Here is a 55,811-nt window from a genome sequence, read left to right on the forward strand (position 1 = left end):
AGGTCGAGGTTCTGTTTTCCGAGGAGCCCTTCGGTGGAGAGGTCAGGCGGATAGGGCATGTGGACGTTATCGAGGTTCACCCCGACTACAGGGGCAGGGGAATCGGAAGGCTGCTGATGGAGTTCGTTGAGGAGGTCGCTAAAGAGCGGAAGGTCGAGATGCTGACGGTCCAGCCGGATAAGGGTGCGGAGGGATTCTACAGAAAGCTCGGCTTTAACGTTGAGCTTTTCACGGGAACGACCCTATGGGTTCCGGCGAAGGGAAGGGGGACGGTGGAGCCTTCGGAGTTTGGCTGGGAGGACGTTAAAAACCTCGAACTCGCTGCGGGCCGTTTTCAGAGCTCCTACAGTATGTTCTTCTCGGCCTTTAAGGACAACATCGCCGGGATTCACTATACCGTCGAATCCGGCAGGAGCGGCGGCTCGTACTACGCGCTGAAAAATCTCCCTGGGAGAAACGGTGTTGCCCTCTTACTCTGGGGCAGGATTGAGGATTTGAAGGCGGTTCTTGGCAGGGCGAAGGTTCTCGGGTTTGAGCGGGTTCTGACACTCCTGCCGGGCAGTGTTGAGAGTTTCGGCGCTGAAAAGGTGGGAAAAATTAAGATCCTCGCGAAGGAGCTCACCTGAGGAACTCCATGGCAAGGGCAACTTCCATCGCAGTGCCGAGGTATAGTACGCCTTCGTCAACGTCGAACTTGGGGTGGTGGTGCGGGTAAACGATACCCTTCTCCTCGTTCCGTATCCCCAGGGCCAAAAACGCCCCTGGAACCTTCTGGAGGTAGAAGGCAAAGTCCTCTGCACCCATCGTCGGCGGGACTTCCCCGTACTTCATTCCATATTTTTCAGCCACCTTCCTTGCAAAGCCCGCCATCTCGGGGGAGTTCACCGTTGGGGGCGTAAGCTCCTCGATGCTCAGCTCGTACTCGGCTCCGTGGGCCCTTGTAACCCCATCCAGGATCTCCTGCATCCTCCTTTGTATGAGTTCCCCGATATCGGGCTTAAAGAAGCGGAACGTTCCCTTGAACTCAACCTCCTCGGGGATGATGTTGAAAGCCGTCCCCCCGTGGATGCTTGTAACGCTAACGACCCCCGTTTCTATCGGGGGAACGTTTCTGCTCGCTATCGTCTGGAACGCTAGAACCGTCTCAGCCATTATCGGGATAGGGTCAACGGTCTCTTGAGGCGAGGCACCGTGACCGCCTTTTCCGATGATCTTCCCCTGGAATATCCCGGCCCCGGCGAGAAAAGGTCCGTCCCTGATGCCTATGATCCCGCTGGGCATGTCCATCCACACGTGGAAGCCGAAGACGGCATCAACGCCGTCCAGCGCACCGCCCTCTATCATCCTCACCGCACCGTTTCCGCCCTCCTCTGCCGGCTGGAAAATCAGGCGAACCCTCCCGTTGAGCTTGTCAGCGTGCTCGGCTATTATCTTCGCCGCCCCAAGAAGCATTGCCGTGTGGGCGTCATGGCCGCAGGCGTGCATCTTTCCGGGGATTCTGGATTTGTAGGGAACGTCGTTCTCCTCCTGGACGGGCAGGGCGTCCATGTCAGCGCGGAGGGCTATCGTTTTCCCGCTCGGGCCAATGTCGGCTATTATTCCAGTCCCGACACGTTTAATGGAGTATCCCCACTCACGCAGGTGTTCTTCCACTACCCGGGAGGTTCTGTCCTCCTCGTACTTGAGCTCCGGGTGCATGTGGAAGTCCCTGCGCCATGCGATTATCTCGTTCTCTATCTTTTTGGCTTCAAAAACTGGGTCTATACTCATGAGGGCCACCACCGGATTTTTGAAAAACAAGAATATTAACTTTTCGATGGGTGTCTGAATGAATTCCCGCGACCGCAAAATTTATAAACCCGCCCTGATAGGTGATTACGGCGTCGATGGGAGTGGGCCGGTAGCTCAGCCTGGTATGAGCGCCGCCTTGGCAAGGCGGAGGCCCCGGGTTCAAATCCCGGCCGGTCCACCATCCCTGGGTTGGGCCCGTGGTCTAGACTGGTTATGACGCCACCCTGACAAGGTGGAGGTCCGGGGTTCGAATCCCCGCGGGCCCACCAGAAAACAAGCTTTTTCTAAAAGGTTGTTTAAGGGGAACCACGAACCTTGATCAAACTTCTCGTAGGAGAAGTTTGCAGGATAAGGTTTATAAGACTCTTATCCAACCAACCGTGAGGCGAGACCGGTGGGACGGGAGATAACCGAGGAAAAGCTCCAGAAGTACTTTAGAATCACTGAAGAAGCTTTAAAGACCCTTGAAATAGCCGTCCACGAAAAGAGCCTGTTGTGGGTTGTTGCCCAGGACTTCCTGACGATGGCGCGGAGCTATTTTGAGGATGCAAAGTATTACTACGAAAAGGGAGACTACGTCACCGCCTTTGCCGCGCTGAACTACGCTCACGGATTCATAGACGCCGGTGTGAGGCTCGGCGTTTTCAGGGGAGAGGACGACAGGCTTTTTGCCTTTGGCTGAGGTGAGGGCTATGGGAGACTACGTCGTTGTTTTGGAGGCACCCATCATAGTCAGGGACGTTGAGACGAGTGAGGACGCGATAAACGTTGCCGTTTCCAAGGTCGCCAAGGCGCTCAACAAGGAGAAGCTCGACTTCGTGAGGGTTGAAATAGGTTACTCCCAGTGCCCCGTCTGTGGGGCCCACTTTGAGAGCGCCTTCGTTATAGGGTCGGTCGGCCTGGTTGGGATGTATCTCACGATAAAAGTTTACAACGCCCAGACTGTGGAGCACGCCGAGAGAATCGCTAAGGCCGTCATAGGCAAGGCTCTCAAAAAGGTTCCCCTCAAAGTCTACGAGATACGGGAGCTGACCGAGGAGGACGAGGGCGACGGCGTCGGGCTGGAATGATCAAACTTCCCATTCTATCCTCCACTTTTCTTCCTCTTCCTCCCCCGTTGCCCCACCGCCCTCCAGGTACACCTCCAGCGCTCCTATACTGCTGACCACGTACCTCAGTGCTCCAACGGTCAGCATTATCATGAGCGTTCCGATTCCCAGGTAGTGTTCGTACTGGAAGGCCATTATCGTGTCGAGGGTCCCCAAGAGTATCCCCAGGACAATGTAACTGGTGGGGTTGTTTTTGAAGATCTTCCAGACCTCTCCAACGCCCCCAATTTTGTGTGTGAAATAGTATGCGGGGATCACAAGGGCAAAGGCCGGCCCTGCCAGAACCCCCACGAGCAGCCCACCGGCGGGGCCGAGTACTGCTATGGGGATTGCCAAAAGGATCAGTGCTATCAGGAGGGCGAGGAGCATTATGAACTCCGAGGCTACTAGAGCGGGGAGCGCGCGGAAGCCGGAGAGAATAGATTTCCTGATCGACACTTCCCTGCCTTCGGATAGGCCTGCAGCGATGTTGATCAGGGCGTAGCTGAAAGTGAGGAGCGAGAGAAACGCCCAGACAACGAAGAGGAGGAACTTTGGCAGTTCTTTCCTTAGGTCGCCTTTCACCCTCAGGTATTGCCAGTAGGTGTCCCTGTAAACGCTCATCCCGCAGCATCCGACCGTCGTCCCGTTGGGCCGGTAGTATTCGTCGTTGCACTTCATTCCGTGGCTACTAAAGAACTCCGGATCGGTGTCATAAACCCTGTGGCATACTATCGCCTCGTTTTCTTTCTCCATCTGCTTCCTAATTTCTTTGATCTTCCCGTAATCCCCCAGAAATCCCTTGATGAACGGGAACGGAAGCCCATAGGTGAGGAGTACAGCTATCAGGAGAGCCCCAAGGAACTTTTTATTTATGAGCGTTCTTCCAATTTCAGTTTCAAGAGCCCCCATGTTACATCATCAAGTAGTGCGTATCTTTTTTCAATTTAAGGTTTTCCCCGCATTTCGACAAAGCTTTTAAGCACTCATCAATCAACCAACGACATAACAGGTGGAGGTTTTGCCATGACAAAGTTCATCTTCGTCACGGGTGGTGTAGTCAGCGGGCTCGGGAAGGGGATAACGAGCGCATCCCTCGGAATGCTCATGAAGGCCAGGGGCTTTAGAACTACGAACATCAAAATCGACCCCTACCTCAACTACGATGCCGGAACGATGAACCCCTACCAGCACGGGGAAGTTTTCGTCCTCGACGACGGCGGAGAGGTCGACCTCGACCTAGGAAACTACGAGCGCTTTCTCGACACCAGCTTGAGCTTCGACCACAACATAACCACGGGGAAGGTCTACTCCGCCGTCATCGAGAAGGAGAGGAAGGGAGAGTACCTCGGCGCCACTGTCCAGGTCATTCCGCACATCACCAACGAGATAAAGGAGCGCATAAGGCGCATCGCCAGGGACTACGACGTCGTTGTGGTCGAGATAGGCGGAACCGTCGGCGATATAGAGAGCATGCCTTTCCTCGAAGCCGCGAGGCAGGTGCAGATTGAAGAAGGAAGGGAGAACGTCGCCTTCGTCCACGTCACCTACGTGCCCAAGTTAAGGGTCGTCGGCGAGCAGAAGACCAAGCCGACCCAGCACAGCGTTAAGGAGCTTAGAAGCCTCGGAATCCAACCGGACGCGATAGTCGCCCGCTCCGAGGAGCCGCTTGAGGAGAGCGCGAGGCTCAAGATAAGCCTCTTCACGAACGTTCCGGACGAGGCAGTTATCAGCGCCTACGACGTCGAGGACACCTACGAGGTTCCCCTCATGCTGGAGAAGGAGGGACTGGCGAGATACCTCACCAAGAGGCTCGGCCTCCCTGAGAAGGAGCCGGACCTTGATGCCTGGCGTGAGATGGTCGAGAGGTACAAGTCCCTTGAGGATACCGTTGAGATTGCCGTGGTCGGCAAGTACGTCAAGCTTGCCGACTCTTACCTGAGCATAAAGGAGGCCCTCAAACACTCCAGCGTCGCCAACGGTGTGAAGGTCAAAATACGCTGGGTGGAGGCCGAAGACCTTGAAAGGCACGGCTTCAAGCTCCTCGAAGGTGTTGACGGCATAATCGTTCCCGGCGGCTTCGGCGCGAGGGGAACAGAGGGCAAGATGATGGCCGCCCGCTACGCGAGGGAGAACGACATACCATTCCTTGGCATCTGCTTCGGCTTCCAGCTCACCGTTGTGGAGTTCGCCAGGAGCGTCCTCGGCCTGAAGGGGGCACACTCAACCGAGATAGACCCCCAGACACCGTATCCGGTCGTTGATCTTATGCCCGAACAGCGCGACCTGGACAGGCTCGGCGGGACGATGAGGCTCGGTGCCTATCCCGTCCACATAAAGCCCAACACCCTCGCGAGAAAGCTCTACGGCAGGGAGATAGTCTACGAGCGCCACAGACACCGCTGGGAGGTCAACCCGGACTACATAGAGAAGTTTGAGAAGGCAGGCCTCATCTTCAGCGGCATAGCCGGCGACGACGGCAGGAGGATGGAGATACTGGAGCTGCCAGACAGGAAGTACTTCATAGCCACCCAGTTCCACCCGGAGTTCAAGTCCAGGCCGATGAACCCGGCGCCGGTCTTCAAGGGGCTGGTTCAGGCGGCAAAAGAGAAGAAGTATGGAGGTTAAACCTCGATCCCGAGCTCCGCCAGCTCTTCGTCCACTTTTTTCAGTTCTTCGGTCCTCTGGAGCTCCCTGTAAAACGCCACTCCCGCGACCCACATGAAGGTGTAGAGCAGCGCGTTGAACGGTGCCTGGAGGAACCCGGATATGTAGGCTCCTATTCCTGAGGTGAGGAAGGTTTCTGTCACGAAACCTATGGGCGCCGATATCATAGCTATTCCAACGACTCCGACCCACATCAGGAAGCCGAAGCCAACGCTTGAGAGGAGGTTCTTGAAGACCCGCCCGAAGGCTTCAAAGGCTGCCCCTATGCTCCCCCTGTCCACGTAGAGGGGGATGGAGATTGCTGAGAGGGAGGTCACGATTGCTGCGACGAACACCGTTATAGCTATCCCAATGAAGATAAGAATCCCGCCGACTGGAAGGGTCAAAATGCCCGCAACTATCGGCAGGAAAGCCACCCCGATGAACACCAGGGCGATGAGGGAGTATATGACGTTTATCAACAGCACGCCCGGAAAGTGCCTTATACCTGCAATGATGAGCTCTCCAAGGGAGCGCTCTTCCCCGGCGAGGTAAGACAGAGCTCCTTTGACCACACCGTACTCAAAGATAGAGCTCAGGATTACTGAGATCAGGAGATAGGCCGCCAGCCCTTTCATGAGCTGAATGAAAAGACCCATGTCTTCCCCGTTTATAGGGCTCCCGTACTCCTCTATTATGACGTTGCCCTTCTGCATCGTCGTCTGGTTGTACTCGTAGGGCATTTCGTTCGGGATAAGGTACGCCCCGATGGGAGCCAGGATAAGTGCTAGGATGAGCGCCAGCAGGTATAGTTTTTTGTTCTCCAAAATGAGAGAGAAAGTCCTCACAAAAGCGTCTACTGCTCCCATACCACCACCGGTTGGAGTAAGGAACGGAAGGCTTTTAAAGTTTTTCCGGGAGGGGTTCCAGAAAAGCTTATAAACGAACCTCCCAAAGTGGCGATAGGTTGTAAAGGCGATATCAATCTCATGAGGTGAGATAAATGGCTATCTGGCAGGGAAGATCACTCAAGAAGCCTTCAGGCGGAAGGATTATCCTCGCTAGGAAGAAGAGGAAGAGGGAACTCGGAAGGGAGCCGGCTTTTACCAAGGTCGCTGAAGAGAGGGAGAAGAGGAAGATAATCAGGACTTACGGCGGCAACAGGAAGGTCCGCCTCATTGAGGCCCTCTACGCCAACGTCTTCGAGAACGGCAAGGGCAGGAAGGTCAAAATCCTTAGGGTTCTTGAGAACCCCGCCAACAGGCAGTACGTCAGGAGAAACATAATCACCAGGGGCGCCATCATCGAAACCGAGGCCGGCAGGGCCATCGTCACCAGCAGGCCCGGCCAGGATGGAGTTGTCAACGCTATCCTGATAAAAGAAGAGAGCGCCTGATGGCGCTACTTCCCACAGTACGGGCAGAACTCTAAGTGGATCGGCTTTAGGGCCCCACAGTGCTCACATTTTTCTTTTAGTTCTGCACCGCAGTTGGGGCAGTAGAGGTAGTCGTCTTTTACAGGGAAGCTGCAGTTATAGCATTTTCCCTGGGCAATTCTCCTTTTGTAGATTCTCTCTGGCCCGAAGTACTCCCTCCTGAGATAGTAGAGGGCTACAAACGTTGTGAATGCCCCAAATAGGCTCAATCCTATGACTTGCACAGTGCTCCATATGGCCGACAGTATCAAGTAGAGCAGGAGCAGGGATGAGTACGCAATAAGAGAGGACGTGTAGATGTTCCTGTATCTCCTGAGAAGCAGCAGAGAGACCGCAAAGAGCGGCAGAACAAAGGTTAGCTTCAAAAGAAGAACCTTAAGTCTGTACATCTGGTATGCACGGCTGTACTCCTCGTTTGCCCTCATTTCCAGCTCCCGGATTCTGGAGCTGAGTTCTTCGAGCTGGCTGTGAACCTGCCCATAAGCACCCTTTGCGCTGAGGTACTGGTAGTAGGCATTTTCATAGGCTTCTTTTGCGGACAGGTACTCCTCCTTCAGCCTGTTGGGGGTATCCTCTGTGACGTTCCCGCTCTCCAGCGCCACCCTGTACTCTTCCCTTTTAAAGAGATATATCCTCTCAACGTCCGTCAGATTGGACTCGGCCTGCTGGTATATCTGGAAGAGGTCTTTCTCAAGCTTCATTAGACGGCTTTGGTTCTCGTAAAGGCTCGATATACCGTACTTCTCCTGGTAATACCTGTAATCCGGCCTCTGAGGGATGTCCTCAAGCTCGCGGAGGAAGTTGATACTCGCAAGGAGAAGGAAAACGACAAACAAGCTCGCAAGTATCTTCTCAATCCTAGAATACTCCATCTGCTTCACCCAATAAGAATACGTGCTCAAAGTATATAACATCTCCCAAGTGAAAACTGAAAATTATCTATAGCACTTTGGCGTGTTAAAAACTCGCGGGAAAGCTAAAGGCTAGGGAGCTCTATAGAAACGTCGAGACGTGGAGAATGAGTGGGGGAAACGGGAAAAGAAAGCCTAAAACTCCTCCCTGTACTTCCTCAGCTCCTTCTCTATTATCCTCTTTGCCTGTTCTTCGACTATCGGCTTAACGAGTTCTATAACCTTCTCCTTCAGCTCGTCTAATCCTTCGCCGTTCAGAGCCGAAATCTTCAGCGGCTCAAGCCCCTTGGAGCGGACGAAGTCCTCAACAGCCTTTATCTTCTCCTCCTCGGCTATGTCCACCTTGTTGAGGACGACTATGAACGGGAACTCGCCGAACTCACGGTGGATCTCCTCAAAGAGGTGGGTCTGCTCCTCTATCGGGAATCCGCAGTACTCGCTCGGGTCGAAGATGTAGACGATGACCCTTCCGAGGTGCTTGAGCGCTAAGATAGCCTGTCTCTCGACCTCGTTCCTCTCGCTCAGCGGCCTGTCGAGAAGGCCGGGCGTGTCTATGACCTGGTATTTCAGGTAGTGCTCCTCGAACTGGCCGACGTTTATGCCCTTGGTGGTGAAGGGGTAGCTGGCAACCTCCGGCTTCGCGTTTGTAAGTGCGCGCAGAAGGGTACTCTTGCCCACGTTGGGGTGGCCGGCTATGACAACCGTCGGAAGCTCAAGGTCAACGACTGGAAGGTCTTTCAGCACATTTCTTGCCTGGTTGAGGTATTCAAGGTCGTCCGCTATGTCCCTTAATATGTCTGCAACGCGGCCGTAGAACTGTCTCCTGAGCCTGGCTATCTCATTTGGATCCCTTTCATACCTTATCTTTTCAACATAGCGCTGCTCGAGGTTGCGTATCGTCTTTATCGCCCAGTTGACGTGGGCCAGCGAGCGGTGGAACTGGTCTCTGTCAACGAGCGTGTCAACCAGTTCCCTGTAGAAAGGAGGAAGTGTTGAAACGCCCGGAGTCCTGTCAAGTATTTTCCTGAGATTATCCCTCACAACGTTGGAGACAGTTCTTACCCTGAGCTCCTCCCTCTGTCTCGCCTTTGCCCTCGGGCCGCCCTTGGGCATAAAGGCTGATGCAGCCTTCTCAGCCCTCCGGAACGCCTTGTCGATGAGCTCGTCAGCGGTAAGCACAGTCGGCATTTTTTCGAACGGGTTCTTCATCTCTCCCACCTCTCCTTTTCTCTCGCGGTGCTTAGCTTTTCGGCCGAGTATTTAAAGGTTCGCCAGGTGCTTGAGGTTTTGAGCAGAGGGCGACTGTGGTGTTCACACGCGGGTTTCACAGCGCCCCCTCGAAAAGTTTATGTTACCTGTCGTTAAAATCTCCGATGTGGTTGCTATGGTAAATATTGAAGGGTACCTGACCCCTCTGATCTCAGGGATTATTATCGGTCTCGGTTCATGGCTCCCAATGAGCCCGGACGGGTACTCAGTGGAGAGAGTGCTGTCACTGCTATCGCCGGGCTATGCCGACTACCTTGTTCCGGCATACCTGGGGACCACGTTTGCTGTGTTCTTTTACTTCAGGGAGAGGATAGCATCGGGATCGCAGCGTGTACTGATGAGGGCCCCCGACTCAGACGTGAGGTACCTCGTCTACGCCTCACTCTTCACCGTCCTCATAGGCTACCCCGTAATGGTGGGGCCCGGCACCGCTCTCAGCAGGTCAGCCGCCGACTTGGTAAACGCCCTTGTGGGGGCTATGCTCCTGGGGCTTTCACTGCTCTTCGGCCGCTTTCGCTGTCCCCTGAAAAGGGTTCAGGAAAAGCTGAGGGCAGAGAGCGGCGAGCCCACCCTCATAGATTCTGTGGCGGCTGGGCTTGCCCAGGGAGCAGCGCTTCTGGGGGGGATTTCCAGGAGCGGGCTGGTCGTCCTAGGGTTGGTCTGCACCGGGGTCGGAGTAAAAAGAACCCTTGAACTGAGCTTTTTAATAGCCCCGGCATACTTCATAACGAGGCTGCTGTTCATAAGGTGGGATCCGGTGCTGCCGGTGTCTCTGCTTTTTGCCTCGTTCCTGACTGCGTTTGCGGCGAGCATGCTGGCGATGAACGCACTTATTAAATTCGTGGACGTCATGGGAGAGAGGGCTTTCCTAGGTGCGTTCGGGATGATCCCGGTAATTGTCTATCTCCTGGGGGTGGTTCTGTGAAGGGTGTAATCCTTGCAGCTGGAAAAGGGGAAAGGCTGAGGCCCCTCACCGATGACAGGCCCAAGGTTGTGCTCAAGGTTGCCAACAGGCCGATAATAGAGTATGTGATGGAGAACCTCGATCCCTTCGTTGACGAGTTCATAGTCATAGTCCGCTATCGGAAGGAGCGGCTGGTTGAGGCCTTGGGCGACGAGTTCAACGGGAAGCCGGTAACCTACGTTGAACAGCTGCCGGGGGAAGGTACCGCAAAGGCAATAGAGTCCGCCAAGGACCATATCAACGGAGAAGAGTTCATAGTAGCTAATGGAGACATATATTTTGAAATAGATGGCATTAAGGAGCTTATCTCAGCGTTCAGAAAAGAGAAGGCCGACGCCGCCCTCCTCGTTAAGCACTTCGACGACCTGAGCCACTTCGGCAAGATTGATGTGGAGGGGCCCCTTGTCAAGGCAGTAAAGGAAAAGCCCGGTAAGGTCTCCGGCTACGCCAACCTTGGAGTTTACGTTTTCCGGCCAGAGGTTTTCGGGTTCATCGAGAAGACCCCCCTGAGCAGCAGGAACGAATACGAGATAACGGACACCCTGAACCTGATGATCGAGGAGGGAAAGAAGATAACCTACGCGGTCTATTCCGGCTACTGGAACGACGTTGGCAGGCCGTGGAATCTGCTGGAGCTCAACGAGTACCTCCTCAGGAACAGGCTGAAGCACTCAATCAAGGGCATAGTCGAAGAGGGAGCCACCATAGTCCCGCCTGTCGAGATAGGCGAGGGGACCGTCGTAAGGAGCGGGGCATACATCATTGGGCCAGTAAAGATCGGCAGGAACTCCCGCATCGGCCCGAACTGCTTCATAAGGCCCTACACGAGCATCGGTGACAACTGCCACGTTGGCAACGCTGTTGAAATAAAGAATTCGATAATCATGGACAACAGCAACGCACCGCACCTAAACTACGTCGGCGACTCAATAATCGGCGAGAACACCAACCTGGGGGCGGGAACCATAACTGCCAACCTGAGGCATGACAGGGGCAACGTAAAGGTTGAGATAAAGGGGAAGCTGGAAGACTCAGGGAGGCACAAGCTGGGGGCCATAATCGGGCACGGGGTGAAGATCGGAATAAACGTTACGATATACCCCGGCCGGAAGATAGGGAGCAACTCGTTTGTTGGGCCGGGGGTCGTCGTTGACAAAAACGTTCCCGGAAACAGTCTTGTCGTTGTGAAGCAGGAAAAAGTGGTGAGGGAGTTATGAGCGGTTTTAACCCCATCCCATTTTTGAACTTTATTTCCAGGTGGGTGCTGTTTTTCTCCGTGGTATACAAGGCCCACCAGACAAGGGAAAAGGGATGGGCTCTCCTGAGCGCTGCGATGTTCATAAACGCCTTGGACATCGAGAGTTACCTCTTCGACCCCCTCGGGATCCACATAGCGGACGAGGTGTATCCCCTGGCATCGAAGATACCGAACTTTTTCATAGCAACCCTCATCATATGGGGGACGCTACATATAAAGTACAGAACCACCCACCTGCGCCACGTGGTCTACCTCTCCGTATTCCTCGTGGCCTCGTATACATGGCTCTTCCTGCTTGCCGCTGACGCCTTCGGGGGCAACCACTCCGTTGAGGCAGTGTTCCCCTCGCTCGCCTACGGCGGCTCGCTGATATACCTCGGAATGATTCTGCGGGAGTACGAGATACGGGACCACGGCCTGGACATGCTCTTCCCCTGGGGGCTTATACTCCTGGGCGCACTGAACATAACCTACCCTGTGACCAGGTACATTAAGTGGTTCATCCCCATCGGGTTCCTGCTGGGTGCGATCTTCAGGTCGATTGCGGCGGTGGGAGCGCTCAAGTTCGTTTTTGTCCCGTTTCCCAGGATCAAAACTCAGAGCGGCACGTCAAAAGCCCCCTCGGGGGCGTTCATCTGCTACAAACCAGACGATGTCTCAAAGAGGATAGGCAAGCTGGAGGACATCTCAAACCTTGTGGTGATCACCCGGAAGGATATGCGGGCTCTTAAGGACGGGCTGCATCCGGATTCGCTCGTGTTCTGGGTCACCAGGGTGCTGGAGGGGGAGATCAACGAAAAGCCGAGCATATACGCGATAAGTCCGACAAAAATCGACATCCTGGTGGATCTTGTAATCCGGGCAGTTGACAGGGGATATAGTATAATATACATAGACGCCGTCGAATATTTGATTCTGGAAAATGGGTTCGAGAGGGCGTTTAAGTTCCTGATAAACCTCAAGGACAGAGTCCTTATGGAGAACGGCACAATGGTGCTTCTGGTGGATCCTGAGGCTCTAGAACATACCCACAGAAAGATACTGGAAAGAGAGTTCCAGAGGGGCTGAGCCCCTCAGCTTAACCCCATTTTTTCGAGGAAGCGTTTGTAGTAGTGTGTGTCCTTCTCAAGCTCTGCCTTTTGCAGTATCTGCCTCTCTATGATCCTCAGGGCATCGTGGACTGCCTGTATGGCACCCCATGTCTCCCCGGTGGCCACGAAGACACCCTTGTCGGTTACGACACGCATCCTGGCCTGGTAGAGGTGCACACCCCTAAAGCGCTCGTTGAAGCGCCTGATGTAGAGGTAGATTATGCCCTCCTGGCCGAGCAGATCTTCGTACCCATCAACGAAGCGCTTTACATCGTTGATAATTCTCTCCCTGGTGAAGTCGCTCAGTAGGGCGGCGTCTCCTCCGAGCTGGAGGTAGAACCTCACCTCCTTCTCGACCATCCTTGAAATCGGCAGGAGCAGATCCTTGATGGTAAGGATGCCCTTAACTCTCTCGTTCTCATCTACAATGATAAGGCCATCGATGTTGTTGTCTATCATCGTTGCAACGGCTTCTTGGACAGTGGCATCGGGCAGTATGGTAATGACGCCCCTTATCATGACCTCCCTGAGCTGGGTCGAGAAGGGCGGTATCTTCTCGCCGACGAGTTCACCGGTCTGAGCCTTGAAGCGCGGCTTTATAAACCTGACTATGAGGTCGTGGAGCGTAACGAGGCCCTCAAGCCTGCCCTCTTCGTTGACGAGGGGAATCCTCGAGATGGCGTGGTCGCGCATCGTCGCTAAGGCTTTGGCAACCGTGTCGTCCGGTCTGAGGGTGATGACGTCCTTCGTCATAAACTCCTCTACCTTTCTCTTTCCGAACTCTTCCTTAGCGATCCTGTCCAAGAGCATTAAATCGCTTATGACTCCGATTATTTCAGCTTTGCTCTCCCCAACCGGGAGGGAGCGCAGGTCAATCTCAATCATAAGTTTGGCGGCCTTGCTTAGATCCTCGTTCGGTTTGATAACTGGAGCGGTCTTATAAACGTCCTTAACCTTGGCTTTGGTTGGGTCCCACTTGAGGTGGGAGTGTATAATAAGGTCCTGGGTCAGAACACCTTTGTACACGTTTCCGTCGAAGACCAGAATAAGGTCGGGGTCTTCCTTCTCAAAGATGCCAATCGCCTCAGAAAGCGGGGCGTTGATGTCTATCTTCTGGAACTTGTCGGTCATAACCTCCTGCACAAGAATACCGACCATTTCTGCCACCTCCTTCATTTTATTATTAGGGCGCCCAATAATTTAAACCTTTGCAATCCCGACCTGATAGGTTTTAGTTAAGTTAGGTTAATAAATTTTTCGCGGAAAGGTTTATAAAACTCGCACGAGAACTCCAAACCGCGCCGGGGTAGCCTAGCCTGGGAAGGCGCGGGACTCGAGATCCCGTGGGCGTCCGCCCACCAGGGTTCAAATCCCTGCCCCGGCGCCAACTGCCGAGCCCGTGAGGGGTTCATTCCCTTCTCATCAATTCTAATAGCCATTCCAGTCTGTCTTGAAGCCATTGAACAGAAAAGAAAAGAGATTCAGGTCGTTACGTACACCCCGTCCTTCTCGACCACAACCGTGTGCTCGAACTGGCTGACAAGGCCTCCCCGTACCTCCCTTAGTATCGGGTAGCTGTATATCGCCCCGATCCTGTCGAGCTGGGCCAGAGCGAGTTTGAGCTGTCCTTCTGGCATAAAACCCTGCAACCAGCGGTAAGCGAAGGGGAGCCCGTTGTATTCCTTCTTTACGTGCATAAGCAGCCTTCTGGCCTGGGGCATTCTTACGGGCCTGTCCCTGATGAACATGAATATCAGCGCGGGCGGAACCTCTACCACCTGGCCCGCCCCGGTAGTCGCGAAGGGTTCTATGGCTATGACATCACCCTCCTTGAGGACGTAGCTGTCGGCGGGTCGGTGTATGTTTGGGATTGAAACGCCCGCGTGAAGTTTGTAGCGGTCGATCTTGTGGCCGCTCAGGTTGACTATCGGGTTGAACCCGTACCCTCTGATCGTTTCCTCTATGACCTTTCCAATCTCGCTTATTCTGACTCCCGCCCGGACGACACTTATGGCGTTCTCCAGGGCCTCTCTTGACGCGGCCATGAGGTCGTCCTCGTCCATCCCAACACGATAGGTGACCGCGGTATCGGCAATGTACCCATCAACATGAACCCCTATGTCCACTTTCAGATAGTCCCCCTCTTTCAGGACGGTTTCATCACCAGAATACGGCGTGTAGTGGGCCGCTATCTCGTTCAGCGAAAGGTTGCACGGAAATGCAGGCTTCCCCCCCAGCTCCACTATCCTTCTTTCAACGAACTCTGCAATATCGTACAGTTTTGTCCCAGGTTTTATCAGGTCCTCCACCTCTCTCTTGACCTGTCTGGCTATCTCCCCTGCCTTGATGAGGGCCTCCATCTCGTCCACTTTGTATCACCGAGATATGAACGCCCCGTTTCCCCTTAAACCTTTCCACGCAGGAAAAACCTTTTTATTCTGTGCACACCCTACCTCTACGGTGGGCCCATGCTGGAGCTGGGGAAGTACATCAACATCTCGGACGACATCTTCGTGGTCAAGAATCTCATAGGATCAATCCTGCAGGGTGTGGGCATCGCGTACCTCTTTCCGGTGCTCATCGTGTGGTTCTATCCGGATGAAATCAAATACGCGATCTACTTCGCAGTTCCGGGGGTCTTCTCAATACTGCTCGGTGCGTGGCTCGGCAGGCACATGGGAAAGATTGAAGACGTAAACCTCAGACAGGCCATGGTGTCCGCGGCGTTTACATGGCTTTTCGCTTCCCTTGTAAGCGTGGTTCCCTTCATATACATCGCCAACATGTCCTTCATTGACTCATATTTTGAGAGCATGAGTGCATGGACTGGAACCGGCCTCACCATGATGAGCAACCTGGAGAGCTACCCCCACGTAATACTCTTCTGGAGGGCATGGATGCAGTGGTTGGGCGGGATAGGCATAGTCCTCGTGGCCCTCACTATCCTCATACGGCCTGGGGTCGCTGCGGCGAGGCTCTACAGGGCCGAGGCCAGAAGCGAGAGGATACTTCCCAACCTCGTCAACACGTCAAAGGTGATATTTGAGATATACTTTGTCCTGACTCTGGTCGGGGTATACCTGTACTACATCAACGGCATGCCCCTCTTCGACGCGCTCATACACTCAATGACCGGGCTTGGAACGGGTGGTATGAGCAGCCATGACCTCAGCATAGGGTACTTCAACAGCACCTCGATCGAGGCCGTAACGATATTTCTAATGATAATGGGTGCAGTGAACTTTACCGTCCATTATAAGGTTTTCAGGGACAGAAGCCTCGGACACTTTTTTGAGGACGTCCAGGTAAGGTACATGTTCTTCTTCATTCTCCCCGCAATAGCGATAATCGCCCTTAGCCTCACGGGAATGGGGGACGCGATAGGAGACGCCCTGAGGCAGGCGGTGTTCCATGCCGTCTCTGCGATAACGTGTACGGGGTTCGGCATAGCCGACCTGAGCAAGTACCCCGAGCTCGGTAAGTTTATGCTGGGAATTCTGATGGTAATCGGTGGAGGCGCCGGAAGCACCGCGGGAGGTATAAAACTCATACGCGTCACCCTAATGTATGAGAGCCTAAAATGGACGATCCAGAGCGCCATTCTGCCCCGCGGGGCAGTCATAAAGAGGAAAGTCGGTAATTACGTCTTCACAGAGGAGGACGTTCAGGAGGTCATGAGCTTCACCATGACGTACTTTGCGATACTGCTCTTCGGGACGATCTACACCATGATGAGGCTAGGCACGACGCTCGCAGACTCCTTTTTTGAGATAGCGTCTGCCCAGGGAAACGTCGGGCTGAGCGTGGGCATAACGTCACCCCACCTCCCGGTCGATATGAAGATCCTGCTCATACTCCACATGTGGGTCGGCAGGCTTGAGATATTCTCCACCCTCGTGCTCATCATAAGCGTTTTCTTCCTGGCCCCCAGGGTGGTGAAGGGCAGATGAAGGTCATCAGAGTGGAGGGTGTGAGCTTCCGCTACAGGCGGGCGGAGAGATACTCCCTGAAGGACGTCAGCTTTGAGGTCAGAAAAGGGGAATTCCTTGGGATCATAGGCCCCAGCGGAAGCGGAAAGTCCACTCTCTGCCTGACGCTCAACGGGATAATTCCCAACCTGATAAAGGGGGAGTTTTCCGGGGACATCGTGATCAGGGATCCCCGGACAGGTGAGGAATACAACACCCGGGAGACCCCCGTCTCGGAGCTCTCCACAGTGGTGGGGCTGATTCTCCAAAACCCTGAGAGCCAGCTCTTCAACATGACCGTCGAGGAGGAGATAGCATTTGGACTTGAGAACCTGGGCCTCGAGCGAAACGAGATACTGAGGCGGCTCAGGTGGGTTCTGGAAGTTACCCGCCTCAAGGGGCTTGAAAAAGAGTTCCCCCCCAACCTGAGTGGTGGGCAGCAGCAGAGGCTTGCGATAGCGGCTGTTCTCGCCATGGAGCCATCGGTGCTTGTCCTGGACGAGCCGACAAGTCAGCTTGACCCCCTGGGACGCAACGAGGTTCTCGGCCTTGTGTCGCTGCTGAACAGGGAATACGGGATAACTGTGGTTATGGTAGAGCACCACACGGATTACATTTTCAGGTACGCGGACAGGGTTATCGTCATGAACGAGGGGAGGGTGGTTCTTGAGGGAAGGCCGTCCGACCTCCTCGGAGAGGTGGAGACCCTCAGAAACCTCGGCGTCAGGCTCCCACATGTTGTAGAGGTCTCCTACGAGCTCGCAAAGCTGGGCCTCCTCAGGCGGCCAGTTGCCAGTGAGGAGGAGCTGCTCACTCAGATAGGACGTCCCTCACGTTGATACTCTTCCCGACGAAAGAGTATTTCATATCGTAGAGCTTCAGCATGAGCTCAAACCTGGCGTCCGGGTCTTCGATCATCTCTGCGAAGTGAATAGCCTCGTCCAGCAGTCTCAGAGCTTTTTCCAGGTTGTTTCTTTCCTGTTCCACAGACGCAAAGGAAGCCAGTGTCAGGGCCCTGTGAAATGGACTGGCGATGTGTTCCGCCACCAGTCCGGCCCTTTCCTCATCACCCGCCCTGTAGAACATCTCCGCGAGATGCGAAAGCACAATGTCTAGATTTTTCCGGTCCCTCACAATCCGCATCGCATACCCTGCCTTGCGCAGCAGGCCGTTCCGGATCAGGTTCATAAGTATGTCCCTCGTTAGATCAGGATGGCTCTCGGCCATGTTGAGTGCAGTTTTCAGGGCAATATCCCCGTTCATGTCGTCGCCCAGTTTGTAGAACAGGATCGCAAGGTCCGAAAGAATGACCGCGCGGTACCGGGGATTAAACAGACCGTTAGCGTAGGGGAGCAGGGACTTTATCAGTCCCCTGACCTCTTCAAGGTCCTCCGCACCAGCATCAGACGCCACTTTTTCGTCCAGCTTTTCCACCAGGGCCCGAACCACCATGCGCAGGGCCAGGAACAGATTGGCCTCCTTTTCGAGGGTACCGAGCCTCTCTATAGCACCCGCGATATCCCCGTCCCTCAGGCGGTCCTCGATTTCCTCCACTACCTCAAGCTCCGAGCGTTTTTTCTCACCCCGGATTGTCCCAAAAAACTCATCCAACTTCCCCATGTTCCACCTCCCGGCCCAAAATGAGTTCAAGGTAGGATCTCCTCTCAAACCTCTCGACACCCAGCTCCTTCAGCAGCCTTATCAGCCTCTCGACGGTTTCGTTAAGAACGTCCTCACGCTCTGCAATGGCCTCTGCCTCAACAAACTTTCCGAGGCCCTCAATCTCGTCCAGGTCTATGACAACCCCTCTGCCTACGTAGTACTTCTCCCGGACTTTCTTGATCGTCAGGACTTTTCTGAACCCCAGGCTCGTGAGTATCTCCATGTGCCTGTCGGGGTCTTGGATGGGAACCTCGACTTCTCTCCTGCTCTTCGACCTGCTGTCAATTTTCGGCCCCTTGTACGTAAGAAACGCCTCAAAATGTCCATCGAACCGTTTGATCCTTATTCTGAGGGCCTCGTCCGTGCGGGCGAAGTCCCTGCACGGGTGCTGGAAGTATGTATCCTCGTGGTACTCTCTCCTTATGAACTTGAACCTGTCCCTCACCCTCTCAAACACCATATCGTCGGCGTATCCTTTGACCTCAATCTCGATCATCATGCATTCCCCCGGCTACTATAAGCATCACAAGTGATTCCAGCCATTTAATAACGTCCATTTAAAAGCTCCAGGCGCGCCATCCGGCCAAATGCATTCCAGTCCAACGCGGCCGTATCTCACATACCGCACCCTATATTGATTTTGGCCACCGAGGTGATAAACCTTTCCCATTGAGGGTGTATAAAAGCCCAAAAACGCCAACTTGGGAGGAGAATCCGGAGAAAAATTTAAGGAAAACCCTCACGGAGTCAGGTCTATTTCGCGGAGCTCCTCAAGCATGTGTTTGGCGAGCTTTACCGTGAGATCGATGTCCCTAAGGTCAGCGGTCTCGACCTGGCTGTGCATATACCTTATCGGTATGCTCAGAACTGCGGTTGCGACGCCCTCGCGGTTTATCTGCATTATGTTGGCGTCCGTTCCGGTTGGCCTTGGTGAAGCCTCGACCTGGAGTGGAATCTCGTACTTCTTGGCAATCTCATCGGCGAAGGCTCTTATCTTGGGGTTGATGTTTGGCCCAACGTCCATGACCGGACCGCCGCCGAGCTTGGGAACTATCTTGCCTTTGTCGCCGACCTGCTTGGCGAAAGTGACGTCCATGGCGATGCCTATCTCCGGATCGATGGCGTAGCTGGCAACCCTTGCACCCCTGAGGCCGACCTCCTCCTGAACACTGGCCACAAAGTATATGTCGGCCTCATGGTTCTCGACGGCCCTGGCCGTCTCTATCATAGCGTAAAGGCAGACACGGTCGTCGAGGTACGGCGTAGCAATCCTGTTCTCGTTGAGCTGGACGAATGCAGGCGCAAACTCGCCGATGGTTCCAACCTTGAAGCCCATCTCCTCGGCTTCCTCTTTGCTGTCAGCGCCAACATCGACGACAATGGTATCCCAGTCAGCTGCCTTCTTTCTGTCCTCGGGTTTCTGGAGGTGCGGCGGTATGTGGCCCACCACGCCAAAGCGCTCGCCCTTCTCAGTGAAGAAGCGTATCCTCTGGGCAACCAGAGTCCTTGGGTCAACGCCACCGACGGGAACGACGTGGAGGTAGCCCTCCTTGTCTATATGGTTCACCATAACACCAATCTTGTCCATGTGGGCAGCTATCATAACCCTCGGCCCGCTCCCCTTCTTGTGTGCAATGACGTTGCCGAGCCTGTCGACGTAAATCTCATCGACATAATCCTCCAAGCCCTCAATGACAACGTCTCTAATCCCAAGGAACTCGTACCCAGAAACGCCCGGGGCCTCAACAACCTTTTTGAGTAGCTCTAGGTTTACCATGGCTTTCGCCTCCTTTAGATTTCCGTCTGAATGTATTCTGCTGGCTTAATAAGGTTTGCGAAAGAAAAAGAGGTCAGCCAAGGACTATCTGGAGATAGGCCTCCTCCCCCGGCTCAAGGGTTCCGACCTTCCACAGCACGACACCGTTTTCCATTGTGACGGCACCCTTCGTAGCCCTGGCATCAACGGCACTCACGTGGCGCTCGACGACAAAGTTCTCCAGCTTCCTCAACCGGGGGGCCCGGACTTTGATGAAGTAGTACCTGTCTATCCTCTCCTCAACCACGATCGGCCTGAAAAACGCCAGGTACGACGAGCCTGCAAAGATTGCCGCGGACACGAGGAGGATAAGCCCCAGCCCTGTGGAGTGTGGCGGGGACGTCCCCGATGGGGTCGAAGGGGAGTCGGGTGTGGTGCTGTTCACGGGCACCGTCCTGGAGGGGATAGGACCTGGGGGCTTCACGGCCTTTGCGACTGCAGAGCCCGAGACGTATTCATTGCTCTCTGCCTTCAGGAGGATGGTGCCGTAACCCACCCGCTCAAGATCAACAGCCGCCACACCGGACAGGTTCGTGGACAGGTACTCCCTGCCCTCTGGCCCCACGGCGATCACGGTCACGTTCGGAACGGGCTGCCCCGTAGAGTCAACTACGGTAACGATGAGGGTTTTGTTGGCCTGTTCGTAGCTTAAAAATAGCTTTTTGACATCAACGAATGTCTTAATTACGTTCCCGTCGAGGTTGAGAACGACTTCGTAGGTGCCCGGCTCCTTAACGGGGTACGAGACGTAACCGTCGGGTCCGGTAGTGAAGCTTACTCCGTTCACGGCGATGGGTATGCCCTGGACGCCGGTGCCATTCTCGTCGTACACGTGGATGATTATTATGCCGTTCCTGAACCGCACATCGTAGCGGAGGTTCCTCTGGTAGACCACAAAAGTGGCAACGTCACTCTTCTGCCTTCCCCCGAAGTTTGCCCACAGTCTGACACGGTATTCTCCTTTTTCAGGTCGGATGAGCGTAATGTTCTCCACCCATCTGTCCCCGGGAAGCAGGTACATGGCCAATCTTTTCGCCTGTACCGTTTCCCCTCCTCTCTCGATCGTGTATCCTATAAGTCCGTTGAGTATGCCGTTGGACTTTGAGGAAACCTGGAGGCGCACGGTCACGTTGCTTCCGTATACGTACTCTTCCCCGACTTCGATCCTGACATCGTAGTCAACGAGCGTCCCGACTTTGACCCTCACTCGGGCCTCGGAATACACAGAACCCACCCTAGCGATCAGCGTGAGGTTGTAGGCTCCAGGACTGGCGTTCAGGATTTTAAATGACACGGTGCCTGTTACTGTGGCGTTGGGAAGGAGGGACCCCCGGATCAGGCGGCTCTCATAGAGGAAGCCGTCATCAGGTCCCGTTATGTACACTGTTATGTTCTCAAGCTCCAGGTTCCCTGGATTAAAGAGCTCAAAAGGGATCAGAATTGAGTCGCCGGGAAGTCCGGAAAACTCCGTTTTCAGGGGTGTTATTGACAGAAGGGGCTGGGAGTGCACCAGAGGGACGTAACCCATGAGGAGGAAAAGGATCAGCGGCACAACCCAATACCTCATCCTCACCACCCCTCCAAGAGCCTCTGCCGCCCTATGACCTCCTCAAACGTGAGGTACCTCCTCGTCCTGAAGCTGATTTTGTAGTTCCTACCGCTCTTTTCAAGCTGTTCCGGAAAAAAGAAGCGCCAGCCTTTGTTCACGAACTTAACTGCCACGACGGGCCTGCCGCCAAACTGGCGTGCAAATGACACCAGCTTCTCATAATCCCCCTCGCTGAAGTAAAGCCTGTCGCTGTGGGTGCTCTTCACCTCTATGCAGAGGTAAAGCCCCCCGTTCCCCGCAACTATGTCAACCTTCTTGCTCCCGGCAGACCTCACCACAGCAAAGCCCGCATCCTCAAGCATCTTTATGAGCTCTCTCTCGGCACTTGCACCCCTTCTGTACCCCATTGAATCCCCTCGTACTACTTTGCCCGGTTAGGTTTATAAGTTATGTTGAAGACTTAGGGGCGGTGATGGGAATGACAGTCTATGAGCTGGACGGAAAGAGGCCTAAAATTCACGAGACGGCTTTCATTGATGAAAACGCATCGGTCATAGGAGACGTGGTTCTGGAAGCCAAGACGAGCGTCTGGCCCGGTGCGGTTCTCCGGGGGGACATAGAGCAGATATACGTGGGTGAGGGCTCAAACATTCAGGACAACGTCAGCATACACACCTCCCACGGCCAGCCCACAATTATTGGAAAGTACGTTACCATCGGCCATAACGCGGTTGTGCACGGCGCCGAAATAGGGGACTACACCATCATCGGCATGGGCGCGGTTGTCCTAGACGGTGCAAAGATAGGGAAGCATGTTATAATTGGCGCCGGAGCACTGGTTCCACCCGGGAAAGAGATTCCAGATCACAGCCTCGTTGTGGGCGTCCCCGGAAAGGTCGTGAGACAGCTCAGTGAAAAAGAGGTCGAATGGACCAAGAAGAACGCCGAGATATATATCGGTCTGGCCGAAGCTCACCTCAGGGGCAGAAAGAAGATTGAGTGATGGGAATGATCTTTCGTCTCGTCTCCCACATCCCCCATATTTTGTTCCGGCCGGTTTATGACCTGTACGAGGACTACTTGCTTGAGAGGGTCAAGAGGGGCAGGATACCCAGGCACGTTGCAATAATAATGGACGGAAACAGGCGGTGGGCAAGGAAGCTGGAAAAGCCCCCGTGGTACGGCCACCTCTTTGGGTCTCGGAAGCTCGAAGAGATTCTTGAGTGGTGCCACGAGCTCGGCATAAGAACCCTCACTGTCTACGCGTTCTCCACGGAGAATTTCAGGAGAACCCCCGAGGAGGTCAGCGCCCTGATGAACCTGTTCGAGCAGAAGTTCAAGGAGCTCCTCACAGATGAGCGGGTGCACAGGTACGGAATAAGGGTAAACGTCATCGGCAGGAAGGAGCTGCTCCCCGAGAGGGTTCGTGAGGCAGCCGAAGAGGCCGAAAAAGCGACGAGGAAGTACAGCAACTACACCCTCAACATAGCACTGGCATATGGTGGAAGGAGCGAGATCACTGACGCGGTAAGGGAGATTGTAAACGACGTCCTTGAAGGGAAAATAAGTCAGGAGGACATTGACGAAGACCTGATAAAGAGGTACCTCTACTACCCCAACATGCCCGACCCCGACATAGTCATAAGGACGGGGGGAGAGATAAGGATAAGCAACTTCCTCCTTTACCAAATAGCATACAGTGAGCTGTTCTTCGTGGATGTATACTTTCCTGAGTTCAGAAAGATCGACTTCCTCAGGATAATAAGGGAGTATCAAAAGAGGCAGAGGCGCTTTGGCCGGTAGCCAATACCAGCGGGCTCCTTCAGCCGTCCGACCCTTTTTAAAGTTTTCCGCTAAAACTTATTAACGTTGGGCACAATTCTTCCACGGTGGTGATTAATGGCCTATGGTGAACTGAGCCCACGGGTTAAGAAGGTGTACTCTCAAGTAAGATACCTTGATGATTATCACTGGGAGATAGAAGGCGAGAGAATAATCGGAACTCACAAGAAGAGCAACGTCAGGGTTGTTATAGACGTGGCGGACAACCGTGAACACGCCGAAAAGATGGCCGAGGGGAGCCCCTCAGGGGGAATCCGAATAATAGCCATCCCCGACAAGAGCGTCTTCTTTGTCCACAACGGCGTCTTCATACTCACATACCGCTACCTCAAGGCTACCCTCGCGGACATAAACGACCACATCGTCTGGAGCGGCTTTAAAGTGGTGGAAGAAGGCGACAAACTCGTTCAAGAAGACTTCTACGAGTACCTGGGAGGGGCGTTCATAAACCACATAAAGAACAACATGCTCGCCGGCCAGGACTATGTCTTCTGGCAGTTCTACAGGTGCGAGGAGTGCGGCAGATATGTCGACGTCGAGAGCCTTGAGAGGCATCTTAAAGGACACGGCATCAAGCACCATGAAAAGAGCGAGGAACGCTATGAGGTCTTCGAAATAAACTTCAGGGACGGAAAGGTCTACGACAAATACGGGAAGGAGGTGCCGAAGGAAAAGTTCAGTGAGGAGGCCAGAGACTTCCTGAGTGATATCCTGGCGGGAATCTCCGGCCCGGCCGAGTAATCACTTTTTTCTGCTTTAATCAGCGGCTCAAAACAATGTACAGCAGATTCAGGGGGTGCAGCCATGGAGATGAACGTTATCGATATCTTCCGGAAGGAGTATCTCCCGGGCTCCACCATCAGCATAATATACGATGCCTACTCGTCGGCGTGGAGGATACCCATCATACTCCTCCGCCACGCACTGGAGAACGGCCACGTGGGCATTGTCTCGAATTACAGCGGGCCGCTGAGGCTGTTCTCCCGGAAGGCGTCTACAGTCGGGCTCGACGTGGAGGACGCCCTGGCAGGCAACCGGCTGGCAATAATAGACCTCTTCGGGACGAGGTACGGTTCGAGGGAGTCCCTCCCCAACGTGTTCTACCTCGACAAAGTCGAACCGGAGACCCTCAACCCGAAAATAGACCGCATCTACACAGGGCAGCTGAAGGGCATGATCGCAGGGAGGCCCGTCCTCAGGCTGGTGTATACCCTGGACGGTGTTTCCCTGCTCCTCGGCGAGGACAACACCCTTAAACTCCTCAACCAGACCCTTGCGTCCAAAAACGACCAGCTCCCCGAGTCAATACTGGTTTTGGCCCTCAACAAGGACGTTGTCTCCAAACGGTTTGTCGCGTGGGTCGCGGGGATAAGCGACTACGTCATCCTGGCGAAATCCTGGACAGAAGAAACGGGCCTCAAGGAAGCCTTGTACGTCATCTCCGCACCGTATGAAGAGTTCGAGCCGGAGATGTACTCATTCCACGTCACAAAAGCCAGAGGAATGGAAAAGCTAAAGGTAAAGAAGATCAGCCCCTGAACCTGGGCCTCCTGCTGAGGAGGAGCGGTAGAGGCCTCGGCTTGTAGGGGAACCCCTCGGTCTGAGTCTTTATCTCTTTGATCAGATCCTCGAGCTGCATCTCCATCTGTCTTCCGTCGGCCCTCCTCCTGACCGTTACGGTGTTCTGCTCCTTCTCGTTCCTACCCACAACTATGACGTAGGGTATCCACTCCTTCTCGGCCTTCCTTATCTTCTTGTTGAGCCTGTCGCCGGTGTCGTCGACGTCAACCCTTATCTTCGCCCCTTCAAGCTTCCCCGCCACGTAGAGGGCATAGTCGAGAACCTCATCGCTGACCGGAATTACGCGAACCTGTATCGGACTGAGCCAGAGCGGGAACATCGGCTTTATTCCCTTTGCCTGCAGCTTTGCCTGCTTCTCAAGTACGGCGTACATGACCCTCTCGATAGCACCGCTCGGGGAGCAGTGCAGTATGAGCGGGTGCCGCTCCTTGCCTTCCTCGTCGTAATAGGTTATGCCGAAGCGCTCGGCGTTCTCGACGTCAATCTGGACGGTGCTCAGGGCAGCGGCCTTGTCGAGGTTGTCCACGAAGTTGAACTCGAACTTGAGGATGAAGTAGAAGAACCTCTGCTTCCACATCTCTATGAGAACAGGCTTGCCGATGATCCTCACGAGCTCGACTATGAAGTCCCTGTTTTCGTTCCAGAAGTCCTCCGTGAACCTTATTGCGACTTCGTAATCATCGGGTGTGAGGCCTATACCCCTGAGCACTTCCATGCTCAGCTTGTACTGCTTCTTAAACTCGTCCATGGCCTGCCTCAAATCGCGGGCGACGGTGTGCATATCAGGCATCGTGAATGCCCTGAGCCTCCTGAGTCCTGAAAGCTCACCGCTCTTCTCGCGCCTGAAGGAGTATCTCGTAAGCTCGTACATCCTGAGTGGCAGATTGCGGTAGCTTATAGTGGCGTCCTTCTTGATGAGGAACTGGCCGAAGCAGGCGGCAAAGCGGAGGAAGAACTTCTTGTCGCCGCTCTTCACTATGTACTGCCTCGCTGGGAAGCGGTTGAGGTACTTCTCAAGCGCCGGGTGCTCGAAGTCGTACATAATGGGGGTCTCAACTTCCATGGCCCCGTACTCAACGACCTTCTCCGTCACGTACTGTTCAAGCAGGCCCTTAATGAGGCGGCCCTTTGGATAGTAGCGGAGGTTCCCGCCGTCGCTTCCAGGCTCGTAGTCCACGAGCTCCTGCTCAAGCATTATCCTGACGTGAGGAGGCTCACGGTCGGCGGCCCGGTTCTTGCTTATCTCGTAGTTGGCGAACTTCCTCAGGTTCTCGTGGCCGGTAAAATCGAACTTGTCGACCTCAATCAGCTCGCCTTCTGGGGTGAGTATGTACCAGTAGCTCTTGAGCTCCTCCTCCTTTTCGAGGGCGATGTTGCGCTCCTCCCTGCTCACTGCCTCGCCGCTCGGCACCACAGTCCTGCTCAGCTCGGCCAGCGGGTGACCTTTGCAGCTCAGCTTAAAGGCCTTGTAGTAGCCGAAGGGGGCCCTTTTAACCTCAAAGCCTTCCTCCTTAAGGCGCTCTTCTATCCTCTGGAGAACCTTGAGTGCAACGTCGGGCTTCGCCAGCTCGCTGCTCAGGTGAGCGAAGGGGTAAACGAATACACGGTTGGCCTTTACCTGTGATGCAACGTCCTTAATCTCGACTACCGCCTTTTCCACGACCTCATCTGGGTTCGCCTCGTCAACCTTTTCAACGCTCATGAAGACCGCCAGAACCTCCTCAAGGCGCCCCTGCTTCTTCTCTTCGTCAATAGGCTCCGGGTTCTTGAGGGCCTTGCCCCTGACCTCGTACTCCAAATAGTCGCTGTGTATCAGAAGCATTCTCATCCTTGACCACCACCCTATGGCTCAATAGGAATTACTAAAACTTTTCCCCGGAGATTTATAAATCCTCCCGCCCGAGCCAAAGGCTTAAAAAATCCCCGCCCGAACTTCCATGGAGGTGGGAGGATGGATGAAAAGAAGTCCGCGAAAAACGGTGACCTTGTCATTCCCGGCGACTATCTCGGTGTCATCGAAGAGTACCTGCCCGGTGAGGGTGTTAAAGAGGAAAACGGAGAGCTGTACGCCATACGCGCCGGGAGGGTTGTAATCGACCAGGAGAGGATGGAAATAAGCGTCGAACCCATCACAAACACGCCCCCTCTCCCCCAGGTCGGCGATGTTGTCATAGCTAGGGTGATAGAGGTAAAACCCCAGGCCGCAATAGTCCAGCTGGTTAAAATCGAGGGCAGGGAGGACAGGGAAATAGCGACTTCCAAGCTCGCAGGAATACACATCTCCCAAGTGCGAGATGGGTACGTAGAGGGTATGAGCAGCGAGTTCAAAATCGGCGACGTAGTACGGGCTAGGGTCATAGCGAACGAGAAGAGTCCAATACAGCTGTCAACCAAAGGACACGACCTGGGCGTTATATATGCCCTCTGCTCCCGCTGCAGAACGCCCCTGGTGAGGAGGGGCAACAGGCTGATCTGCCCGCGCTGCGGCCACATCGAAACGAGAAAGCTGTCCTCCTTCTACAGACGGATGAAGGTGTGAGCATGGCGAGGGCGAAGAAGGTAATAACCATCCACGTCCGCGACGACAGGGAAAAGGAGGAGTTCCTGAAAGAGATCCAGAGGCTCCGGCTCCCGGCGTTCATATACGTCCACGGAAAGCTGGATGACTTAAAAATAAACATCCAGGGCACCAAGGACGATATTAGGGAAGCCGTTAGGAAGATCAGGGAGATCCACAGTAGGGTAAGGGCAAAGCTGTACCCGGACAGGAGGGGCCTCTACCGGTATTCCATAGACGACCTCATGAGAGAGGCCAAGACCAGCGTTTCAACGCCTGTGCTCCTGAAGGCTCTTGAGCTGATGGGAGAAACTGCGGAGCTGAAAGAAGGGGAGCTAGTAACCTCAATGCCTTGGGAGGAAATAGTGGCGCTGACGAACAGGCTTGGCGGCCACCTTTCAGACATAGCACTTCAGACTACTAGGCAGATAAGAGAGGTCGTCCTGCCGGTAGCTGTGGCCTACGACCTCGATCCGGGAGAAGTAATTGACATGCTGGTGGACATCGGGGCCGCTGAGTGGAAGGAGGATAAGTTTAAATACGAACTGGTGAAGAACAAGGAGCAGGCGCTGGAGATGCTGCTCAAGCACTTAGAGGGTGAGGAAAATGAAGATTGAGGTCATCAAGCGTGAGGAAAACGTCCTTGAGTTCTACCTTGAGGGAGAGGATCACACCTTCGCCAACCTGCTCAACGAGGTGCTCCACGAGAACAAGCACGTGACCTTCGCGGGCTACACCATCGAGCACCCGGTCCTCATGGCCAGGAAGCCGAAGTTCAGGGTTGTAACTGACGGGGAGGTAACCCCAGAAAAGGCTCTAGAAGAGGCCGCACAGAAGATATTCGACAGGGCCAGGGCAGTCCTTGAGGCATGGAAGGCCGCCATTAAGGAGTAGCGCCCAGTCCCGGGGTTCTTCTCTTTTCTCACATGGAGGCCGTAGCATCATGCAATACGGGAAGGACTTCACGGATAAGGGGCTCGCAAAGTTCGGAGACTCACTGGTGAACTTCGTCTTCTCGCTGGCACTCAGTGAATACCTTGGGAGACCTACTGGGGAGAGGGTTCCAAACGCGTCGCTGAGCATAGCGCTTGAGCTCGCAGGACTGAGGCACGTTATTCCGCCGAGAACGGACAAGCACGGAAAGGGCGACATAGCGGAGGCAATCTTTGCCTACGCATGGCTGGAGGGGAGGATAACGGTTGAAGAAGCCGTCGAGATTTTGAGGGAGAACTTCACGGAAGACGTTACGCACTTCTCAAGAAGAAAGGAAGCGATAGGCAAGGCCTTCGCCAAGGTTTTCAAAGTAATAGGGGAGAGGTTGGGGTTATAGCACGACAACGTGGCCCTGTACGCACGATCCTCAAAGTCAAAGTAAATGTCATCACACTCTAACCCCACCTGCTCCAACTCTATTCCACTTGTTGGATTCACTTACACTTTCACCTCACTCCAGTGTTATTCTCCTGTCCCGTTTGGTTCTCTGCCATAGTTAAAAACTAGAAGCTAATCTGAAGGACACCTAGCTACCACTTGGTTGTGTTCGATTATCATCTGGTCTTTTTATAGTATTGTATGAATTCCTAAGCCTGTGGAAACATCCCACAACGCTCCAAGGGAGAGAGCGAGAGTTATATTATCTGTTACCGCCCATGCTGGAAGAAAATATAGCGGAAAGCTAACTACAGTACTTATTATAGTTCTCTCCCTGATGGATAACCTTTCCGTCCGATACACAGCGAGGAATCCAACAATACACGAGGTTACTATAAATTGTGGGATTAGATATTTTGCAAGATAGAACGTGACCGCCAATGAGATAAAAAAACATAAAAGCAGGCATCACAAATCTGTTCTTAACTGCTGGCATTTACATCACCTCCAACTATATGCGCAAACCCGAAATAAGTAATATTGTTGTCACAACTGTTAGCGTTGTGTATATAGTAAACACATACTTGAACACTATTTCATTAAAATTTGGCAGGGTAAAAAAGAAAAGACCTGTTCCAAGTCCAACTGTAATAGAAAGGAGAACGCTATGGGTGGCAAGGTATACTGCAATTAACGGAATAACCTCAAACAAAAAAATAAGCAAAGCCAGGGCGAAAATATTCTTCAAGTTCAATTCTTGCCCCTTCCTCCTTGAAAGGAATTCACCAAGATGTCCATTGATGTCCATTAATGAGTAGTATCCAATCGTCGTAATGTAAAACACTAAGACCGGTACCAGTAGTCCCCATAAATTAGACTCAGATTCCAAGAGTACTTTTCCCGCTATGTATACTGAAAGCAGAAAGGTAATGGCCACCTTAGCTCCTTTTGTGACTTTCCCCTGATATACGAATAATCCATAAATGCCTGAAAAAACAAGGAGAAGGAGGACTAATATTTTTTCGTCTAACATCTTCATCACCCCTATCAATTGTCGAGTTTTGGCCACGCCCATCTAAAGAAACTCACCATATAGGGCCAAGAGTTTTTAAGAGCACTAACGGTCTCTCCACTGCGTGCTAGTTTGACTATTGTTATTCCTGCCTTAACGTCCATTCCGATTAGCATGACGTTCGTTCCAACGTCCACTATCACGTCCTTGTTATCCTGCTTTATGTTTATTGTGTCAGTGCCAGTGAATGTAATGTCGTTTCCATTTTGTGGAGATACCACATACTTCAGTAATATCGAGATATAATCCCCAAACAGGTCTTTTTCAAGCGTGATAAGTCCTGTATGCGCTGTGTTCTTGAAGATTATCGTAGCAGTTTCAGAGCTCTGTATTACGCTGGGGTACCCAACTGCCCATGAAGAGCCAAGAGACCGCGTAAAGTCTGAGTTGTCAGTATGCCACTCGCTGACACTCACAGAGTTCAAGAAGACATTCTCTTGCATAGGATTATAGACAAATGCCTTGCACACTAATGTGGCCTTGTATTCTATACCGTCCCAGTTGAATTTAGGATTATCACACTTAAATCCCACTTGCTTCAACCCTGTCCCGCTCATTGGTTTCACTTCCACTTTCACCCCGCTCCAGTGCTCTTCACCAGCCCCGTTTGGTTCACCATCTCTGTTATCGAGGAATACTTTGATCGTGTGATTACCAATCCCGACAATATTGTGTGGAAATGTTAGTATTGAGTCACCGTTAGCATTCGCTGGAATCTTGGCTTCAATGTTTCTAATCACGTCCCCATCAACTTCAATGAAGCCTTTAACTGGAATCAACGACCCATCGTAATTCCAGGCCTTCACCTGCAAATACACTTCCCCACCACCCTCAAGCTCAGTGGGATAGGCTGTTAAAACAACGTTAAACAAATTGTTGGAAGTTACGCTACCATCACTTCCTTGGTAATTTGAATCGCTTCCTGATGATCCCTCCAAGTTAACACCGTCCTTTGGTGGAACCGGAGGAGAGTAAACCGGAATCTTTAAGCTTTTACTCCAAGTCAGCGTTTTCACACCATTCACTTTCAGGGCATCGTCTGAGAGCCACTCTAAGGTTTCGTTTATTCTCTCACTAATCCAGGGATCACTATTCCCTAAGCTTTTTGCCAGGATTAAGTACTTCATATTTTCAATTTCTATCAAAATCCTAAACGCATCCCATTGATAAAGCTTTAGTATAACATTTTCATTAACATGAATACTGCAGTCCTCGTTGGAGAACCTAATACTAAGCATTGCCGTCCTTAAATAGACGAAGTACTCTCCATTAATCACGGTGACTCCCTTATCAACCGTGATAAAACTTACATCACCAATATCGGGTGATTCATTTGAAAGATTGTTCTCGGTATAATTCAACAGCAGTTCTGTATTCGGCGTTCTAAGCTTCTTATCTGAAATCGCCTTCCTGATAGTTAAAATTATACGATCCTTTGGAATGCAAGGAGGAGAATCAGATTTCAAAGGTACCACATGCTTTTCCCGCTTGATCACTGTTGGCTCGCGCTGGATCAATGAGAGCACCCTAAGCTGGAAGTTGTCGAGGGCATTCACTTTAACTTCGCTTGAGGAGGTGGATGATAACACTTGTCTAAGCGCAGAGAGTTCGTTCTGGTATTCCTCCAATCCACTTAATGGAACGATCATTCCGTTGCCCTCCACTTCAGATCCGACAACCATTCCCTCTGCCGAAATTAGCCCCCCATACTGCGTTTCAAGTTTCTTTCTCAAAGGTAAGACCACGTACTCCGAATACTTGGAACTAATATTGAGGAAGCTCTTTGAGAAGTCCTCCAGGAAGGCCGTCATGTTGAAGTCCTCGGTAATACTGTCGGCATTTTGGATTATGTAATCTTCTAAAGCTTGGATCTGCTCGTCAGTCCAGCCTTGGGCCTTCAAAGCTTGGACGGTTTCATCCGGCAAACCGTTCTGACTAACGTTCTGAGCCATTTCCCTAAGCTCTTCTGCAGTATAATAAGTTTTGACTCCCGAGGCTTTCAATTCTTCCAAAGCCTGCCAGATTAAGGCTGAAATGTTGGCTGCATTCTCAGCGCCGAGGCGAGAGTTTTGAATCAACTCTTGAGCGAGGGTGAGGTTTCCATTCTCAACCTTAACGACGAGCTCTGCTTCTCTGTCCAGTATCTCCCAGAAAGCCTCGTACGGGTCGTTACTGATGGCCTTCACGGGGTTAACTGAGGCGAGCCCCATATTTAATACCAGCAGAATCAACAATAATCCCACTGCCCTTCTCATTTAATCATCACCGAAAGAAGTAACAAGTGGCAGGGGCATAAATACTTTTTGTATTCGAATTTTGCATACTTCTCTATAAAGTAAGCAAAAAGTGGAAAATCACAGACTCGTCAGCAGCTCTATGAGCCCCATCTTCGTCGGAACCTTCGCGAACTTTTCTGGATCCTTGACCTTGAGGAGGAGCGGAACCTCTCCGAAAAGCTTCAGAACCTTGCCGAAGGGTATGTTACCTTCCCCGGGCAGGAGATGCAGGTCTCCTACGCCGTAAGCTAAGGCATCCTCTGGCTCGACCTGTGGGAAGAGCTTCCCGAAGTTGTCGTGTATCATCAGGATTACAGTTTTGTCCGTTCCAAGCTTCACATCTTCGAGAAGCTTGTCCCCATCGCCCTGGGCACTCAGGAACGCATGAGCCACGTCGAGGGCGAAGCCTACGTTCTCCCTGTCAACGTTATCGACCACGTAGAGCGTGTCCTTGACGCTGAAGGTGTTTTCGAGGGCTATCTTTATGTTGAACGGTGCCACCATGTCGGCGAGCTGTTGAATCGCCTCTATCTCCAGGTCAAGCCTCCCTGTCCTGCCGCTCTGCATTACAATGACCTTCGCTCCGAGCTTTATGGCAACATCCGCGACGGCCCTTGCAACCCTGAAGTGGCGCGTGTAGTAGATGTGGTCGCGCAGGTTTACAGAGGTAGGCATGCGGATTATGTAGTTTATACCGACACCCCTCAGAGTCGTTTCAATGTTCCTGAGCCTCTTCTCCATCACTACCCCGTTCATGATGAGGCCGAGGGTGTGGGGGAATATTGACACAAAATCGTAGTTCTTTATTTTCACGTCTGCAAGGATTGACGCTAGCGTCTTGTCTTTGGTGACAAAGTGCGGGTAGATTGTCACTCCTATCTCCATGATACCACCTACCGGAGAGTTGGACGGCAGATATAAAAGCTTAGCGAGGAGAGGGTTTAAAAGTTGTGCCGGGGAACTAAACTGGGTGAGCGAATGAAGGAAGAAAACCTGTGGAAGTACATAGCCGTTATTCTCACCCTCCTCCTTGCCGCCTCGACGGTGTCCATAGTGCTCCTCTACAAGCAGAACTCAGAGCTTGCCAGCTACGTACCCCCCAATGCAACCACCACCGTTATAGTGCAGGGATCAAACACCACGTGCAATACCACCGCATATCAACTCCAGCTGGACGAACTTCAGAGGCAGATTGATTTTCTGAAGGCCCAGCTCAGAGGGCAGAACCTGCCTGAGGACAACGCCACGATAGCCATAGTCCCCATCTTCGGCCTCATAGACGACTACACGGCCCTTAGCGTCATTCCCACTCTGAGGGAGATAGCCAAAAACGATTCCATCGCAGGCGTTGTTCTGTGGATAGAGAGCCCCGGTGGCTACGTTGGGCCCGTGAGAGAGATATATTCCACCGTCCGGAAGCTTAACCTTGTGAAGCCTGTTGTTGCCTACACCGGAGGTATAGCAGCTTCCGGCGGTTACTACATAGCCGTCGGTGCAGAGGAGATAGTCGCCGACCCCCTCGCCGAAGTCGGGAGCATCGGCGTTATCTACGTTCACTACAACCTCCAGCAGAACTATGAGTCAAACGGAATAAAGGTCGAAGTCTTCAAGACCGGCCCCTATAAGGACATGGGTGCCGAATGGCGTGGCCTCACCGACGAGGAGAAGACCATGATAACCGAGATGGTTGATACCTACTTCCAGGGCTTCCTCCAGGCCGTGAGCAACGGCAGGAGTATGAGCATTAACGAGACGAAGAAATACGCAACCGGAAGAACCTGGTTCGCCATGAACGTCACGGGGAGCCTCGTTGACGAGACCGGTGATCTAGACTATGCCGTCAGCGTACTTGAAGAGATGCTCAACGTCACTAACCCGAGGATAGTCATCTACAAAGGCTCAACCTCCTCGAACTTCGGCATATTCGGGAGCACCGCCCTTCTCCTCGATCCTAGATACGTTAACGCGTACATAAAAACGGGGTGATTGGCATGCTCTGCGAGGAGAAGCTTGAGGTGTTTGAGAACGGCTTCGCCGATGGGAAGTTTCACTTGGAGGTGGAGTTCTACGGCGGCGACGCCAGAAGGCTTCTCCTTGCAGTGATTAGGGAGCTGTACCTCCCCGACTACGGGGAGGACTACGTCTACCCCTTCGAGTGCGCCAAGGAGTTCTGGGGAATCTACATGGACGGGAGTGAGGCGGTTGCCGAAGAGTTCAGGCCGAATCCCATAAAGTTCCTCAACCAGAGCGTCCTCAACAGGCTGGAGAAAGCCTTAGAGGAGACGGGTGCGCCCGAGGAAGTCAGGGAGAGCATAGACTTCGAGAAGGCGGAGATTCACAAGCTCAAGAAAGGTTTATTAGCACTAGGAAAGAACTTCATCCTTGACGAGGGCACCAAGACCCTCATAGTCTTCAACAAGCCGAGCGCGCGAGAGCTGATACTGAAGTACATGGGGATGCTCGATGGAGCTTGAGACCGCGGTATGGATAGCGATCTCACTCGTTGTCCTCTACCTTGTATGGGAAACGATTAGCCCCATTATTTCCCCAATAATTATTGCCGTTACACTCGCGTACATTCTGTATCCACTGCATGAGAGGCTCGCGGAGAGGATGGGCAACCGCGCCTCAGCGTTCGTGATGACCGCCGTGCTCACCGTCGTGACTTTTCTCTTCATAATCGGCTTTGCCCTGTGGATAAACGACGTTAAAAGCTCCCTCGCGGGCTACATAAACTCATTCTTCACGTGGCTCCTCACGCTGAACCTCCCACCCACGGTCTACGAGCTTCTCCAGCGCCTGGCCCAGGACATACCAAGGCGCTTTGAGGAGTACGTACTCGGGTACACGTACTCACTCCCCAAACTTTCCCTCCAGGCAATAGTGATGGTGTTCTCCTTCTACGGCATGCTCGTCAACACCAGAGTCATCAGAAGCGAGGTCTACTCCATTCTGCCCCCTGAAAATCGGGAACTGGCGATAAAGCTGATTGAAAAAGCCGGGGAGACACTCCACACCCTGCTACGTGGATGGCTATCCGTGAGCGTTGTGAAGGGCATCATGACGGCCGCAGGCTTCATGCTATTCGGCCTGGCCAACGCGGGAGGATCAATAGCCGCAGGGATATTCACCGTAATCTTTGAGCTCCTCCCAGTTTTCGGTGGGTGGGTCGTCTGGCTCGCAGGTGCCGTCTACCTGATGAATACCGGGAACCATACCGCTGCGTTGCTCTTTGCCCTGTACGGTATTGCCTTTATCTCGCCCCTTCCCGACATTATCCTGAGGCCAAAACTTGGAACTAGGGAGAGGGGGGTCAACTCGCTCATAAGCCTCGTCGGAATATTTGGGGGGTACATTGCCTTTGGCTTTGTGGGCATAATAATAGGCCCCGTCGCCCTTTCCCTGCTGACCACCCTCGTCGAAGAATGGAAAGAGATCAAGGAGAGAAACGTCCCATAAAAGAAGCCACCCTCACCGCGTCTAGGGTCTCCTTAACGTCGTGAGTCCTGATTATGTTCGCCCCGTTGAAGACCGCTATTGCTGTCGCTGCCAAGCTTCCAGGAAGTCTCTCCGCAGGGTCTTTTCTGCCAGTTATGGCCCCTATGAACGACTTCCGCGAGACGCCGATGAGTATAGGCCTCCCGAGGATCTTCAGCATGTTCAGGTTCGCCAGAACCTTTGAATCCCACTCGTACCAGGGCGGCCACTCTGGGCGGAGGAAGCCTACGGCCGGATCGACCGCGACCTCTTCGATGCCGTGCTTCCCTGCGATGACGAGGCTCTCCTGAAGGAAGTCGATGACGGTGTGAACGGGGTCGCTGAAGTCCTTTACCTGCCCGTGGGCACAGACTATCACGGGGACGCTGTATTCAGCCGCGACCTCTGCCATCTTCGGGTCTCCCTTCAGCCCGGTGACGTCGTTTATGACGTCCGCTCCGGCTTTGAGGGCCTCCTCTGCGACCCTCGCGCTGGTTGTGTCTATGCTTATCGGAACATCAACGTGGTCGCGTATCGTCTTCACCGCCCAGACCGCCCTCTTGATTTCCTCCTCCAGGGGAATCTGGGTCTCGAGGTAGGGTGCCGTCGACTTGGCGCCGATGTCTATGAAAGCGGCTCCCTCTTCGACCATCCTCACCGCGGTTTCTATGAGCCTCTCCCCATCGTTCCGGACGCTCCCCTTGTAGAAGCTCTCCGGCGAGACGTTGATGACACCCATTATCTTTGGCTCGCTCAGGTCTACTCCAGCGAACTTCATGGTTTCCACCCTCCACCCTGAAAATAGCCGCTGGGTATAAAAGGACTTTTGCCCCTCCAGTTCTGGTGGTGTTCATGATAATCCGCACTCCGAGGAGGCTTCATCTCGGTCTCATCGATCCATCGGCCACATTTGGAAGGCGCTTTGGAAGCCTCGGCGTTGCCCTCGAAGGCGGCTATGAGATCAAAATCGTCGAGGGCGAGGCCATGGAGATAGCCGCCGAGGGGGAGGACAGGGAAACCATCGAATTCGCCATAAAGAGGATGAACTCCGCCTACGAAACAGGGGTTAACTACGTCGTCGAGGTCAGAAAGGCCATGCCTCGGCACGTAGGTCTCGGCTCCACCACCCAGCTCAGCCTGGCAGTTGCGACCGGGATAGCCCGGCTCAGGAACCTTAACGTTTCGGTTAGGGAGCTGGCGAGGGTTCTCGGAAGGGGAAGGAACGGCGGCGCCGGAATCTATTCCTTCGCTTACGGCGGGTTCGTCATAGACGGCGGCGTTAAAAACGGCATCCCCCCGCTGATATTCCGCGAGGACTTTCCACCCGAATGGGGGTTCCTTCTCGTAATTCCAGAACTTAAACCTGGCCTCGACGAGGAGGAAGAAAAGCCAGTGATGGCGGGAGTCGTTGGCAGGGTGGACGTGGCGATGGAGATAAGCCACAGGATTCTCCTCGGCCTCCTCCCGGCTTTGAAGGAGCGCGACATAAGAACCTTTGGCGAGCATCTCTCAGCCGTTCAGCGGCTGGTTGGAAAGCACTTCGAGGCCTACCAGGGCGGAGAGTTCAGGGAGGACGTGAGGTTGATACTAGACTTTCTGGCGGAGAAAACCTACGGCTGCGGCCAGAGCAGCTGGGGGCCAACGGTTTACGGCCTGATCAGAATGGGGGAGTTTGAATGGCTCAGGGCCGAAGCACATGACTTCCTGCGTGAACACGGACTTAGGGCTAAAGTCGAACTCGGAATCCCGAGAAACCGGGGGACGGAGATAATAGAAGAGAGCGCCTTTATCGAAAGGCTGATACGAAACGTGGCGGGTGAGTGAGGTGACCCTTGACCGCTTCATCAAGGTGAAGTATAAATCCAACGATGAGAAAATCCGGGAGCTTGTGGATATCCTCAGCGACCTTGGGCTCGACTGCGCAAAGACCATTGAGGAAAAGGTTGACCTCCAGTTCGACGCCCTCAGGAACCTCCACAACAGCCTCGGGGACGACGAGCTCTTCATCAAGCTCGTCATTGCGAACTCCATAGTGAGCTACCAACTCTCCGCCAAGGGAGAGCAGTGGTGGTGGGAGTTCTCACGTTATTTCTCGGAGAATCCCCCGAAAGGGAGCATCGCCGATGCCTACGCCGAGTTCCTCCCCGGTTCGAGAACCAACAGGCGTCTCGTTGAAGGAAAGGTGAGGAGGCTGGAGAAGCTGGAGCCATTCCTCGAATCCCTCGACCTCTCTGCCCTCAAAGGGTATTACTTTTGGAGAATGGCCGGGCTCAGGGACGACCTGGCCAGGGCCCTGAACTCGAAGAGGAGCGCCAAGACGGTGGTTTTTGCAGTCAAGATGTTCGGCTACGCGGGGAGAATTGTCTTCGGTGAGTTTGTCCCCTACCCGATGGCCATTGAGATACCCGACGACGTCAGAATAAACGCCTACACTAAACGCTTTACGAACGAACCCCCCGTGAGCTTCTGGGGCAGAATTGCAGAGCAAACAGGAATCCCGCCGCTCCACATAGACTCAATACTCTGGCCGGTTCTGGGAGGGAGTGAGAAGGTCATCAAACGGCTAAAAGAGCACTGCGAGAAAAGCAGTGCCGTTCTGAGGCTGGCCGCCCTCTGAACGATGTTCTTTCTGGTTTATTCTGCGGCCGGCGAAAGGCTTAAATAATTTTGAAACAACAATACCTCGAAGTTCGATGCATCGGGATGAAAGGTATGACTGGGTTTGCGGCAACGAGGAGGCATTTTCAAAAATTCAACTCTGAAGACAAAATTTTTATACTTCAAATGTTAGTTGAGATTGAACGGGTTTTCATGGAATGCACAGTAGTGGTGATGGGTTATGTGGTGGGGATTCCAGCTTGAGTTTAAACAGAGCCTTCGCACGAAGAAGCTTTGGGTTATTCTGGGCATCATGATGCTACTCTACATCCCAACCATCTATGCCACCAAAAGCAATCTTGAGATTGCCGGGATGAAACTTGAGAGCGTCGGTGATGCCATGGTGGTTCTGATGGACAACGTCAGCGGACTTTCGGGCTTTTTCATAGGGATTCTGGCCCTTCTGATGGGAGCAACGGCCATAAACAGTGAAATAGAAAAGGGTACCCTCAGAATCGCCCTGAGCAAGCCCCTTAGCAGGGCCGACTACCTTGGAGGCAAGTTCGCCGCCCACGCTCTCGTGCTGTTCTTGCCCTTGTGCTTTCTACACTCGTTGGAGTGGCCGGGTTGGTGTGGCTGGGTGCACCCCTCGGACCGGAGCTTTTCGGGGAAGTTCTCCTGCTCAGCATGATTCTCCTGCTTGCCATGATCCAGCTGGTCGCTCTCGGCTACCTGATCTCCACGACCATCAAGTCCTCAAGCGCTGCCCTTGGGGCGGCACTCGCCATTTTCTTCGTGCTCTTCATGATAGTCCCCTCAATAGTCCAGTTCCTGGCCGTTAAGGACTACATCGGAACTCCCGGAGACAGCGTTGACTGGGATGCTATCCAGGAGAAGACAAAGGAATACACGACCAAATACCTCTTCTACGTGCCCACCTCACAGGTCAACATTATCGTGCAGGGAGCTTCTGCGAGATCCGGGGGGCTGATAAACCCGGATGTTGAGTACCTGGGCCTGTGGCGCTCGATGAAAGAGAACGTCCCCAACGTTGCAGCCCTAGTCGGGATGACTGCCCTCTACATGGTTCTTGTCTTCTACCGCTTCCTCCGCATGGACCTGAGGTGATGGTCGTGATAAGGATTGAAAACCTGGTCAAGCTCTACAAGGACGTTAAAGCCCTTGATGGTCTCAACCTTGAGGTCAAGCCCGGGCAGATCTACGGCTTCCTTGGGCCGAACGGTGCAGGCAAGAGTACCACCATACTGAGCACCCTCGGTCTGATATTCCCGCAGGAGGGGCGGATCAGCCTCTTCGACCTTGAGGTGTTCAGGGACGGGAAGTTCAATGAGGACAGCCTCGTGGAGGCCAAGAGGAGAATAGGCTACATGCCCGAGCACGCCACACTGTGGGACTTCATGACCCCGGTTCAGACGCTCGATATAATCGCCGACGCTTTCAAAATCCCCAGGGCAGAGAAGGAGAGACGCATCAGGGAGCTGCTTGAACTCGTCAACCTCTGGGAGGACAGGAACAGGAAGGTTGGCAAGTTCTCGAAGGGAATGAGGCAAAGGCTCCTTCTCGCCCAAGCATTGATAAATGACCCTGACCTGCTCATTCTGGACGAGCCGATGACTGGTCTCGACCCCACCGGGATAGCCGAGTTTAAGGATATCATCAGGGAGCAGAGAAAGGCAGGAAGGACGGTCTTCTTCTCCAGTCACATCCTGGCCCATGTGGAGGAGATCTGCGATACCGTGGGCGTCATCGTGAAAGGGAAGCTCCGCGTCGAGGACAGCCTCGACAGGATTAAACGCGAGTTCCTGAAAAAGGCGGGTTACACGATAATCCTTGAAACGAACGTTCCAGTTGATTTCACCGGCGTGGACTGGAGGGTCAGCCCGCTGGGGGAGAGGAAGTACAGGATTGCCGCCCCGGACGACATAAGGGAGGAGCTCCACGACTTCGTGGCCTCGAAGGGGGCGAAAATACTCACAATGCAGGTGAAAGAGCCGAGTCTTGAGGAGATATTCCTGAAAATGGTGGAGTGAACCTTTTTGTCTCCTTGATATTTTTCTTTGAACAAACCTCGCCGTTCACAGGCCTGAACCAAGAACTTTTTAGAATGTTCAACAAAATTTAGGGCAACCCAAAGGTAATTCCAATGATGCTCCCACTGCACATACTCGTTGCCTGGATTATAGGTGCCTGTGAGGAGATGGGACAAATGTCTCCTCGGGGTGTTTGTGATAGCGAACTCCGCTCCCGACTACAGTTTCATTCAAATGCTCATTGCGACCGGTGATTTCACGAGGACATTCTTCAACCATGGATTCGTTTCCTTCCTTTACGTACTTCCCTTTGAACCGCTGGGCATCCTCGGCAACGGTCTCCATTTGCTGGGGAATATATTCACCGGGAGAATTCCCTTCTTCCCAAATGGGATCTGATATGGCTGGCCGCGGATAGGATGGCACCTGTGGGACAAAAGGTCGGGATAATAGACCGGTTGAAAGCAGAAATGGGGAAAGGTGGCAGGTACTTAAACCCTCGCCCTCTCGAATTCTTCCTTTCTGTCGAGCGGTTTGGTTGCATCGATGCCCCATTTTGCGGTAAGGCCTCTTGTCGCTGATGGGTCGAGGGAGCTTCCCCTCGCGTTCTGCACGATTATCAGGTCTCTATCCGCTTGGAAGCGCGTTGCTATTGCCCACTCAACCTCCCTGTCGTCGTATATGTTCACGTCCCCATCGACAACGACCACGTGCTTCAGACTTGGATGCCCCGCAAATGCAGCCAGAATCGCGTTCTTGCCGTCGCCGTCGTGTTGCTTGGTGATGGAAACAACGGCGTGAAGCCACATGGCACCGCCCTCGGTGAGCCTTACCCCGTGAACCTTCGGGACGACGCGTTTGACGCTCGCATAAATCTGCGGCTCCTTGGGAAGTCCCATCAGCATGTAGTGCTCGTAGCCGCCGGGCAGGAGGGCGTGAAAGATCGGCTCGTCCACATGGTACATTCTCTCAAACACGACCAGCGGCTGCTTTCTGACGTAGTCGTAGGTTCCGGTTATATCGACGAATGGCCCCTCATCAACAAGTTCCGGAGTTATCCTCGCCTCGAAGACGAACTCGCTCTCGACAGGGACTGGGATTCCGTTGAGGTCGACCACTTCAAGAGACCTTCCGAATGCTTTCTCGCTCATCCTCGATGCTATCTCAAGCTCGCTCGTTCCGTAGGCGACGCTCGTCGCTCCGGCGAGGAGGAGGTGTATCGGGTTGCCGACAACTATTCTGACGTCCAGCTCCTCCCCGCGTTCGGCCTTCTCCTTCCACATCGCGTAGAGGTGCCTCGGGACGAGCCTTATGGCGGCGGTTTTATCGTCGCGCACCATCATCCTGTGGAACGACATGTTGACGAAGCCGTCCTCGTCCTTGGCTATGACCATGGCGGAGGTGAAGTACTGACCGCCGTCTTTGGGATAGTATACCGGTATCGGGAGCTCAAGGAGCGAGAAATCGGCGGTGGAGTTTTTGAGGAACGGTGCACTCTCAACGGTGCTGTATGGGGAAGGGTTCTCCATGGCATCGGCCATAAAGTGGAGTATCCCTTCCTTCCTGATGCCCAAGTATTCGGCTATCCTCTCGCGGGTACTCCATATATTGCCCGCCGCTTCCCAGCCGTCAACGTCCTTGAAGAGAACGGGCCTGTCGCGGTATTTGAGCAGATGTCGGGTTATCTCAAACCTTTTATCCACGGGTGTTTTAATAACAATGAGGTCTTCCATCCCCTCGAGTATTTCCCTCAGCATCGTATCACCTTGAAAGGATGTTCCAAAAGGCCTATAAAGCCTTTTTCCAAACTTTCGGTGATTGGCCATGTCCATGGTTGTCCTCCGCATCCCGAACCGTTCCGCACTGGTGCGCATCGAGAAGGCAGACCCTCAGGTCTACTTCAAGATATATGAGCTTCTGAGCTACAAGAAGGACTTCGGCAAGTGGGAGAAGCCTGAAAGCCTCTACGACCCCTACGAGAAGACCTTTCCCGTCGGTGTTCTCCCCAGGGTCAAGAAGTTCCTGAATTCCAAGGGCTACCGTGTCCGCGTCAGGGACGAGCGGAAGGTGGGAGGAGTCAAGCTCAACTCCACCTGGAACGAAAACTACATCATGAGGAGGTATCAGCAGCGTGCCGTTAAAAAAGCCCTCCGGGAGAAGATGGGCGTTTTAGCTCTCCCCGTTGGCAGCGGGAAAACCATAGTCGGCCTCAGGATAATCCATGAGCTTGATCTCTCCGCACTCATCGTCGTCCACACAAAGGAGCTCCTCTACCAGTGGGCCGAGAAGGTTCGGGAGGTTCTGGGGATTGAAGCGGGCATCGTTGGGGACAACAAGTCGTCTTGGACGTCGACTATAACCGCCTTCATGCCCTCCTTCGGTCTCAGGGCGCGGCCTATCGTCTGTATCGTCATTATGTCGCTCTTGCCGCCGCCAGCGAGTATTATCGCCGAAATCTCCGGTATGTCAACGCCCTCCTTGAGCAGTGTGGAGATGAGAACTGGGATGTCGCCCTCCTTGAACTCCTCCAGTATCTCCCAGCGGTTGGGACTCTTGGAGCTGAGGAACTCGGCCTTTACACCCCTCTTCTCCAGCATCTCCTTCAGTATCTTGCCGTGTTCTATGCGCTTGACGTCGATGAGGACGCGGTGGCCCTTCCTTGCCAGCTCGACGGCCTTCTCAACCACCGCCAGGTTCCTCTCGTCGTTGTTCATGATCATGTCCTCGTAGAGCTCCTTGTAGCGCTCACTGAATGAGGGCATAGCGGACTCGTAGGTGATGATCTCAAAGCGCGGTTTGGCCAGAAATCCTTCCTTTATGAGATCCTCCGCCTTAACCTCAAATATCGTTGGGCCGACAACGGCCTCTATCTTTATCTCCTCTCCCCTCACCCTCCTCCAGGGAGTCGCTGAGAGGCCGAAGCGGTAGACCTGGGGGAGCGAAAGGCCAAGCTGGTAGAACTTCTCCGCAGCGGAAGTCCGGTGGCACTCGTCGAACATCACTATCGCGTACTCGTTCTGGAGCCTGTCGGCGCCCCTGGAAAGGAGCGTCTGTATCATGGCTATAGTAACGTTCCTCTCGTCCCACGACCCGCTGCTCTTCACTCACTTCATCGAACGCCAGAAGGCGTTGAAGCAGTACTACGGCAAATACTACGACAGGGAGATAGGTTCAAAGATTGACCAGTACGTCGCCAAAAAGCGCGGCCCTCGTAAGCGCCCTTGAGTAGCGTTCAAAGATGTCGCGTTTCGCTTTTTTAAGCCCCCTTTCGTCCATGCGGAAGTTTACCCCCTCATATTCTATGTGCCAGAGGATGAGGCCTTCAGGAGGTGCCGGCGGAACTTTTTTGGTGTACCCTCCCTTGAGCATTCTCTTGACTTCCCGGATTTCCATGACGCCCAGCCCGCAGAAGCGTATCGCGTTCACCATCCTGCGTGCCATCTCCCAGAGGAAGCTCTTTCCTTCTATTTCGATGACATAGTAGCCCGGCCTCTCGGTGATTTCGATCCTGGTGATCTCCCTCACCGGATCCTTTCCGGGTTCGAGCTTCGCGAAGGCCGAGAAGTCATGCTCCCCGAGGAAAACCTCCGCACACTCTCTCATCCTTTTGGCGTCGAACCCCTCATCAACGAGGTAGTACCTGTAGGTCTTGGACTTGGCCCAGAAGCGGGGGTGAAAATCATCCGGCACCTCTGCAACACCGAGAACCCATACATCTCTCAGGTGGTGGTTCAGCACTTCAGGTCTTACGAGGTCGGCCCTCCCCGAAGCGTCAAAGGAGACCACATTGAATATTGCAGAAACACCCCTGTCCGTTCGGGATGCGCCCTTAAAGTCCGAGCTCCCTACGTCTTCGATGATCCTTAGCTTTGTGAGAACCCTCAGCAGTTCCCCCTCGACCGTCCTCACGTCGGGTTGCCTCTGGAAGCCGTAGAACGCCGTCCCGTCGTAGGCCACCCTGATCGCTAGCTTCATGTTTGGAGGTTCGGCCGCGGGTATAAATGCCTTTCCTCCGGACACGTGTTGATATACCGACAGAATTCTTTACTTATGTACATAATTGTTTTGGACACAGTTCAATGAAGCGCCGGAAAAGTTGATAAAGCCCGCAGGCTGACTTAACGTGGGGGTGAAAAAGTGGAGTGGACAATAGATGTGGAGATACTCACAAACGTCATGAACTTTGAGCTGATGTGTGCCATGCTGGAGAAAAATATGAAAATGGAGGACTATAAGTAGGGGTCCGTGTAGAGGGGCCCCAGAAACAGCTCAAATGCTGCTACCGGCATCTCGATACCCCAGTTCTCCAGCACCTCGGGGTGGATTTCCCCGATTATCCCTATCACCTTCCCGTCCACCACTATTCTTCCGACCCTGCCCTCTATGAAGCTCGGGTGCTCAATTTCTTCAAGCTCGTAGGTGAAGCCCAGGTGGTGCATCACTGAGTCCAGTATCTCCTTGGCCTCTGTAAATGTTACGCGCGGGTGAGCTAAGGCAACCGCCAGCTTGCTCTCGCTCACCGTCTTCGTCTCCCTGCTCTCATCTATGAGCGTCGCCTTGCCGACTTCAAAAATGTTCTGGGGGTACTCCTCGTGGGTGTTCTGGCTCAGGAACTCGAGCAGGCTGGGGATCAGCCACGTCCTCAAAGCCGACCACTTGGGGCTTATTGGGTTCTCGATCTCAACAAGCTCCGCCGGCGGATGTGTGGAGTAGTCCCGGCCGGCCTCGATACGCATCTTCCCGTACTGGGCCTCCCTGTTGGTGAGGTTGAAGGTCATGACCTCCTGAAGGCCAAAGCCGACCATCAGCTCCCTGACCGCGTCCTCGAATTCGACGAACTTGTCTCCCCTGCCCTGGACGGCCAGCTCAGGCTCCTCAGGTTCTATCTCGTTGTAGCCGTAAGCAATTAGGACATCCTCAAGGACGTCGCGGGCGTGCATTATGTCGTCTCTGAATGAGGGATAACGGAGCTTTGCCTTTCCGTCCTCCAGCTTAACCTCGTACATCATCCTCTCAAGGAGGTCTTTGATTTCCCCATCGCTCAGATCGATGCCGGCGAGTTTTCTGATGTAGTCCAGCTCGACCTCGAACTCCTTCGGGGTGAGGTCAGGGGTCTCGACCTCGAAGTCAGGGTAGACCACTTTGACGCTTTTTATCCTGCCCCCGCGCTCCGCTAAAGCCGTAACGACGACGTTAAGGGCGAGCATTATCTTGTCCAAATCCCAGCCAGTCACGTCAACGAAGACGTTCCTTGTCTCCGTCGTCACCCTTCCGGTTATCTCGGAGTTTATAATCGGGGGCATTGAAAGGACTTTGCCCTCGCTGTCAACGAGGAGTGGGTAGTAGGGCTTGTCCCTTATGAGGTGGCCGTACTCCCTGCCCTTCTCGTGCTTCTCGAGGATTTCCTCCAAAGTGAGCTCCTCCTCGAAGCCCAGCGGGACGAACTTTTCGGTCTTCTCTGCGGCGCGGTAGTATATCGGTGGCTTCACCTTGTCGAAGTCGAAGATGCCTATCGCTACCTCTCTTCTTCTCCTTCCAAAGGTCAGGGCGACCTTCTCCTGGAGGTTTATCATCTGCTTGAGGGCCTCTTCGTCGAGGTGGAGGCCCTCAACAATGGCGTAGACACCGTAGGGACGGATGTCCTTCAGCTTCCCGTCAACGTAAACGGTAACGTCGCTCCTCTCGACATCGTAGTGGGGAAGGCCCCTTTTCATACCGAGCGCCCACTTTATCCCCCTCGCTATCCCCTCGGCGCTCCAGAGATCGGGCCTGTTGGTGTCCTTTGAGTCAGCCTTGAAGTAGATTTCACCGTTCTCTTCCCAGACATCATCCAGCTCGCATTTTGCGTAGAGGAAGAGGTCTTCCCACTCCTCGACGCTGAACTCCTTCCCGACGAGCCTCTCCAGATCGCTCTTTGAAACGTCGAACTTCGGCATCTTTACACCCCCTCTTAAAACCCAATGAACCAATATCAATTTTATGCTTTTATGACTTCTTAATTTTGTACCATGACGTTTTTGACCAGCTGAGACCTCAATGCCATTCTCACAAACCATTTCCGCGTTATCATGGAGGTTTATCTCTTTTGCGATGAAATGGGGAGCACGAGTGGTTGATCACATTTTTCCTTCCCATTCCAGTGTTCTAAAATGTGAACTTCACTGCAGGAATTTTGACACCATAGTTCAGAGCGTGGATGTAACGTATTTACATGTTCCAGGCCAATATATCCATTGTTATATAACTTTTGGTTTAAGAAACAATTTTTAAAGTACAAACCCCAATGGACTAATGGACACATTTGGGGTGATGTACATGTTGTGGGAGTCAAAAATACCCACAAACCAAATCTTTGAACTTAGGTGCAGAACAATAGACTATTTCGGTGTCGGTGCCATAAACAAATTCTATGATATAGCCAGAGAATTAAAGGAAAACCGGAGCATTGAGAGAGTAATTCTGGTCACTGGTAGGAGCTCATACAAGAAGTGCGGTGCTTGGGACGTTGTTAAGCCCGCTCTGGAAGAGACTGGAATTGAATACATCCTTTACGACAGAGTCGGCCCCAACCCAACAGTTGACATGATTGACGAAGCTAAAGAAATGGGTGTGGAGTTCGGTGCTCAGGCCGTTATTGGTATAGGTGGAGGAAGCCCTATTGACACCGCAAAGGGCGTCGCAATTCTCTTGGACTACCCAGACAAGACCGGAAGGGATCTATACGAGTTCAAGTTCATCCCGACAAAGGCCAAACCCATCATAGCCATAAACACCACCCACGGGACTGGGACTGAAGTGGACAGGTTCGCCGTTGCGTCAATTCTTGAAAAGGAATACAAGCCAGCAATTGCTTACGACTTCATATACCCACTCTATGCGATTGACGACCCTGCCCTCATGACAAAGCTCCCGGCAAACCAGACGAGGTACGTTACAATTGATGCCCTAAACCACGTTAACGAGGCGGCAACCACAAAGGTAGCAAGCCCATACTCAATTCTCTTGGCACAGGAGACGGTTAGGCTAATCTCTCGCTACCTGCCCGAGGCTCTGGCCCACCCAGAGAACCTGCAGGCGAGATACTACTTGCTCTACGCCTCGGCCATAGCCGGCATCTCATTTGACAACGGATTACTGCATTTCACCCACGCTCTGGAGCACCCATTAAGTGCAGTTAAACCTGATCTAGCTCACGGTCTTGGTTTGGCGATGCTCTTGCCCGCGGTAGTAAAGCACATCTACCCAGCAACGGCTGAGATACTGGCAGAGGTTTACAGGCCGCTTGTCCCTGAGGCTAAAGGATACCCCGGGGAGGCGGAGTTCGTTGCAAAGAGAATTGAGCAGTGGCTCTTCAGCATAGGTATCAAAGAAAAGCTCACTGACGTTGGCTTTGGCGAGGACGATATCGAGAAACTTACCAAACTGGCAATGGAAACACCAGGATTGGACGGTCTCCTAGCCATGGCACCGATTGAAGCGAACGAGGACACAATAAGGGCAATCTATAAAGACTCCCTCTATCCACTGAGCGAGTGATTTTCTTCCCTTTTATTTTGCAGTCTATTCTTATCTCTTTACAAGAGATAAAGAGAGAAAAGCGCTCTACCACACAAGCTTTGCTTCTCTCAACCAGCGCAGGTCATAGCTGAATAGGTAGCGGATGTCGTCTATTCCGAGCTTGAACATGGCCAGCCTGTCGATTCCGATTCCCCACGCTATGACTGGTGCGTCGATTCCTAACGCTTTTGTCATCTCCTCCCGGAAGATTCCGGCACCGCCGAACTCCACCCAGCCGAGCTCCGGGTGGTAGGCGCTCATCTGGACACTGGGTTCAGTGAACGGGTAGTAGTCAGGCAGAAACTTGACCTTTTTGGCCCCTGCTATCTCGACGGCAAAACGCTTGAGTATGCCAAGGAGGTGCCTGAAGGTAAGATCCTCACCGACGACAAAGCCGTCAATCTGGTTGAACTCGATGAGGTGCGTCCTGTCAAGGACGTCTGGACGGAAAACGCGCTGTATCGTGAAGTACTTGCCGGGTATCTCGACGCCCCCGGCAAGCTGTCTCGCGTCGAGGGCGGTTCCGTGCGCCCTCGGCATGAGGAGCATCGCCCTCTCCGGAGACCAGACGTAACCCCATCCCCTTGAACCGGTGTCTCCGCCGTGCTCGTGGGCGGCTTTAACCCTGGCGACGAGCTCCTCCGCCGGCAGGTGGCCACTCTTCGGATACTTGAGTTGGTAGGTGTCCGTCCACTCCCTCGCAGGGTGGTTCTGGGGCTGGAAGAGTGCATCGAAGTTCCAGAACTGGGTCTCGATAAGGCTGTCAACGGTCATCTCTATGAAGCCCATCTCGATGAGCCTTCTCCGTATCTTGTCGAGGAAGGCCCTGTACGGCTGCTTTTTGCCGGGGTATACCCTCCTCACGGGGGCTTTTATGTCGAACTTCCTGAATTCGACCTCACGCCACTTCCCGGACTTGATGAGCTCCGGCGTGAGGACGGAAACTTCCCTCTTCAGCTCGATGCCCCGCTTTACGAGCTCCTCTCCGGCGGGGGTTATCTCCACTAGACGCTCCGTGACGGTGTCCTCTTCGGCTATCTTTCTCCTTTTGAGCTCCTTGACCGGGACGAGCTTCTCAATCTCGCTGAGCGGGACGATTTTCCTCTCCGCAAGGAGCCTAAGGGCCCTATCTATCGGCCTCTCACCCGCACTGAGTCCCTTCTCGGTTATTTCCAGAACGAGCCTGCCCTCTTCCTTCCCTACGTTCACCCAGCCCTCCCTTCTGAGCAGGCCGACGATGGGCTTGAGCTCGTCCTCGTTGAGGACAGAGGAGAGGTCTTCGAGGGTCGCCTTTCCCTTCTCCTTCAGGACTTTGAGGGCCCTCCACTCGGGGAGGCCAATTTCAGCGTACTTCCTGCCGGTCTCGGTGAGAACCGCAACCTTCTCGCTCCTCTCATGCAGTTTGGCCAGCCCCTTGGCCTGAAGCCCGAGGACGGCACGCATTACAGCGACCTGGTCAAGGCCAATTCTATCCACAAGGTCCTTGAACCCAGCTTTCTTAACCTCGTTGAGCTTTATGAGCGTCAGCTTTTCCTGATAGCTCAGTTCCATAGTGTCACCTCCCGGTGTGAGTGGGTAGGAGAACTTAAGAGAATTGCGGTGCCGGGAGAGCCATGGAAGGAGGAAAAAGGGAAAAAATCCTCACCCCTTGTGCGGGAAGAAGACGACCTTACCTGTCTTTCCTGCCCTCATCAGCTCGAAGGCTTCCTCGAACTTGTCGAAGCCCTTATACTTGTGGGTGATTATCGGGTCGAGGTTGAGCTTGCCGCTCTGGATGAGGCTCGAAACAGTGTACCATGTCTCCCAGAGGTGCCTGCCCGTTATGCCGTGAACCTCAAGGGCCTTGAATATCACGAGGTTGTTGAAGTCGAGGGGGACGTCACGCGGGAAGAGGCCGAGCAGGGAGACCCTCCCCCCTGGGGTTGTTGCAGTCAGACCCTGCTCAAGTGCCTTAGGGGCACCACTGAATTCGAGGAAAACCTCAACGCCCGCCCCGTCGGTTATGTCCATGACGGCCTTGACCGGGTCCTCCTCAAATGGGTTGATGACGTAGTCAGCACCGACCTTCTTGGCGAGCTTTCTCCTGAACTCGCTCGGCTCGGAAACGATGACAGGGTAAGCGCCGCTCGCCTTTGCAACGGCTATGCCAAGCAACCCGAGGGGGCCGGCACCGGTGATGAGGGTGCTCCTTCCTGCAATTGGGCCCGCAAGAACGGTATCGACTGCGTTGCCAAGAGGTTCTTGAAGGGTAGCGTACTCGGGCGGCATGTCCTTGGGGTTCTTCCAGGCGTTCTGGGCGGGGACTATAGCGTACTCGGCGAAGACACCATCCATATCGACACCGAATATCTTCGTGTTCTGACAGACGTGGTAGCGGTTGTGCCTGCATGCGTAGCACTTGCCGCAGACGATGTGGGTCTCGACGCTTATGTAGTCACCCTCTTGGAGGGTATCCACACCTGAGCCCACTTCTATTACCTCACCCGCAACCTCGTGCCCCATGATCTGGGGCGGCTTTATCCTGCTCTGGGCCCACTCGTTCCACTCGTAGATGTGGAGGTCAGTCCCGCAGATGCTGGTTGCGAGAACCTTTATGAGAACCTCCCCGGGACCGGGCTTCGGAACGTCGACCTCAACGAGCTCAGCACCGTAAGCGGGCCTAGTTTTTACAATAGCCGGCATCTTTTCGGCCATGGCAACCATCTCCTTAACCTTACAATCATTGTCTAAACGGGACGATGATATAAACCTTATCGTGAACCGTTGCCCCGGACAGGATTGGAAAACCTTATATCCGGTTGGTGTTATTCATCCGTTGAGGGTTCTGAAATGGCAGTGATAATAGTAACGGGTCGTGGCGGGGCTGGAAAAACCACTACCACCGCAAACCTGAGTACTTATCTGGCTATGAGGGAGTATCGGGTTTTAGCAGTTGATGGCGATCTGTACCTCCCCAACCTGGGATTCCATTTTGCGCTTGATACGGTGAAGTACACAATCCATTCCCTCCTGAAAAACCCCGACCTGGATCCAGAATGGGCGATATACAAACACCCCCAGACCGGCGTCAACGTGATGCCCGGAAGCAGTCAGCTCCACGATGTTCTGGGGATATCACCCAAGAGGCTCGTTGATGTCTTGGAGAAGGTAAAATACAAGTTCGGAGTGGTGTTTGTTGATTCTCCCACAGGCATACCCTTCGACACACTCCCCACGTTCGAGGTAGCCAACTACCAGCTCATAGTTGTGGAGATCGAGAGATCACCGATATACTCCTTCGAGAAGATGGTCGAAAACGAGATCGAAAAGCTGAAGGCCCTCGGGGAGAGGTACGGCCTCAACATAGGGGTCATCCTAAACAAGGTTCGGGAATCGGAGAGTATAGTTGACAAAATAATAGAAGTGGTTGAGGAGGACATGGGGGTGCCTGTTCTCGGCTGGATACCCCATGATTACACCGTCCCCGAGTCCATAAACGCCGGTGTACCCGTGATCAAATACTCCCCAAGGAGTGACGCCGCGGTGGCGTTTCGGGAAACGGGGGAAGTCCTCGAAGAGTGGATATTCGGCTGATTCTTGGAGGGATCATCATGAACGTCGAAGAGCTTGTTGAAAAGGTTGCAAACGGGGAGATTAAACTCCACCAGGTCGAAAAGTACACGAACGGTGACAAGAGGCTAGCCACTGAAATAAGGAGAAAGGCACTTGAAAAGAAGCTTGGGGTCAGCCTTGAGAACATCGGCCACTACTCCATCGACCCCAACAGGTTGATAGGCAAGAACATCGAGAACATGATAGGCGTCGTCCAGATACCGATGGGCGTCGCTGGACCGCTTAAAATCAACGGCGAGTACGCTAAGGGCGAGTTCTACATACCGCTCGCGACCACCGAGGGCGCGCTCGTTGCTTCCGTAAACAGGGGTTGCTCAGCCCTCACAGAAGCTGGGGGAGTCAAGACCACTATCATAGATGACAAGATGACCCGCGCGCCGCTCCTCAAGTGCCCTGACGCGAGGAGGGCAAAGGAAGTCGCCGAGTGGGTGAGGGAGAACATTGAGTACCTCCAGGAAAAGGCCGTTAGCAAGGTCACCAGACATGGAAAGCTGCGCGACGTTAAGCCGTACATAGTTGGCAACAACCTCTACCTCCGCTTCGAGTTCGAGACCGGCGATGCCATGGGCATGAACATGGTGACGATATCGAGCGAGGAGATAATGAAGGTCATCGAGGAGGAGTTCCCGGACGTGAAGTATCTCGCCCTCTCAGGCAACCTCTGCGTCGACAAGAAGCCCAACGCCATGAACTTCATCAACGGAAGAGGAAAGACCGTCATAGCCGAGGCTGTAATCCCGAGGGAGATTGTGGAGAAAAAGCTGAAGACGACGCCGGAGCTCATAGCTGAGGTTAACTACAGGAAAAACCTCGTAGGTTCGGCTCAGGCAGGTTCCTACGGCTTCAACGCTCACTTTGGCAACATCGTTGGTGCAATATTCCTCGCAACCGGTCAGGACGAGGCGCAGATTACCGAAGGCTCACATGGCATAACCCTCGCCGAGGTCACCCCCGAGGGAGACCTCTACATCAGCGTAACCATGCCGAGCTTGGAGATTGGAACGGTCGGTGGCGGAACGAGGGTTCCAACCCAGAGGGAAGCGCTCTCAATAATGGGCGTCGCCGGCGGTGGAGAACCAGCAGGCACGAACGCCAGGAAGTTCGCGGAGATAATCGCCGGCGCAGTTTTGGCTGGGGAGCTCTCCTTGTTAGCGGCGATAGCGGCAAAGCATCTGGCAAAAGCCCACGCCGAGCTGGGGCGTTAGCTTCTTTTATTTCCTACTCTCCCAACTTTAATAACGAAGACCTTTGTGGACTGTTTCGCGCTTGATACAACTTCAACCCCTTTAAAGTAAAGCAATGAGAAGGGATAGTCAAGTACCAGATAAAGGAGAACCGTCAGAATGATCATGATAATGAACTGAACCCAATAGCTCTCGAAATCCATTATTGTGGACAGAAAGAGGCTCCCAAAGAAGCTGGTGAGGAAGTTCAGCATGGAGCGGTGTTTATGCCTCGCTCCGCCGACCTTTCTCTCGTGTATTACCCTTAGAAGAGCAACCAGTCCCTCTTTTTTACGCAACCTGAAAGCTATGGTGAACTCCACCTCTGGAATGCCTTCAAGGTTTATCGGGACGTCAGACTCGATCAGGTAGAACGCACGGCTGAGCTCATCCCTCAGCTCTATCAACACCAGAAAATTCCCCCTCTCGTAGAGGGGCTCCGCAATACTTGTCAGCAGGTAAGTATCGGGCTCAAAGAGCACGGTATAACGCACCCTTTTGGATTCCAGGAGTTTATTAATGCGCCTCATACAATCCGAAAGAACCGCACACCTAACACGAATGTATGTGAAAGTCTTCCTCTGTGTCCAGATGTTAAGTGTTTCCTTAACACGTCTCTTGAAACCCATCGGTAAAGGTACTCTTTGGGGTTTAAAAATGATGCTCCAGTCGGCAGGCATAATTTAAAAGCTCTGACATTGCAGAAGTAACCTCGGGGATGATGACTATTTCCCTCACTCTGACAAGTGATGAGGAGCCGATGCTCTGACCCTCTTAAAGCCCCCACAGAAGAAAAGAGAAAAGTTCAGCTGGAGATTTCCTGAATCTTCTTCCTGACCAGAGCGCTGACGAGCTTTCCGTCGGCCCTGCCGCGGAGCTTCGCCATTGCCCTTCCCATTATCATGCCCATCGCGCCCATTCCCTTCGCTTTGATGACCTCGATGTTCTGATGGATAACCTCGTTGATTATCCTCTCGACCTCTTCCTCGCTGAGGAGCGTCAGTCCCTTCTCCTCGGCCACCTGAGCGGCGTTCTTGGCAGGGTTCTCCGCGAGCTCCTTGAATATCTCCTCGAAGGCTTCCTTGGCGATCTTTCCGCTCAAATAGAGGTCAAAGGCCTCCCTGATGTGCTCGTCTGTGATGTTCTCTATAGGTACCTCTTTCTTGAGGCCCTTGAGGACAACCACCAGTACCGAGGCCGCGAGGGAGGGCTTGACACCTTTCTGGATGAGCTCCTCGAAGAGTTCATCGCGCTCGTCGTTCACGAGGGTTTCAGCGAGGCTCCTGTCTATCTTGTACTCTTTCACGAAGCGCTCAACCCTCTCCTGCGGGAGCTCGGGCAGGCTGGAGAGGATTTCCTTCTTCATCTCCGGAGTTATGAGTATGGGCGGTATGTCAGTCTCCGGGTACATCCTGGCCTTGCCGGGGAGCGGGCGCATGTACTGGGTGTTTCCGTCCGGTAAGGCCCTCCTCGTCTCCTCTGGGACGCCCTCAATGGCCTCTCTAGCGCGCTGGAGAACCTCGCGGAGGGCGTTCTTGGCGGTCTCCTCCTCTGCAGCGACCAGGACAAATGCATCTTCCTCCCGGAGTCCGAGTTTTTCGATAACTGCGTTAACCTCTAATTCGGTGATTCCATAATTTGGTAGTTCGTCGATGTGGAAGATGCCCCTGACGTACTTCTTGGCCCTGTCCGCCATTTCGGTGCCGAGCCTCCTGCCCGGCTGAATCTCCCTGCCGATAAGCCCGCGGAACTTGGGGAGTTTAACGGCGAGAACCTTTCCGCCGCTCTTTATCGTCCGCGCGATTATCTTCGAGCCGGTGTTCTCGAAGATTTCGGTGACGTCGTGGAATTCTTCCTTTATGTCCTCGGGCTTGACGCCCCTCTCGCGGAGCTCTTCGCGTATCTTGAGCAGATTTACCTGCCTCTCAACTTCCCTCTCGATGATGATGGGTATCATGTCAAGCTCCTGGACGCCCTTTATCTCGACCCTCGCGCCACCCCTGATCGAGACGTTGAGATCCTGCCTTATCGTTCCTAGACCTCTTTTCACCTTCCTCGTGGCCCTCAGTGCGTCGCCTATGAACTTAGCGACGACCTTAGCCTGCTCCGGGTGGTGAATGTCGGGGGTGGTGCTTATCTCCACCAGTGGGATTCCGAGGCGGTCGAGGCGGTAGATTACCTCCTTCTCCTTCCTCTCAACGATTCTGCACGCGTCCTCCTCAAGGCAGACCGTTGGGATGCCAACGCTTCCCCACGGGGTGTCAACCTTCCCATCCATGGCGACTATCGCAGTCCTCTGGAAGCCCGAAACATTCGAGCCGTCAATGACTATCTTCCTCATGAAGTGGACTTCATCAACTGGCTTTGCGTTCAGGAGGTAGGCTATCTGGAGGGCCACTTCAAGTGCCTCGCGATCCGGCCCCCTCGGCGGCTCCTCGTCCATATAGACCAAGTCAGCAAGCTCGTAGCTACCCTCATAAATGTACTTTTTCCCCTTCTTAAACTCCTCAAGTGCAGCCGGGTCTACCTCCCCGAGCTCGCTCATGGTGGGCCTCAGACGCCTCTCGAAGGTGAAGTCCACACCCTCGGCAAGCTCGCTCGGAACGGGTGAAAACAGCTTCCTTGTGTCAAGCTGTCTGTGAATCTCAAGACCTACCTTGAGGCCGAGTTCCTTGTAGTCAAACTTCTCCGCCATCTCCATCACCTCAGGAACGTGTCAAACCTCGTGTAGGGTGTTATCTCGCCGGCGTAGTTCCTCAGCATCATCTCACGGACTTCACTCAGCTCCCCTGTGTGTCCGAGCACCCACATGAGCTTGACGTAGGCCGTCTCGGGAAGCATGTCCTCGCACGGTATCGCCCCCGCCTTCAGGAGCTTTCTGCCGTTGGAGTAGACATTGAGGTTCACCCTGCCGTAAAGGCACTGACTTGTAACGCAGACCGCCATACCCTCCTCAACAGCCCTCTCTACGTGGGGTATGAAGTCCTGGGGGACGTGACCGAGGCCGGTTCCCTCTATGACCACACCCTTGTAGCCCTTGTCCACAAGGAAGTCGAGAAGTTCACCGCTGACCCCGGGGTATATCTTGAGCATGGCCACCTTTTCCTCCATCTTGCCGTCAACCCAGACCTCGCCCCCGTTCCTTC

54 protein-coding genes, 3 tRNA genes and 3 pseudogenes (2 of these 60 cut by a window edge) are annotated in these 55,811 nt (G+C 53.6%); 34 read left to right on the plus strand and 26 right to left on the minus strand.

The features are described from left to right. A protein-coding gene (locus E3E36_RS09595; RefSeq protein WP_167895185.1) for a GNAT family N-acetyltransferase crosses the window boundary here: on the plus strand, window positions 1-626 show its 3' portion. It extends 208 nt beyond the left edge of the window; the window shows 626 of its 834 coding nt (coding positions 209-834); its start codon lies off the left edge, out of view; the stop codon is at window positions 624-626. On the opposite strand, the gene E3E36_RS09600 is transcribed toward E3E36_RS09595, so the two are convergent. Continuing rightward, complete coding sequence (locus tag E3E36_RS09600) at window positions 619-1,770, minus strand: M20 family metallopeptidase (RefSeq protein ID WP_167895387.1); 1,152 nt, start codon at window positions 1,768-1,770, stop codon at window positions 619-621. The genes E3E36_RS09595 and E3E36_RS09600 overlap by 8 nt on opposite strands. A 124-nt stretch (window positions 1,771-1,894) precedes the next feature. Between E3E36_RS09600 and E3E36_RS09605 the strand changes: the two genes are divergently transcribed. From E3E36_RS09605 to E3E36_RS09620, 4 genes are all read left to right on the plus strand, one after another. Then, window positions 1,895-1,972 (plus strand) — tRNA-Ala (locus E3E36_RS09605). Between the two features lie 10 nt (window positions 1,973-1,982). Then, window positions 1,983-2,060: transfer RNA gene (locus tag E3E36_RS09610), tRNA-Val, on the plus strand. A gap of 125 nt (window positions 2,061-2,185) precedes the next feature. Further along, window positions 2,186-2,473, plus strand: coding sequence for a DUF357 domain-containing protein (locus E3E36_RS09615; RefSeq protein ID WP_167895186.1), 288 nt, complete (start codon window positions 2,186-2,188; stop codon window positions 2,471-2,473). A 10-nt stretch (window positions 2,474-2,483) separates the two neighbouring features. Further along, entirely contained in the window at window positions 2,484-2,861 is a 378-nt protein-coding gene (locus E3E36_RS09620; RefSeq protein WP_167895187.1) for a DUF555 domain-containing protein, read from the plus strand. Here E3E36_RS09620 and E3E36_RS09625 read toward each other — a convergent pair whose 3' ends face one another. Next, window positions 2,862-3,791, minus strand: a complete 930-nt coding sequence (locus E3E36_RS09625; RefSeq protein ID WP_167895188.1) for a hypothetical protein — start codon at window positions 3,789-3,791, stop codon at window positions 2,862-2,864. 114 nt (window positions 3,792-3,905) lie between these two features. On the opposite strand from E3E36_RS09625, the gene pyrG reads away from it, so the two are divergent. Then, entirely contained in the window at window positions 3,906-5,507 is a 1,602-nt protein-coding gene (gene pyrG / locus E3E36_RS09630) for a glutamine hydrolyzing CTP synthase (protein ID WP_167895189.1), read from the plus strand. On the opposite strand, the gene E3E36_RS09635 is transcribed toward pyrG, so the two are convergent. Next, window positions 5,504-6,394 carry a hypothetical protein gene (locus E3E36_RS09635; RefSeq protein WP_167895190.1) on the minus strand — a complete coding sequence of 297 codons (891 nt, stop codon included), beginning with the start codon at window positions 6,392-6,394 and terminating at the stop codon, window positions 5,504-5,506. The two genes, pyrG and E3E36_RS09635, sit on opposite strands and share 4 nt — an antisense overlap. A 134-nt stretch (window positions 6,395-6,528) precedes the next feature. Here E3E36_RS09635 and E3E36_RS09640 point away from each other — a divergent pair, with 134 nt between their 5' ends. Next, entirely contained in the window at window positions 6,529-6,921 is a 393-nt protein-coding gene (locus E3E36_RS09640; RefSeq protein ID WP_167895191.1) for a 30S ribosomal protein S8e, read from the plus strand. Between the two features lie 5 nt (window positions 6,922-6,926). On the opposite strand, the gene E3E36_RS09645 is transcribed toward E3E36_RS09640, so the two are convergent. Together E3E36_RS09645 and E3E36_RS09650 are read right to left on the minus strand one after the other, a co-directional pair. After that, entirely contained in the window at window positions 6,927-7,832 is a 906-nt protein-coding gene (locus E3E36_RS09645) for a zinc ribbon domain-containing protein (protein WP_167895192.1), read from the minus strand. A 174-nt stretch (window positions 7,833-8,006) separates the two neighbouring features. Continuing rightward, a complete protein-coding gene (locus E3E36_RS09650; RefSeq protein ID WP_167895193.1) occupies window positions 8,007-9,080 on the minus strand; it encodes an NOG1 family protein in 1,074 nt (357 codons plus the stop codon). 175 nt (window positions 9,081-9,255) lie between these two features. Here E3E36_RS09650 and E3E36_RS09655 point away from each other — a divergent pair, with 175 nt between their 5' ends. From E3E36_RS09655 to E3E36_RS09665, 3 genes are read left to right on the plus strand one after another with little or no spacing between them, the layout of a single operon-like run. After that, window positions 9,256-10,065, plus strand: coding sequence for an undecaprenyl-diphosphate phosphatase (locus E3E36_RS09655; protein ID WP_167895388.1), 810 nt, complete (start codon window positions 9,256-9,258; stop codon window positions 10,063-10,065). Beyond that, window positions 10,062-11,321 carry a bifunctional sugar-1-phosphate nucleotidylyltransferase/acetyltransferase gene (glmU, locus tag E3E36_RS09660; RefSeq protein ID WP_167895194.1) on the plus strand — a complete coding sequence of 420 codons (1,260 nt, stop codon included), beginning with the start codon at window positions 10,062-10,064 and terminating at the stop codon, window positions 11,319-11,321. Before E3E36_RS09655 ends, glmU begins: the two co-directional genes overlap by 4 nt. Window positions 11,322-11,380: 59 nt before the next feature. After that, a complete protein-coding gene (locus E3E36_RS09665; protein WP_342764404.1) occupies window positions 11,381-12,430 on the plus strand; it encodes a DUF835 domain-containing protein in 1,050 nt (349 codons plus the stop codon). A gap of 5 nt (window positions 12,431-12,435) precedes the next feature. Here E3E36_RS09665 and E3E36_RS09670 read toward each other — a convergent pair whose 3' ends face one another. Next, a complete protein-coding gene (locus E3E36_RS09670; protein ID WP_167895389.1) occupies window positions 12,436-13,611 on the minus strand; it encodes a CBS domain-containing protein in 1,176 nt (391 codons plus the stop codon). Between the two features lie 142 nt (window positions 13,612-13,753). On the opposite strand from E3E36_RS09670, the gene E3E36_RS09675 reads away from it, so the two are divergent. After that, window positions 13,754-13,840 (plus strand) — tRNA-Ser (locus E3E36_RS09675). A 94-nt stretch (window positions 13,841-13,934) separates the two neighbouring features. On the opposite strand, the gene map is transcribed toward E3E36_RS09675, so the two are convergent. Further along, the gene (gene map, locus E3E36_RS09680; protein ID WP_167895196.1) at window positions 13,935-14,822 is read right to left on the minus strand and encodes a type II methionyl aminopeptidase; all 888 of its coding nucleotides are present in this window, start codon (window positions 14,820-14,822) and stop codon (window positions 13,935-13,937) included. A gap of 99 nt (window positions 14,823-14,921) precedes the next feature. Here map and E3E36_RS09685 point away from each other — a divergent pair, with 99 nt between their 5' ends. Continuing rightward, window positions 14,922-16,403: a TrkH family potassium uptake protein gene (locus E3E36_RS09685; protein WP_167895197.1), complete on the plus strand. Its 1,482-nt coding sequence runs from the start codon at window positions 14,922-14,924 to the stop codon at window positions 16,401-16,403. Further along, a complete protein-coding gene (locus E3E36_RS09690; RefSeq protein WP_167895198.1) occupies window positions 16,400-17,260 on the plus strand; it encodes an energy-coupling factor ABC transporter ATP-binding protein in 861 nt (286 codons plus the stop codon). Before E3E36_RS09685 ends, E3E36_RS09690 begins: the two co-directional genes overlap by 4 nt. Here E3E36_RS09690 and E3E36_RS09695 read toward each other — a convergent pair. The 5 genes from E3E36_RS09695 to hjc form a co-directional block, all read right to left on the minus strand. Continuing rightward, window positions 17,232-18,041 carry a hypothetical protein gene (locus tag E3E36_RS09695; RefSeq protein WP_167895199.1) on the minus strand — a complete coding sequence of 270 codons (810 nt, stop codon included), beginning with the start codon at window positions 18,039-18,041 and terminating at the stop codon, window positions 17,232-17,234. The genes E3E36_RS09690 and E3E36_RS09695 overlap by 29 nt on opposite strands. Beyond that, on the minus strand, window positions 18,025-18,579 hold the full coding sequence (cyaB, locus tag E3E36_RS09700) for a class IV adenylate cyclase (RefSeq protein WP_167895390.1): 555 nt from the start codon (window positions 18,577-18,579) through the stop codon (window positions 18,025-18,027). The genes E3E36_RS09695 and cyaB overlap by 17 nt, the downstream gene beginning before the upstream one ends. A gap of 243 nt (window positions 18,580-18,822) precedes the next feature. Continuing rightward, on the minus strand, window positions 18,823-19,860 hold the full coding sequence (locus E3E36_RS09705) for a lysyl aminopeptidase (RefSeq protein ID WP_167895200.1): 1,038 nt from the start codon (window positions 19,858-19,860) through the stop codon (window positions 18,823-18,825). Between the two features lie 73 nt (window positions 19,861-19,933). Next, a complete protein-coding gene (locus E3E36_RS09710; RefSeq protein ID WP_167895201.1) occupies window positions 19,934-21,466 on the minus strand; it encodes a hypothetical protein in 1,533 nt (510 codons plus the stop codon). A 2-nt stretch (window positions 21,467-21,468) separates the two neighbouring features. Continuing rightward, window positions 21,469-21,855, minus strand: coding sequence for a Holliday junction resolvase Hjc (hjc, locus tag E3E36_RS09715; protein WP_167895202.1), 387 nt, complete (start codon window positions 21,853-21,855; stop codon window positions 21,469-21,471). A 71-nt stretch (window positions 21,856-21,926) separates the two neighbouring features. On the opposite strand from hjc, the gene E3E36_RS09720 reads away from it, so the two are divergent. The 4 genes from E3E36_RS09720 to E3E36_RS09735 all read left to right on the plus strand — a co-directional run bounded on the left by E3E36_RS09720 (window position 21,927) and on the right by E3E36_RS09735 (window position 24,829). Then, on the plus strand, window positions 21,927-22,451 hold the full coding sequence (locus tag E3E36_RS09720; protein ID WP_167895391.1) for a gamma carbonic anhydrase family protein: 525 nt from the start codon (window positions 21,927-21,929) through the stop codon (window positions 22,449-22,451). Window positions 22,452-22,456: 5 nt separating this feature from the next. Further along, window positions 22,457-23,251 carry a polyprenyl diphosphate synthase gene (gene uppS, locus E3E36_RS09725; RefSeq protein ID WP_167895392.1) on the plus strand — a complete coding sequence of 265 codons (795 nt, stop codon included), beginning with the start codon at window positions 22,457-22,459 and terminating at the stop codon, window positions 23,249-23,251. 96 nt (window positions 23,252-23,347) lie between these two features. Beyond that, window positions 23,348-24,031 carry a TBP-interacting protein gene (locus E3E36_RS09730; RefSeq protein ID WP_167895203.1) on the plus strand — a complete coding sequence of 228 codons (684 nt, stop codon included), beginning with the start codon at window positions 23,348-23,350 and terminating at the stop codon, window positions 24,029-24,031. A 63-nt stretch (window positions 24,032-24,094) separates the two neighbouring features. Further along, on the plus strand, window positions 24,095-24,829 hold the full coding sequence (locus E3E36_RS09735; RefSeq protein WP_167895204.1) for a hypothetical protein: 735 nt from the start codon (window positions 24,095-24,097) through the stop codon (window positions 24,827-24,829). On the opposite strand, the gene E3E36_RS09740 is transcribed toward E3E36_RS09735, so the two are convergent. Continuing rightward, window positions 24,819-26,699, minus strand: coding sequence for a threonine--tRNA ligase (locus E3E36_RS09740; RefSeq protein ID WP_167895205.1), 1,881 nt, complete (start codon window positions 26,697-26,699; stop codon window positions 24,819-24,821). The two genes, E3E36_RS09735 and E3E36_RS09740, sit on opposite strands and share 11 nt — an antisense overlap. A 123-nt stretch (window positions 26,700-26,822) precedes the next feature. Between E3E36_RS09740 and E3E36_RS09745 the strand changes: the two genes are divergently transcribed. Genes E3E36_RS09745 through E3E36_RS09760 form a run of 4 tightly spaced genes read left to right on the plus strand, consistent with a single transcriptional unit; the run spans window position 26,823 to window position 28,758 of the window. Next, window positions 26,823-27,410, plus strand: coding sequence for an exosome complex RNA-binding protein Csl4 (locus E3E36_RS09745; protein WP_167895206.1), 588 nt, complete (start codon window positions 26,823-26,825; stop codon window positions 27,408-27,410). A gap of 2 nt (window positions 27,411-27,412) precedes the next feature. Next, entirely contained in the window at window positions 27,413-28,045 is a 633-nt protein-coding gene (locus tag E3E36_RS09750; RefSeq protein ID WP_167895207.1) for a DUF2067 family protein, read from the plus strand. Continuing rightward, window positions 28,035-28,322: a DNA-directed RNA polymerase subunit L gene (locus E3E36_RS09755; protein ID WP_167895208.1), complete on the plus strand. Its 288-nt coding sequence runs from the start codon at window positions 28,035-28,037 to the stop codon at window positions 28,320-28,322. The genes E3E36_RS09750 and E3E36_RS09755 overlap by 11 nt, the downstream gene beginning before the upstream one ends. Before the next feature lie 49 nt (window positions 28,323-28,371). Beyond that, window positions 28,372-28,758, plus strand: coding sequence for a ribonuclease III family protein (locus E3E36_RS09760; RefSeq protein WP_167895209.1), 387 nt, complete (start codon window positions 28,372-28,374; stop codon window positions 28,756-28,758). A 552-nt stretch (window positions 28,759-29,310) separates the two neighbouring features. Here the strand turns inward: E3E36_RS09760 and E3E36_RS09765 are convergent. The 3 genes from E3E36_RS09765 to E3E36_RS09780 form a co-directional block, all read right to left on the minus strand. Further along, entirely contained in the window at window positions 29,311-29,838 is a 528-nt protein-coding gene (locus tag E3E36_RS09765; RefSeq protein WP_240911838.1) for a hypothetical protein, read from the minus strand. Between the two features lie 8 nt (window positions 29,839-29,846). Beyond that, entirely contained in the window at window positions 29,847-32,126 is a 2,280-nt protein-coding gene (locus E3E36_RS13235; protein ID WP_240911839.1) for a hypothetical protein, read from the minus strand. 99 nt (window positions 32,127-32,225) lie between these two features. Continuing rightward, entirely contained in the window at window positions 32,226-33,032 is an 807-nt protein-coding gene (locus tag E3E36_RS09780; RefSeq protein ID WP_167895210.1) for a sugar phosphate isomerase/epimerase, read from the minus strand. A gap of 93 nt (window positions 33,033-33,125) precedes the next feature. Between E3E36_RS09780 and sppA the strand changes: the two genes are divergently transcribed. From sppA to E3E36_RS09795, 3 genes are read left to right on the plus strand one after another with little or no spacing between them, the layout of a single operon-like run. After that, complete coding sequence (sppA, locus tag E3E36_RS09785; protein WP_167895211.1) at window positions 33,126-34,133, plus strand: signal peptide peptidase SppA; 1,008 nt, start codon at window positions 33,126-33,128, stop codon at window positions 34,131-34,133. Between the two features lie 5 nt (window positions 34,134-34,138). Then, window positions 34,139-34,621, plus strand: a complete 483-nt coding sequence (locus E3E36_RS09790) for a PH1570 family protein (protein WP_167895212.1) — start codon at window positions 34,139-34,141, stop codon at window positions 34,619-34,621. Further along, complete coding sequence (locus E3E36_RS09795) at window positions 34,611-35,606, plus strand: AI-2E family transporter (RefSeq protein ID WP_167895213.1); 996 nt, start codon at window positions 34,611-34,613, stop codon at window positions 35,604-35,606. Before E3E36_RS09790 ends, E3E36_RS09795 begins: the two co-directional genes overlap by 11 nt. Here the strand turns inward: E3E36_RS09795 and folP are convergent. Next, window positions 35,584-36,402 carry a dihydropteroate synthase gene (gene folP, locus E3E36_RS09800; protein ID WP_167895214.1) on the minus strand — a complete coding sequence of 273 codons (819 nt, stop codon included), beginning with the start codon at window positions 36,400-36,402 and terminating at the stop codon, window positions 35,584-35,586. The genes E3E36_RS09795 and folP overlap by 23 nt on opposite strands. Window positions 36,403-36,476: 74 nt before the next feature. Between folP and E3E36_RS09805 the strand changes: the two genes are divergently transcribed. The 5 genes and pseudogenes from E3E36_RS09805 (at window position 36,477) to E3E36_RS09825 (ending at window position 40,672) form a co-directional block, all read left to right on the plus strand. Further along, the gene (locus E3E36_RS09805; RefSeq protein WP_167895394.1) at window positions 36,477-37,448 is read left to right on the plus strand and encodes a beta-ribofuranosylaminobenzene 5'-phosphate synthase family protein; all 972 of its coding nucleotides are present in this window, start codon (window positions 36,477-36,479) and stop codon (window positions 37,446-37,448) included. A gap of 1 nt (window position 37,449) precedes the next feature. Continuing rightward, window positions 37,450-38,241 carry an N-glycosylase/DNA lyase gene (locus E3E36_RS09810; protein ID WP_167895215.1) on the plus strand — a complete coding sequence of 264 codons (792 nt, stop codon included), beginning with the start codon at window positions 37,450-37,452 and terminating at the stop codon, window positions 38,239-38,241. 222 nt (window positions 38,242-38,463) lie between these two features. Further along, a pseudogene (locus E3E36_RS13350) lies at window positions 38,464-39,350 on the plus strand (ABC transporter permease subunit). Window positions 39,351-39,355: 5 nt separating this feature from the next. After that, complete coding sequence (locus E3E36_RS09820) at window positions 39,356-40,273, plus strand: ABC transporter ATP-binding protein (RefSeq protein WP_167895395.1); 918 nt, start codon at window positions 39,356-39,358, stop codon at window positions 40,271-40,273. Between the two features lie 159 nt (window positions 40,274-40,432). Then, the gene (locus E3E36_RS09825; protein WP_240911840.1) at window positions 40,433-40,672 is read left to right on the plus strand and encodes a hypothetical protein; all 240 of its coding nucleotides are present in this window, start codon (window positions 40,433-40,435) and stop codon (window positions 40,670-40,672) included. A 92-nt stretch (window positions 40,673-40,764) separates the two neighbouring features. Here the strand turns inward: E3E36_RS09825 and E3E36_RS09830 are convergent, their stop codons facing one another. Beyond that, a complete protein-coding gene (locus E3E36_RS09830; protein ID WP_167895216.1) occupies window positions 40,765-42,030 on the minus strand; it encodes a UbiD family decarboxylase in 1,266 nt (421 codons plus the stop codon). Window positions 42,031-42,103: 73 nt separating this feature from the next. Between E3E36_RS09830 and E3E36_RS09835 the strand changes: the two are divergent. Beyond that, window positions 42,104-42,614, plus strand: a pseudogene (locus E3E36_RS09835) (DEAD/DEAH box helicase family protein); the annotation flags it as partial. Here the strand turns inward: E3E36_RS09835 and E3E36_RS09840 are convergent. Beyond that, window positions 42,610-43,359, minus strand: a pseudogene (locus E3E36_RS09840) (DEAD/DEAH box helicase); the annotation flags it as partial. The pseudogenes E3E36_RS09835 and E3E36_RS09840 overlap by 5 nt on opposite strands. Between E3E36_RS09840 and E3E36_RS09845 the strand changes: the two are divergent. Continuing rightward, window positions 43,331-43,498: a hypothetical protein gene (locus E3E36_RS09845; protein WP_167894901.1), complete on the plus strand. Its 168-nt coding sequence runs from the start codon at window positions 43,331-43,333 to the stop codon at window positions 43,496-43,498. The pseudogene E3E36_RS09840 and the gene E3E36_RS09845 sit on opposite strands and share 29 nt — an antisense overlap. On the opposite strand, the gene truA is transcribed toward E3E36_RS09845, so the two are convergent. Continuing rightward, entirely contained in the window at window positions 43,445-44,248 is an 804-nt protein-coding gene (gene truA, locus E3E36_RS09850; RefSeq protein WP_167895217.1) for a tRNA pseudouridine(38-40) synthase TruA, read from the minus strand. The genes E3E36_RS09845 and truA overlap by 54 nt on opposite strands. A 254-nt stretch (window positions 44,249-44,502) precedes the next feature. Continuing rightward, complete coding sequence (gene pheT / locus E3E36_RS09855; protein WP_167895218.1) at window positions 44,503-46,209, minus strand: phenylalanine--tRNA ligase subunit beta; 1,707 nt, start codon at window positions 46,207-46,209, stop codon at window positions 44,503-44,505. Between the two features lie 373 nt (window positions 46,210-46,582). Between pheT and E3E36_RS09860 the strand changes: the two genes are divergently transcribed. Further along, window positions 46,583-47,809 carry an iron-containing alcohol dehydrogenase gene (locus tag E3E36_RS09860; protein ID WP_240911841.1) on the plus strand — a complete coding sequence of 409 codons (1,227 nt, stop codon included), beginning with the start codon at window positions 46,583-46,585 and terminating at the stop codon, window positions 47,807-47,809. Between the two features lie 66 nt (window positions 47,810-47,875). Here the strand turns inward: E3E36_RS09860 and E3E36_RS09865 are convergent, their stop codons facing one another. Beyond that, window positions 47,876-49,381 carry a phenylalanine--tRNA ligase subunit alpha gene (locus tag E3E36_RS09865; RefSeq protein WP_167895219.1) on the minus strand — a complete coding sequence of 502 codons (1,506 nt, stop codon included), beginning with the start codon at window positions 49,379-49,381 and terminating at the stop codon, window positions 47,876-47,878. Between the two features lie 90 nt (window positions 49,382-49,471). Continuing rightward, on the minus strand, window positions 49,472-50,524 hold the full coding sequence (tdh, locus tag E3E36_RS09870; protein WP_167895397.1) for an L-threonine 3-dehydrogenase: 1,053 nt from the start codon (window positions 50,522-50,524) through the stop codon (window positions 49,472-49,474). 135 nt (window positions 50,525-50,659) lie between these two features. Here tdh and E3E36_RS09875 point away from each other — a divergent pair, with 135 nt between their 5' ends. Together E3E36_RS09875 and hmgA are read left to right on the plus strand one after the other, a co-directional pair. Continuing rightward, window positions 50,660-51,403, plus strand: coding sequence for a MinD/ParA family protein (locus E3E36_RS09875; protein ID WP_167895220.1), 744 nt, complete (start codon window positions 50,660-50,662; stop codon window positions 51,401-51,403). 17 nt (window positions 51,404-51,420) lie between these two features. Beyond that, a complete protein-coding gene (gene hmgA, locus E3E36_RS09880) occupies window positions 51,421-52,647 on the plus strand; it encodes a hydroxymethylglutaryl-CoA reductase (NADPH) (RefSeq protein WP_167895221.1) in 1,227 nt (408 codons plus the stop codon). Here the strand turns inward: hmgA and E3E36_RS09885 are convergent. The 3 genes from E3E36_RS09885 to gatD all read right to left on the minus strand — a co-directional run. Next, window positions 52,644-53,294 carry a hypothetical protein gene (locus E3E36_RS09885; protein ID WP_167895222.1) on the minus strand — a complete coding sequence of 217 codons (651 nt, stop codon included), beginning with the start codon at window positions 53,292-53,294 and terminating at the stop codon, window positions 52,644-52,646. The genes hmgA and E3E36_RS09885 overlap by 4 nt on opposite strands. A 176-nt stretch (window positions 53,295-53,470) precedes the next feature. Next, window positions 53,471-55,360 carry a Glu-tRNA(Gln) amidotransferase subunit GatE gene (gene gatE / locus E3E36_RS09890; RefSeq protein ID WP_167895398.1) on the minus strand — a complete coding sequence of 630 codons (1,890 nt, stop codon included), beginning with the start codon at window positions 55,358-55,360 and terminating at the stop codon, window positions 53,471-53,473. A gap of 5 nt (window positions 55,361-55,365) precedes the next feature. Then, window positions 55,366-55,811: the end of a Glu-tRNA(Gln) amidotransferase subunit GatD gene (gene gatD / locus E3E36_RS09895; protein WP_167895223.1), read on the minus strand. 871 nt of this gene lie beyond the right edge of the window; the window shows 446 of its 1,317 coding nt (coding positions 872-1,317); its start codon lies off the right edge, out of view; the stop codon is at window positions 55,366-55,368.

Source organism: Thermococcus sp. M36, from assembly GCF_012027355.1.
Taxonomy (GTDB): Archaea; Methanobacteriota_B; Thermococci; order Thermococcales; family Thermococcaceae; genus Thermococcus.

Bases quoted from the DNA above. Each gene is read 5' to 3' on its own strand.
- E3E36_RS09600 (WP_167895387.1), bottom strand. From the start codon at position 1,770: ATGAGTATAGACCCAGTTTTTGAAGCCAAAAAGATAGAGAACGAGATA.
- E3E36_RS09620 (WP_167895187.1), top strand. From the start codon at position 2,484: ATGGGAGACTACGTCGTTGTTTTGGAGGCACCCATCATAGTCAGGGAC.
- E3E36_RS09625 (WP_167895188.1), bottom strand. From the start codon at position 3,791: ATGGGGGCTCTTGAAACTGAAATTGGAAGAACGCTCATAAATAAAAAG.
- pyrG (WP_167895189.1), top strand. From the start codon at position 3,906: ATGACAAAGTTCATCTTCGTCACGGGTGGTGTAGTCAGCGGGCTCGGG.
- E3E36_RS09635 (WP_167895190.1), bottom strand. From the start codon at position 6,394: ATGGGAGCAGTAGACGCTTTTGTGAGGACTTTCTCTCTCATTTTGGAG.
- E3E36_RS09640 (WP_167895191.1), top strand. From the start codon at position 6,529: ATGGCTATCTGGCAGGGAAGATCACTCAAGAAGCCTTCAGGCGGAAGG.
- E3E36_RS09645 (WP_167895192.1), bottom strand. From the start codon at position 7,832: ATGGAGTATTCTAGGATTGAGAAGATACTTGCGAGCTTGTTTGTCGTT.
- E3E36_RS09650 (WP_167895193.1), bottom strand. From the start codon at position 9,080: ATGAAGAACCCGTTCGAAAAAATGCCGACTGTGCTTACCGCTGACGAG.
- E3E36_RS09655 (WP_167895388.1), top strand. From the start codon at position 9,256: ATGGTAAATATTGAAGGGTACCTGACCCCTCTGATCTCAGGGATTATT.
- E3E36_RS09670 (WP_167895389.1), bottom strand. From the start codon at position 13,611: ATGGTCGGTATTCTTGTGCAGGAGGTTATGACCGACAAGTTCCAGAAG.
- E3E36_RS09685 (WP_167895197.1), top strand. From the start codon at position 14,922: ATGCTGGAGCTGGGGAAGTACATCAACATCTCGGACGACATCTTCGTG.
- E3E36_RS09690 (WP_167895198.1), top strand. From the start codon at position 16,400: ATGAAGGTCATCAGAGTGGAGGGTGTGAGCTTCCGCTACAGGCGGGCG.
- E3E36_RS09695 (WP_167895199.1), bottom strand. From the start codon at position 18,041: ATGGGGAAGTTGGATGAGTTTTTTGGGACAATCCGGGGTGAGAAAAAA.
- cyaB (WP_167895390.1), bottom strand. From the start codon at position 18,579: ATGATCGAGATTGAGGTCAAAGGATACGCCGACGATATGGTGTTTGAG.
- E3E36_RS09705 (WP_167895200.1), bottom strand. From the start codon at position 19,860: ATGGTAAACCTAGAGCTACTCAAAAAGGTTGTTGAGGCCCCGGGCGTT.
- E3E36_RS09710 (WP_167895201.1), bottom strand. From the start codon at position 21,466: ATGAGGTATTGGGTTGTGCCGCTGATCCTTTTCCTCCTCATGGGTTAC.
- hjc (WP_167895202.1), bottom strand. From the start codon at position 21,855: ATGGGGTACAGAAGGGGTGCAAGTGCCGAGAGAGAGCTCATAAAGATG.
- E3E36_RS09720 (WP_167895391.1), top strand. From the start codon at position 21,927: ATGACAGTCTATGAGCTGGACGGAAAGAGGCCTAAAATTCACGAGACG.
- uppS (WP_167895392.1), top strand. From the start codon at position 22,457: ATGATCTTTCGTCTCGTCTCCCACATCCCCCATATTTTGTTCCGGCCG.
- E3E36_RS09730 (WP_167895203.1), top strand. From the start codon at position 23,348: ATGGCCTATGGTGAACTGAGCCCACGGGTTAAGAAGGTGTACTCTCAA.
- E3E36_RS09735 (WP_167895204.1), top strand. From the start codon at position 24,095: ATGGAGATGAACGTTATCGATATCTTCCGGAAGGAGTATCTCCCGGGC.
- E3E36_RS09740 (WP_167895205.1), bottom strand. From the start codon at position 26,699: ATGAGAATGCTTCTGATACACAGCGACTATTTGGAGTACGAGGTCAGG.
- E3E36_RS09745 (WP_167895206.1), top strand. From the start codon at position 26,823: ATGGATGAAAAGAAGTCCGCGAAAAACGGTGACCTTGTCATTCCCGGC.
- E3E36_RS09750 (WP_167895207.1), top strand. From the start codon at position 27,413: ATGGCGAGGGCGAAGAAGGTAATAACCATCCACGTCCGCGACGACAGG.
- E3E36_RS09755 (WP_167895208.1), top strand. From the start codon at position 28,035: ATGAAGATTGAGGTCATCAAGCGTGAGGAAAACGTCCTTGAGTTCTAC.
- E3E36_RS09760 (WP_167895209.1), top strand. From the start codon at position 28,372: ATGCAATACGGGAAGGACTTCACGGATAAGGGGCTCGCAAAGTTCGGA.
- E3E36_RS09765 (WP_240911838.1), bottom strand. From the start codon at position 29,838: ATGAAGATGTTAGACGAAAAAATATTAGTCCTCCTTCTCCTTGTTTTT.
- E3E36_RS13235 (WP_240911839.1), bottom strand. From the start codon at position 32,126: ATGAGAAGGGCAGTGGGATTATTGTTGATTCTGCTGGTATTAAATATG.
- E3E36_RS09780 (WP_167895210.1), bottom strand. From the start codon at position 33,032: ATGGAGATAGGAGTGACAATCTACCCGCACTTTGTCACCAAAGACAAG.
- sppA (WP_167895211.1), top strand. From the start codon at position 33,126: ATGAAGGAAGAAAACCTGTGGAAGTACATAGCCGTTATTCTCACCCTC.
- E3E36_RS09790 (WP_167895212.1), top strand. From the start codon at position 34,139: ATGCTCTGCGAGGAGAAGCTTGAGGTGTTTGAGAACGGCTTCGCCGAT.
- E3E36_RS09795 (WP_167895213.1), top strand. From the start codon at position 34,611: ATGGAGCTTGAGACCGCGGTATGGATAGCGATCTCACTCGTTGTCCTC.
- folP (WP_167895214.1), bottom strand. From the start codon at position 36,402: ATGAAGTTCGCTGGAGTAGACCTGAGCGAGCCAAAGATAATGGGTGTC.
- E3E36_RS09805 (WP_167895394.1), top strand. From the start codon at position 36,477: ATGATAATCCGCACTCCGAGGAGGCTTCATCTCGGTCTCATCGATCCA.
- E3E36_RS09830 (WP_167895216.1), bottom strand. From the start codon at position 42,030: ATGCTGAGGGAAATACTCGAGGGGATGGAAGACCTCATTGTTATTAAA.
- E3E36_RS09845 (WP_167894901.1), top strand. From the start codon at position 43,331: ATGGCTATAGTAACGTTCCTCTCGTCCCACGACCCGCTGCTCTTCACT.
- truA (WP_167895217.1), bottom strand. From the start codon at position 44,248: ATGAAGCTAGCGATCAGGGTGGCCTACGACGGGACGGCGTTCTACGGC.
- pheT (WP_167895218.1), bottom strand. From the start codon at position 46,209: ATGCCGAAGTTCGACGTTTCAAAGAGCGATCTGGAGAGGCTCGTCGGG.
- E3E36_RS09860 (WP_240911841.1), top strand. From the start codon at position 46,583: ATGTACATGTTGTGGGAGTCAAAAATACCCACAAACCAAATCTTTGAA.
- E3E36_RS09865 (WP_167895219.1), bottom strand. From the start codon at position 49,381: ATGGAACTGAGCTATCAGGAAAAGCTGACGCTCATAAAGCTCAACGAG.
- tdh (WP_167895397.1), bottom strand. From the start codon at position 50,524: ATGGCCGAAAAGATGCCGGCTATTGTAAAAACTAGGCCCGCTTACGGT.
- E3E36_RS09875 (WP_167895220.1), top strand. From the start codon at position 50,660: ATGGCAGTGATAATAGTAACGGGTCGTGGCGGGGCTGGAAAAACCACT.
- hmgA (WP_167895221.1), top strand. From the start codon at position 51,421: ATGAACGTCGAAGAGCTTGTTGAAAAGGTTGCAAACGGGGAGATTAAA.
- E3E36_RS09885 (WP_167895222.1), bottom strand. From the start codon at position 53,294: ATGGGTTTCAAGAGACGTGTTAAGGAAACACTTAACATCTGGACACAG.
- gatE (WP_167895398.1), bottom strand. From the start codon at position 55,360: ATGGCGGAGAAGTTTGACTACAAGGAACTCGGCCTCAAGGTAGGTCTT.